Genomic DNA, 56,408 nt, shown 5'->3' with positions numbered 1-56,408 from the left:
CCCATCAGAATTTGTCGGCCGAGGCCATTATAATGCCGCAGCTTGAAGACTTGTTGGCAACGGCGCAGCAATTGGGGTTGTCGCAACAGGGGCTGCAACAGTTGATAGTCAAACATTGGCCCCGAACCAAGGAATAACAGTGAACAAGTATGAAGCAGCCGGCCGGTTATTGCATTTCGCCAAGATTGGACTGTGAGTCTTAGGGAAGGTGCGAATAAGTCCTCGTGGTCTTCTCTTTTGTAGAGAGTGGCTTGCACAGCAATTGGCGTTCAAGGCACCTTCATTAACTGAGGTGGCGCGGGTCAGGCTGCTCTTTACCAAGGGCGTTGTTTCATCTTGGCCGCAATAGATTATGGCGTACAGAAGTACTGGAACCCTGATATAACAACTGGTCTGATCTCTATGAGTGGAGCGTGATACTGTACGGAATTAGAGCAAAAGCTCTTATGTTTGCCTGAGCCTTGGGGTAGAATCTCAAAAGCGGAACAGCTGTAAGCTAAAAAGGTAAACCGAGTTATGTCTCTAGAGCAGTACAGAATCACCCATCTCTTGCGTCAGCAGCTTAAAGCGCGCGCAGAGCATATCGCCCTGGAAGGCTTCGAAATGGCTGCGCCTTGGGATAAGGTCAGCTGGAATGAATTTAACCGTATCAGTGCTGCCATTGCCGGAACTCTGATTGCCAACGGCTTTGAGGTTCAGGATCGCGCCGTGATCTTGTCCCACAACTGCCCGCAATGGACCTGTGTCGATGTCGGTGTGATCCGCGCCCGAGGTGTTGTGGTGCCGGTTTACCCTACCTCCACCCTGGAGCAAGCTGCTTATATCATCAATGATGCCGGTGCCAAGCTATTGTTTGTGGACAACAAAGCTCAGTATGAACTGGCTTGTGAGTTGGAGTCCTTGTGCCCGACACTGAATTGCGTGGTGGTGTTTGACAAGCAAGTCACCCTCAAGCAGCCCCATCATCAACACCTGGACACCCTGCTAGAGCAGACAGTGCCCGAAGAAGCACGCACTGAGCTGGCCTCCAGGGAACAGAGCGCCACGCTGGACGATCTGCTGACTCTTATCTATACCTCAGGTACGACCGGCGATCCCAAGGGGGTGATGCTGGATCAGCGTAACTTCGCCTCGGCCATGCGCCAGCATCAACAGAAGATCCCTTTCAGCAGTGACCAGGTGTCACTGGTTTTCCTGCCCCTGAGCCATGTTTACGAGCGGGGTTGGAGCTTCTATGTGCTCAGTCGTGGTGGCCGTAACGTTTACCTTGCGGACACTCAAAGAGTCAAAGAAGCCATAGCCGCCGTGCGTCCTCACACCCTGTGTGTGGTACCCAGATTCCTGGAGAAGGTATACAGCGCGGTGCAGGACAAAGTTGCCCGAGCCGGAAATGGTCGCCGCAAGTTATTTGCCTGGGCATTGTCAGTGGGCGAGCGCCAGTTTGAGGTGATGCAGGGCCGGGCCAAACCCAGTGCCTGGTTGTCGTTGCAATGGCGCCTGGCCGACAAGTTGGTTTACGGCAAACTCAGAGCCGCTCTCGGTGGTCGCCTGCAGCTGATGCCCTGTGGCGGCGCGGCTTTGGATGCCAAAGTGAGTGCGTTCTTTGCGGCCATTAACCTGCCGGTACTCTGTGGTTACGGTATGACAGAAACCACGGCAACCGTTACCTGCAATACATTGGACAACAGGGTTACAGGTTCCAACGGCCGCTGTATGCCTGAGGTGGAAGTTCGTCTCGGGGCCGAGAATGAGATTTTGGTTCGCGGTGATACCGTGATGCGCGGTTACTTCAACCGTCCCAAGGATACTGCCGAGGCCTTCGAAGATGGTTGGCTCAGGACTGGTGATGCCGGCTACCTGGATGAACAGGGCAACCTGTTTATCACCGACAGGATCAAAGAGCTGATGAAGACCTCCAACGGCAAGTACATTGCGCCGCAGCGGGTTGAAGGCAAGGTGGGTTGCTGTCCCTTTATCGAACAGGTGGCGGTGGTTGCCGATGCCCGTAACTATGTGACTGCGCTAATCGTTCCGGCCTTTGAAGCCCTGGAAGCCTGGGCCAAACAAAAGGGACTCAGTTATGAATCCCCGCTGGAACTGATACGTCACAGCCATGTGGTGGAGCATTTTGAAGAAAGGCTCAAACACCTGCAACAGGAGCTGGCGGGTTTTGAACAGATCAAAAAGTTTACCCTGTTGCCGGAAGCCTTCTCTATGGAGGCGGGTTTGATTACCCCGACTCTCAAGCTCAGACGCAAGATGATCTATCACAAATATTCCCGCGAAATTAACGCCATGTATGGTGGTTAATTCTGAAAAAGGCTGCCTGAGCAGCCTTTTTTAATAGCATGATTCCTTTAGATTTAATACCGGCTGTTGTAGTATTGGCGCCCAAACTTGGCCGGGTTGCCAAGGTCATTTCTCAAGGAAGCAGTATATGGAACGACTATTCCAACCAGGCTTGCTCACAGGCTTATTTCTCCTTATTTTTTCCCCGCTTTCTTCAGCCTCTGAATTGGCTCACGGCCCTTTGACACTGCCCGGCGGTGACGGCGAGCAGTTGTCTTTCTACCGTGATGCCGAGCAGGTATTGGCCCAGGTTCAGGATGATAAGGGCAGTAAAACGCTGGATAGCTTCCCGTCAGCAACTCAGGTCGTCGCCGTCTTTTATCAGGATCTCGATGGTGATGAGCAGCGCGAAGTCCTGGTGATGCTAAAGACCGGCTCAGAACTTTCCATCAGGGGATATGGTCGGGACTACAGCAATTGGCAGTGGCTGCAGCGCCTGCAGCCCAGGCTGGATCGGCTGGCTCCTTCCCTCAAACACTTCACCGTGGCCGAAGTGCGTAAACAGTTGAAGCGCTGGCCGCCGCAACAATACTTGATGACTTACGACATTGACGCCACTGATGACGCCAATATCAGGGCCTTGCTACAAGGTACCCTGGAGAGTGACGGGCAACTCTTGGGTTACCGGGATGAAGAGGGGCGGGCGGTGAAGCGCGCCGAGCAGGCGTACTCCTATCGGCTCAAGTATCCCGTCAGTATCAAAGAGGGACAGACAGCATTCTTCCTGACAGCCAGCTTCGAGCGGCTCAGCTTTGGTATTGGTGAAGCTGAAGGCTTTATGGTGACCGAAGTGGCTTACCAGCGAGATGATATCGAGGGGGAGGCCGGTCGCAGTGGCCCGCTGCTGGGGTTTACTCCTTCCGGTGGCACCTGGGGCGGCGTGACACTGAGCGCCTATTACCAGGGCGGTAAGTTGCATGGTAGTTGGGCCAGCTATAGCCCACGTAATGGCCGTATCAATGCCGCCGGTGACTATAAAAATGGCTTGCAGCAGGGCGAGTGGATAGAGGCTGACTTCGATGGTCGTTTTTGGCGGGGGCAGTACGTCGACGGCAAGCAACAGGGCCTGTGGAAGCTGGAATCTGACTATGACGAAACCTTGTCGCTGGGGTTTGCGAACTACAAAGATGGCTTATTGCATGGTGAATACGAGGAGCTTCTGGCCGATTTTGGCAGTGACGCCGAACCCACACCCACAAAAATCTGGCTCAAGGGTGCGTACCTTGACAACAAACGCCATGGCCCCTGGATTGAAGATGGCAATCGGGTGACTTATGACCATGGCTTGAAAGATGGACTCTGGGTTGAGATGGATGGCGAATCTGAGCTGCGGACCCATTACCATCAAGGCAAGAAACAGGGACTGCGGCAGCGACTGGATAGCAGCGGTAAACTGCTGCTGGAAGAAAATTATCTTGCCGATCAGCTTGATGGCCAGAGCCGTTACTTCTATGCCAGTGGCCAGCTGAAAAAGCTGTCGCAGTTCAAGCAGGGTAAGCAAGACGGCCAACAGCTGTATTTCCATGAAAATGGTCAACTGAGCAGTTTGTATGATTATCAGGCGTACCAAGATAAAGAAGGTCGTTGGTATGAGATCCTTCAGGGACAGGTTCTTAGATACAGTGAGCAGGGGCAACTGCTGGAGGTGCAGCAGTATCGTGATGCTCGCGCCGAAGGCCGCTGGTATCGCTTCGATAAACAGGGGCAACTGGAGCGCCTGCAAAACTTCAGTCAAGGGCTGGGTCAGGGAATGCAGGCCAGCTTCAGCCCCCATGGGATCTCCTCTTTTCGGACCGTAGAAAAAGGGATATCCATAGGCGATGGCTATCGTTTTCACCGCAACGGCCAGTTGCAGGAGATCAACTTCTATTGCGATTATGACGGCGCGGCAACCAGCAATAACTTGTGCGGTTGGCAACACAGCTTCTATGAAGATGGTCAGGATGCTTGCTTCAGACGCCTCAGCTACGGTTATGAACAGGAATATATCTGCTATGACCGTGAGGGACGGCTGCTCAAGAGCCAGGAGCTAACGGTGGCCAACAAGATGGTTGAACGCCGTTACATCAATGGCAAGCTCCATAAGGAGGAGCCGAGGATCTCTGTATACAACCGGATGATCAATGGCGAACAGGTTTACAACTTCAATGGTGCCCGTTTCGATGGCGTGGTCATAGGCATCTATCACGATGGCCGCTATGAAACCCTGTATCGGGACGGCAAGAAAATTTGCGGCAAACAGTTTGACCCTCAAGGTAAGCTGAAGCCCGGCAAAGACAAGTGCGAGTTTTAATCAACAATAATAACAATAGGATACCCTATGGAAGCGTTAAGCCTGGATATTCAACCCAGATTCAATGAAACCGATGGCCTGGGCCATATCAATAACACTGTGTTGCCCGTGTGGTTTGAAGCCGCCAGAGAGCCTGTGTTCGAAATCTTCAACCCAGGTCTGGATCTGGCTAACTGGAACCTGATAGTGGCCGGATTCACCATCGCCTTTAAGGCTCCCACCTATTACGGTAAGACAGTCAGAGTATTGACCTCGGTCAGCCGCATAGGCAACAGCTCGTTCGAAGTATTGCAGCAGAGTTGGCAGGGAGAGCTGCTAACCGCCGAAGCCAAGACCACCCTGGTGCACTACGACTACAGCTGTGAGCAGAGTCGACCTATTCCAGATGAGATCCGTCAGCGTCTGCAGCCTTTGCTGCGGGAGTGAGTCGGCGTTTTCCAAGTACAGATTAAGCCAGCGTCTTCTACGTTGGCCTATTCTGGCTACGGTATTGGTGAGGTGTCTGGTCAAAGAGACCTTTGAAGGCACAGATAAAGGCAGAATCGGACTGATAGCCCGCCTGAAATGCCACCTGTTGCACTGTTTCACCTTGTTCCAACTGCGTCAGCGAACTCAGCAAACGTAGGTGCTGGCGCCAGAGTGGATAGCTGCAACCCAGTTCCCGGGCAAACAGCCGGGAAAGAGTGCGCTCGGATGCGCCCACCCGCTCGGCCCATTGGGCCAGAGTCATTTCCAATGCCGGTCTGGCAACTTGTTCATCAAAAATCCGCAGCAGACGTTTGTCTTTTGGCAGCAGTAACCCCAAACGATAGGGCGCCGCCTGGATCACCTCATCCTTGAGAACCGCCAATAACCTCAACCTTGCGTCTGAGGCTTGCGGGCTGGGTGCTTGTGTCAGATGCAGCAGCAATTCCCTTAGAAAGGGAGATACCGCCAAGGGTTTGGCCTGAGTGGGAAAGCCCTGGCTATATGCGGGATCCAGGTAGAGACCGATGAACTGGGTATCCACCAGGACTCTGGACTCATGTTCCTGGGTTGCCGGAATAAACAGGGCGCCGTTATGGGGCAGTATAAAGCGGGTATCCCTGACCTGAGTCTGTAACAGGCCGCTTGCCGGAAACACCAACTGATGCCAGTTGTGGCTGTGCCAGCTATCGACATGCCCTCTGGGCATCCACAGCACTTTGCTGAGCACCCGGGCGTCGGGATAAGCCGCTATCAGCCCGTTGGCATCGAACCGTGCTTCTGAAGCTAGGGTATCTGTTGGGGAAATAGCTTGGCGGTTTGACAATGTTATCTGTCTTTATGTCGATATCTATCGGTCTGCTGTCAAGGCTAACATGACGGCCAACTGAACAACAAACGCGGGAGCGACAGGTGAAGGTACATTTTATTCAACATGAGTCTTTCGAAGGGCCGGGGGTTTTGGCGAACTGGTGTCGCGCGCGCGGCTATGAAGCCAGCTATACCCGCCTCTGGCTTGGTGAATCCTTGCCGCAGAGCCTCCAAGGCGTAGGTTTATTGGTTGTGCTCGGAGGCCCACAGTCACCGGCAACCGGCATTGCCGAGTGCCACTATTTTGATGCCCGGGCGGAACAGGCCTTGATAGCCAGAGCTATTGCCGGGCAGGTGGCTGTGTTGGGTATCTGTTTGGGAGCGCAGCTGATTGGCGAGGTGCTCGGTGCTCCTTTCGAACCCAGCCCAGAGGTTGAGATAGGCTTCTTTCCCGTGACCTTGACCGCGGCCGGCAGGGCGCATCCAGGCCTGGAAAGCTTCGGCGACAGTGTCACACTGGGGCATTGGCACCATGATATGCCTGGGCTGACGGCCGATAGCAAGGTGTTGGCATTCAGTGAGGTATGTCCGAGGCAGATAGTGGAATATGGTGCCAGAGTGTACGGCTTTCAGTGCCATCTGGAATTTGACGCCGAGGCAATAGAGGCGCTTATCAGTCACAGTGCCGCCGAGTTTGGTCAGCCCCGTCCTTGGGTGCAGTCACCTGATGTACTGCGCCAGGCCGAGACTCAGGAGATGAATGTCTTGTTGTGGCAATTTCTGGACTGGCTGGTGCACTGAAGCGGGCAGCATAGACAGCCTAAAAGGCGTGCCCATGCTGCCTGGCGTCTATGTGGTCCATAGCCTATGTAGCCCGCCAAACCCCTTGCCTTACCCAAATCGGCGGCGCTTAGGCAAGCTCTGCCATGGCGTCTCTTACCCGGCGGGAGCCATCTTTGGCCAGCGCCGAGAGTAACTCGGCCGCGTCGGGATAGTCGCCTTCCAGGCAATCGATCAGCTCGATTTTCTCATTGACAGTCAACTGAGTAACAAGGGGCGTCAGCGTGCCGTTTCTCAGTTGAGCGACTAGCCAGTCACAGGGAGCTTCATATTCCCCCTTGCCGAGGCAAAAACGCAGCAGTTTCATCGGCTCAAGCCGCAGCGGCTCCAAGGTTTGCAGCAGCCAGCTCAGCGCGGCTTCCTGCAGCTCATCGCTGTCCTGGTATCTCCTGTCTATGTATCGCGTTGCAGGCCAGTCGCCGCGGCGCACCTTGTCGGCCATAAAGGCCCGCAATAGCTGCTTATCGAACAGTTCAAACCCCAATTGGTAGCCAAGCAGGAGCTGCAACAGTCGCTGCCGGGTTGGGGTGGGAAGCAGCCACAGGCACTGCTTGAGGTCATAACGCTCGAAGGATGAGTAGATACTCAGCTCATCAAGGACGAACAAGCGTTGCAGGCAGGTTTGCATGGCTACCAGCGGCAGTTCACCACTCAGGTATGTTTGCAGTCGACCATTGACCAAGGTGACCCTGACATCGACCGAGTACAGGGCCTTGAATGCCGCCAAGATCTCCTCGGCGCTGACACTCTCATCAAATAGCAGCACCTCGCCCGCAACACCTTGGGGCAAGCCCTCCGGCGGTATCGCTTGGGTCAGCAATAATGCCTGCAACTCTTCACCCTGACGCCGAAGCAGGCTGACATTGAGCCAGTCATATCTGTCATCTTGGGCCTGCTCGCAAACCACAAGTTGCGGCGCGGCAACCACAGGCTGCTTTATGCCCCGCTCCAGCAACTGACAGCGGCCATCAAAGTCTTGAGCCAGTACCCGCTGCCAACTCTTGAGGTTGTCGCGAATAAAATACTCTAGGCAGAGTGACCACTCCCGCTGCAGCTCAGGGTGTTGGATAAAGCCTTGCCCGGGAAATTGCAGCTCCAGCAGTTCGAAGGCATTGAGCTTCTCTCTATCCGGCAGTCGTCTCAGTGCCTGCAGCAGTGGATCTGCCTGGCTCGATGAGGCCTGGGTCAATGGGCTCAGCTGCGCTAGCGCGCGCAGGGTGTTGGCGCCATCGCCGCTGCTCAGCGACAGTTGGAAGTCAAACACTGTCAGCAGGGCTTCACTGACGCCGAGTGATTGCATGCTGCTGACAAAGCCCTGGCGCTCGGTATCAGAGTCAAACTCAGGGTCGAAATTATCGTCACTGTAAGGCATGGCGGCATAATGCAAGAGCTTGAGTGGCGCCAGTTCCAGCAGCCATTGCCACAGGCGCCGGGCTAGTATGAGTGCCGGCGCTTGCGGCTCATTTGATTGAGCCGAGGAGTGAGTGAAAGCCTGCTGCGAGGCCAGCAGGAAATAGCACAACATGGCACCGCGGCGAAAACCGTCTTGTTTGTCGAACAATAGGTATTTGGGCTGGAAGTCACTGATGGGCTCCAGGGTCAATTGGCGGCCAACACTATCACGCCCTCTTCGATAGAGCTGGCCTTGTGCCAGTTGCAGCGCCTCAAGCTCACAAAGAGGGGACTCGGGCCGACAGATAAACGCCTTGAGAGGCTTGGCATCGTCTGCGGCCTGATTGAGCACTTGCCCGGCAAGCAGTTCCCAAGGACTATTAGCGTTTAATCTCTCGCTCAGTGCCCGGCTGATGGCGTCATGGCACCCGGCCAGACAGTCCTGTTGCCAAAGGAAGGCCAGCAAAACATAGTGGCCGAGCTCCATCTGGCTCAGTGGCCAGTTATCCGGGTTGGCAAGCTGCCGGTGTTGCCGGAACAAGGCCAGGGTCTTGTTCAACAAGGGGCGGTTGTAGACCTGGCGCTTGTCGTTCCATTGCTGCAACAGTTTAACCAGTTGCGCCTCAAGCAGCGCCTGCTCACTCGTGTCGCTGAGGTTGCCGTAGCGCTGCAGATATTGGACATCATCGAGCAGCCCTTCATCGTCGACCAGGTTTTCGCGGATCTCTTCCAGTTCGGGTTTGCCAAGCCAAGCGAACCAGATATCCAGCAGGCGTAAATACTGCTGTTGCCTTTGCTGCAGACTCTTTGATGGCAAAATATCGGCAAAGGCTTCGACATCTTCTGCATCACCATGGAGCAGTTCATAACGGCTATCGCTGAGAATACTGCTCAGCTCTTCGGCAATATGCCGATTGGATTCTGCCGTAACGCAGTAGTCGACTATGTAGTGATAGAGCCCCAGGGCTTTGGCCTTACAAGCGGGAATTAATGCTATTGGTTGCTGAGCCGCCAGCGCCTGGGATTGGCTGCCATCATGCAGATATTGCCACAATGCCGCGCCTTGGGGTTGCGCCAGTGCCAATGGCTTTAACAGACGCAGCAGCTTGCCCGGCCGCTCATCGTCCTCATCCTGATAGCTGTCGTCTTGTTCATCTGCGTCGGTTTCGGCGCTCCCGGTTATGCCGCATCTGTAACAGGCCAGGGCGCCACTGGCCTGGCTCTCTATGGCGGCGCGCAGGTCGCTTATCTCTTCTTCGAGACTGGCGTGGATAAACTGGCTTTCAAGCAGTGTATCCAGCCCCTCGCTCTGTTCAACTTCAAACCAGGCAAACTCAATCGGGTACATGCTGACAAAGAAATGCAGCACGGCATCGACTCTGCCGAGTGGACGGTCTTCGGCGGCGAGCAGTTTGGGGCTATTGAGTAAACGCTCGCTCAACAGCTGTTTTAACAGAGGATATTGCTGTGGATTTTGCTTGAGGAAGTCGGCCAGTGGCTGATGACTCTGAATGCCGGTTTCGCCGCTGTAGAAGAAGCCCTGGCGCAAGTGGTCGCTGTCGCACCAGACAAAGGCCCGCAGCATATCTGGGCTCCAGCCATTGAGTTCGAGCAGCCGTGCCATATATTGCTCATAGCCATTGCTGTAGACATTGTCCCAGGCGGGGATAAGAAAGCGTGCCAATAGCCAGGCTAGTTCGGGCATGCGACGGGCCTGCAGAAACAGGGCCTCGACCCCGAAAATGCGACTGTCGTCCAGCCACATGCGCTGCAGATCGTTATGCCTGCGGGCGAAGGCTATCATGGCGTCGGCGGTGGCCAGCAGTTCGGGGGCCAGGCGAGGGTGTTGCATGGCAATGGCGAACAGCAAGGGTTCAGAGAGGTAGAGGTCACATTCGTCACTGATGAGTGGCGGCAGCATGAACCCTTCGCCATCCGGCCCCAGGCTCAGGGCTTCCTGCAGCAGAGCGCGCAGTTCTGAATCTTGCAGGTCATCGATTTGCAGGCGGCGGTTGCCGCTGTCGGTCACGGCAACAAATTCGATATCGAACATGCCCTGGCGCAGAATAGTACCTTGCTGTAGTTGTTGCCGGTATTGCGCCAGTGCCAGGCTGATGGAGAGAGGATCCCGGGGATCCAGCGGGATAAGGGTGTGCTTTTTAAATGACTGCATCTTCCTGACTCAGTAACTGCGAAGGCCAAAGGCCTTTAAACGAGGCGGGATGATAACAAAAGTTGTTGTGGATGCGGCTACGCAAGCGTGAAAACCTGCGCTGAGTCACCGCTGTTTGCCGAATATTAACGGGTGGCGGCCAAGGCCTGACGTTCTGTTTGCTTTTGCTGTTTATAGTCCAGTGCTTCTTGGGGAACCGGACTGACTTTGCCGGTTTCCAGCCACTTCTTCAGGCGGCCGGCATCGGCCAAATGGGTCAGCTTGCCGAAGGCATCCAGTACCACAAAGGCGACTTCGCGCTTGGCCATTTTGGTGAGCATAACCAGACAGTGGCCGGCGTCATCGGTATAACCCGTCTTGGTGAGGTGGATCTGCCAGTTTTTCTTGTTCACTAGGCGATTGGTGTTGTAAAACGCCAGGTTATATCTTGGCTTACGAAACATGACGCTACGGTTGGGGGCCGAACTCAGTTCGCCGATCAGAGGGTATTTCCTGGCTTCACGCAGCAGTTTGACCAGGTCTCTGGCGCTGGAGACATTCTGCTCCGACAGCCCTGTGGGTTCGACAAAGCGGCTGTCAGTCATCCCCAGTTCTGCCGCCTTGGCATTCATTGCTTTGATAAAGGCCTGGTAGCCGCCGGGATAGTGATGTGCCAGGGTCGCGGCGGCGCGATTTTCCGAAGACATCAACGCCAGTGCCAGTGCTTCTTTGCGTTTCAACTCACTGCCGATACGGATACGGGACACCACGTTTTGCATGATATCGGCCTGACTGACATCCACGGCAATCCGCTCGTTGAGCGGCAACTTGGCATCCAGTGTCACCAGCGCCGTCATCAACTTGGTTATCGAGGCTATGGGCTGTACCTGCTGTGGGTTGTCCTCATAGAGGACCTCGCCGGTTTCCAGATCCACTAGCATGGCGCTGGCCGAGGCCAGCTGTTGCAGCTCGGCCCTGGCCGGTAATTTTTGCGCCGCCCAAACCGGCAGACAGCAGCACAGCAATATTATTAAGCTGGTAAGTCTTCGCATTACCTTAATCTTCCCGCAATCATTTCTCGTAGGACTTTAGTATAAGTTTAAGGTGAATTACAACGATTTACTCCATGCCGATAATGCCCGTTCATCCCAACTGACCGGCGACCATAATGTCTTTGTTTTCAGAAATCTCATTGTAAGACAACACATTAAGACCTCTTGAAAAGGCCAGAGCATAACGGCCCAGCAGCGGGCGCAACTGAGGCGGCACCAGTAGGATAGGGTGATGTCCGGCGGCCTTGGCCTCGGCCAACAGCTGGGGCATTTTTTGCTGCAGCTGCGCCAGCAACTGCGGATCCACAGGGAAACCATCCAGTGACACGCTGCCTTGCTGTTGGGCGGTGCTCAGGGCGCTCATCAGTTGTCGCTCAAGCTCTGGGGTCAGGGTCATCACCTTGAGCTGAGGCGCCTCTCCACAGATGGCCTGTACTATCGCCTGCCTTAGCGCGCAGCGAACATCTGCCGCCAACAGCACGGGATCTTTGCTGTTTTCACTGCAATCCAGCAGTGTGGTGCCTATGGTCAATATATCCCGCAAAGAAACCTGTTCCCTGAGCAGTAGCCGGTACACCTTGAGCTGCTGAATCGGCGACAGCGCCTGGCTCAGTGACTCGGCCAGCTTGGGGGCCTGGCGCGCCAGTCGTTCATTGAGTGAAATCACATCATCGTGCTGCAATAGCTCGGCCATTCGCTCCCGCAGCAACTTGGCGACATGGGTGGCGATCACTGTGGCGTTGTCCACGACGGAATAGCCCAGGTTCAGCGCATTGGCTTTCTTTTCCTGCTCTATCCAGACAGCCTCCATGTTATAGGCAGGATCCCGGGTGATGATGCCGTCCAGCTCACCAAAAACATTGCTGCTGCGAATCGCCAGCAGTCGCTCTGGATCCAGTTCTGCCGTGGCCACCAGCGTGCCCATTATGCTGATTTGGTAGTGAGTGGGGCTCAGCGCCAGGTTATCCCTGACCCTGACTTCCGGCAGCAGATAGCCCGCCTGTTCCGACAGAGTGCGGCGAATTCCGGTCAGGCGTTTCATCAGTTCGGCGCCGCGCTCTTTTTCCACCAGAGACACCAGGCGATAACCCAGCTTGACCTCTATCGCATCGACATAGGGCAGGCTGTCCCAGCTGGGTGCTTGAGGTTCGCTCAGGGCTTCGCCGGCCTGTTTGGCCTGTGGCGGTGGCATGATTACCGGCTTGGTGCGGTACTGTTTGTAGGCGACAAAGCCCAACAACAACGCGGCACTGAGGAATACCCAAGTGGGCATGCCGGGTACCAGACCCATGATCAACATCACCAGTGCCGCAGTCGCCAGGGTTTTGGGATTGGCCAGCAGTTGTTCGTTGAACTGGGCTGGCATCTCTTCGGCATCTGAAACCCGGGTGACCACAATCGCCGCAGCAGTTGCCAGCAGCAGCGATGGGATCTGCGCCACCAGGCCGTCACCTATGGTCAAGAGTGCATAGGTCTTGAACGCCTCTGTGCCGCTGAGATCATGCATAAAGATGCCGATACAGATACCGCCTATGATGTTGATTGCCAGGATCAACAAGCCGGCAATGGCATCGCCGCGAACAAACTTGGAAGCACCGTCCATAGAGCCGTAAAAGTCGGCTTCCGCGGCGACTTCTTTACGCCGTTCCCGCGCCTGATCCTGGGTCAGCAAACCGGCATTGAGATCGGCATCTATCGCCATCTGCTTGCCGGGAAGTGCATCCAGGGTAAAGCGGGCCGATACTTCGGAGATCCGCTCTCCCCCCTTGGTGATCACCACAAAGTTGATGATCATCAGGATCAGGAACACCACGGCGCCAACCACATAGTTGCCGCCGATCACCACTTCACCGAACGCCTGGATCACCTTACCGGCGGCATCGCCGCCTTCATGGCCGCGGATCAGCACCACCCGGGTCGATGCCACATTCAGCGTGAGTCGCAGCAGGGTCGCCAGCAACAAGAGGGTCGGGAAAATGGAAAAGTCCAGCGGCCGCCGAATCGACACACTCACCAGCAACACCATGATGGCCAGTACTATGTTGAAGGTGAACATCACATCCAGCAGCCAAGGCGGCAGCGGCAGAATGATCATCGCCATCAGGGTCAGTAGCAGCAATGGCACCATGGCATGGGACTTATTGGCGGTAAGTAATCGCAGCCAGTTCATTGGGTTATCCTTTAGTCATGTCGCAAGTGGGGTGGAATATGAAATTCCGGCAGCGGTGCCGGCATGGGTTTGCGTCCGGCCCGGGCCGCCTGGATCTGCAAGACGTAATTGAGTACATGGGCCACGGCCTTGAACAGCGCCGCGGGGATCTGTTGCTCCACTGCCGTCGAGTGGAAGATGGCGCGGGTCAACGGCGGGATCCTGAGGATTTCGACGCCGTGCTGCTTGGCAATCTGTTGCATATAGAGGGCGACTTCATCGCGGCCCTTACAGAGAACGAAGGGGGCCTCGGCCCTGGCCGGGTCATACTTGAGTGCCACGGCATAGCGGCTGGGGTTGACCATCAATACATCGGCCTGAGGTACGGCGACCGAAGCGCGGGAACGGGCAAACTGTTGTTGCAGTTGGCGTATTCTGGCCTTGATTTCCGGCTTACCCTCCATCTGTTTATGTTCATCCTTGACCTCCTGTTTACTCATCCTCAGCTCTTTGTAGTGCTGCCAGAGTTGGTAGGGCACATCGACCAGGGCGATCACCAGCATTCCCAGTCCCAGATAGAGGATGTAGTCACTTAGCAGTTGCAGCCCTGTGCTGGCACCCTGCAGCAGATCCTGCTGACTCAGATAGAGCAAGTGATCAAAATCATGCTTTAAAAACAGCAGCATGATCCCGATAAGCAAGCTGACTTTCAGGCAAGATTTCCCCAGTTCCACCAGGGAGCGAGTGCCACACATGCGCTTGAGGCCGCTCAAGGGGGCGATACGGCTCCACTTGAAGCCCGCATTACCTAGATTGAACACATGGCCGCCGGGCAAGCCGCCCACTATAGCGGCCAGCAGCAGTATCATCAGAAACAGCGGTCCCAGCAGCTCGAGTATCCCCAGCAGCGCAGCGGCCAGGTGACTCTGCATCATTCCCGGGGTATCCAGGTTTTCGCGGCTGACCAGCATATGCAGCTCAGTCTGTTGCATCAGCTGCTGCGCCAGCCAATCGCCGCTGTTGCTCAGCAGCAGGGAACCGGCAATCATCAGCACACAGGCGCCGAGATCCTTCGAGCGCGGGGTTTGGCCTTTCTCTCTGGCCTTGCGCAGCTTGTGACTACTGGCCTTTTCGGTTTTATCCTGGGAGGAGGATTGACTCATTGGCTCCCTCCCAAAAACTGATGCATGGCAAACAACGCATCGAGGCAAAAGTCACTGTACCTGTCCGGCAGAGTCGAGAACGACAGCAGGACACAGACAAGCCCCATGATCATGGTCATGGGAAAACCCAGGGCAAAGATATTCAAAGAGGGCGCCGAGCGGCTGAGCACCCCAAATGTCAGGTTGACCACCAACATCGCCATCACCGCTGGCAGCGCCAGCATCAAGGCGGCGGCAAACATCCAGCCAAATTGGCCGATCAGCTGCATCAAGGGCAGGTCGAACAGGCCGTTGCCTATGGGCCAGAGGCGGAAGCTGTCCACTATGACGCCGATGGCAACCAAGTGCCCGTCCAACGCCAGAAACAGCAGGGTGCCGTACATTACCAGCATCTGCCCCAGCAGAGGTTGGCTACTGCTGCTGCCGGGGTCGTTGGCCAGCGCCATGGAGAGCCCCATCTGCATCGACAAAATGGTACTCAGCAGGCTGAGGATATGTAGCATCAGGCTGAGAAACAGCCCCAGCATCATGCCCAGCAGCAGTTGCTCCAGCGCCAGCAATACTGCCCTGAATGAGAGGGCGTCGAGGACGGGAACCGCCGGTAGTATCGGAATAATCAGTGCCGCCAGCAGCAGTGCCAACAATACTCTAATCAATACGGGGACATGGATATGGCCGAGGAAAGGCATCACCAGAAAAGCCCCAAGAAGACGGCTGAAAGGCCACCAGAAAGAGCCGAGCAGTTGCTGCAGATAGTCTGTCGTCAGGCTCAGCATTTTAGCCAATCACATGGGGGATAGAGAGGAACAGCTGGTTGAACAGATCGAGCAGCTTCTGCACCAGCCACTGGCCGGCGAACAGCACCATTAGCAGAGTCAGTACCAACTTGGGCAGAAAGCTCAGGGTCTGCTCATTGACCTGAGTGGCGGCCTGAAAGATGGCGATCAGCAGACCCAGCAACAGGCCCGGGCTGATCAACACCAATACCATCAATACCGCAAGGTAGATGGCATCGGAGAAGAAGCTTGTCAGTTCACTCAGCTCCATGGCGCTATCCGAAGCTGGCCGTCAGGGTGCTGACAGTCATAGACCAGCCATCGGCCAATACGAAGATTAACAACTTGAATGGCAAGGAGATAATCAGCGGCGACAGCATCATCATCCCCATGGACATCAACACGCTGGCCACCACGAGATCTATCACCAAAAAGGGCAGATACAGCAGGAAACCAATCTGAAAGGCGGTTTTCAGCTCCGACAGCACATAGGCCGGCAGGATCACAAAGAAGGGGATCTGCTCCTGGGTCAGGGTCAAGGGTTCCTGGGCGATTTTCAGCATCTGCTCCAGGTCGGTTTCCCGGGTTTGCGCCAGCATAAAATGCCTCAGCGGTTGCTCGGCAATCTCAATCGCCTGCGGCAGCTCTATCTGCCCCTGATCATAGGGAAGGTAGGCCTTTTGATAGATCTCCTTGCCCACGGGTTGCATGATAAACATGCTGAGTACCAGGGCGATACCTATCAATACTTTGTTGGGCGGGCTCTGTTGCAAACCCAAGGCCTGACGCAAAATTACCAGTACTATGATGATACGGGTGAAACTGGTCATCATCAGCAGCATGGCGGGTAACAGACTCATCACTGTCATCATCGCCAGAATTTCCAGCTTGATGTTGACCTTTTGTGCCTGTTGACCGTCGTTCAGGGTGAAGAGTGTCATGCCATCGGCGGCAGACACAGGAAGGGCCAGCAGTGACAGCAGCAATAAAATGAGCAGGAATAGGCCGCTATTCTTTGACCAAGGTTGCGCCACTGGCAACGACCTCCAGCAGCCGCACACCGTACCGACCATTGACTTCAACCACTTCGCCGCGTCCGAGCAGGGCGCCATTGACCCGGATATCCAAAGGCTCACCCACCATGCGATCCAGGGCAATAACATCCCCCTGTCCCATATGGGTCAGTTCGCCGAGTGTCATCTCAGTACTGGCCAGTTCCAGAGTGACCTGCACAGGCAACTGCTTGAAGAAGCTCATATCCCGGGAGGGCTTTACCTGTACCGAGGTCAACGGCTCTTCGAGCAGTTCATTGTCGAGTAAAAAATCATCACTCAGCGATGTTTGTCCATCCACTTTGATCATCCTCATTTTGTTGGAAAGCATCTTGATTCAGGCGAGCGACCAACTTGCCTTGGTGGCTGTGTACCGAGCCGTAGAACAAGGTCAGCCCTCCCAGTGAAATCGGGCAGCGTTGATGCAGATTCAGTGGAATGATTTCCCCGGGCTGCAGTTCGGCCAGAGCCTGTACCGGCATGGGTTGCCAACCCAGCTCCAGCTTGAGCTTGACCGGGATCTGGGTCAGCTGTTGTTCCAGCGCCTGTTCGAGATTGTCCGCTTGTTGATATTGGGGGGCGGCCTGACCGATACGTCCCAGCAGTTCGTCTGTCATGGCAAACAACATAGGACTGGTGTAATGGCTGTCCGGAAAGCTCATCGACCAAAGGGCCGCGACCCTGTATTCAGTCTCGGCACCGGACAGTTCTATCTGCAATTCGTCCGGCTTGATGGGATCAAAGGGCATGCTTTCCAGCACCGCCTGCATCAGTTTGAGCCCCAAGCGAAATTCCGACTGAGTCGGCGCTCCCAGCGGCGAGTACAGCTTGCCGGATTGACCGCCATAGTAGCTGCTGGCCAGCTGTTCGAGGGTACAGCGATCAATTCGCAATAAACCCAATAGCTTGCGTTGATATTTAAAGGCAAACCAATGATGTTTATTACAACTTTTCAGCAGAATTTCACCGGGCGTTAATTCGGTACGAATCAATGCCGGAAGTCCCTGTCTTGTCAATGGTTTGAGTATTTGATTTAGCGCTTGTAATAATCCTTGATTACAGTTATCCAACTGTCCGAATAAACGACTACGGGCTAATTTTTCTCGAATTAGAGCAATCGGCCTACAATCATGAGTCTGATCTGATTTTATTAGCTCTGCCCGTGCAGTTATCTTCATTCCATTATTACCGTGCAGTTATTTTCATTAAACCATTACCGCGCAGTCGCCGTTCGCAACAATACAGCTACAAAATAAGTTAATTTTTTGATAAAAAATAACCAATGACATATTAGACGTAGGGGGCAGAATATTATCAAAGTCTGGGCATCATACAAGCTGAAAAGTGTGTATTTATTCAGTGTCAAAAAATGGTTCCAAGACAAAAAATTGACACATTGATGTTAATCAAAAAAAGCGCTTTGTAATTTGACAGGATACATTTGTATGAGCTATTTTCGCCGTCAATTTTCTCGATAGAAAAGTGATTGTTTAATATTCTAAGAGATTTTTAACTGTTTTAAGGTTAATCGAATTGGCTATATTAATAGCGATTAAAATAGCGCCTACCTCTGGGTTTTAGGTGCTTGGAGTATATTTAGTTCAATTCGAATTCATCGCTGAAATTAAGGGTAATAACAAAGGAATTTACATTGTAATTATTCCATCTATTTATCCTTCACTAACTGGAATTTACTGTGTTGAAGCCTTTGACCCTAGCCCTGTGTTTCTTGCTGTTCAGCGCTATCAGTTTCGCAGAACCCATCACGCAGACGGTGACCTACAGAGTGGCCGCGGACGATGATGCCTGGCAACTGAGTAGCAGCCCCTTTGGTTGCCGGCTCAGCGTTGCTGTTGCCGGAGCCGGCTTACTGCAGCTGGAACTACTGCCAGGGCAACATTCCAACTTGTCCCTGATCTCCTCCTGGCTCAATCAAGCCCACAGCGTAAACGCCAGCGTTGGCTATCCGGCATGGGGCGAGGGATTTCCGGGCAAGGTGCAGAGCCGGCAGATGCAATGGCAAACAGGAAAGGCCAGCCTGAGAAGCGGGGAACTGGGCGTCTTTATCAAGGGGCTGGAGCAGGGATGGCGCTGGACATTTGAACTTGGACAAAGTGATGGATTCCTGCTTGAGGTCGATACCCTCAGTGCCCGAAGCCAGTTACAACCCTTGCGCCAGTGCCGCCAACAACTGCTCCCACAAGATTATGACTATGTTCATGATTTATCTATTTTTTACCCCTCAGGAATCGCTGGAATGGATTCGTCCATGCAGGCCGATATTCAAGCCGTGGCCCGTTATGTGGCGGTGGATCGCAACATCAAAAAAATCCTGATCGATGGTCATGCAGACGACGGCAGCTCCAGGCTAGCGGATCTGGTATTGAGCAAAGACAGAGTGGAAAACGTGGTGGCGGCTCTGGTGGAGCTGGGGGTGAAACGGCAGATGATAGAAGCCAGACATCATGGCAATCGTCAGCCCTATTCCAAGGAACAGTCCGAAGTGAATCGTAGAGTACGGATTCGACTGGTCAAAGCGGTATGAGGATAGAGTCTTGAAAAACTACAGCGTGGTTGGCTGCAAGGGGCTGGTCAGTACTCAGACAGCCCAGCTCATGGAACAGGAAGGGTTTAATATCATTGAAGGGATCAGCAGCTGGCTGGCGCTGGTCGATGTTTCTGCCTGCAGCCCCGAGCAGGTAGCCGGACGTCTGCATCGACAGCGGGCCCACAATTTGGTGGCGTTGCTGCAACCTGAGCAGACTGAGCTGGCGGTCAAGGCCATGCAGGCCGGGGCTCAGGACTACCTGCTGCTGCCCCTGGATGAAAGCCAACTGATCAAGCTGCTGTTTCGCCTGCGGCAGATGGAGCAGGAAGACAGCGAATTGGTGGTGGCTTCTCCCCTGAGTCGGCAGCTGTTGATGCTGGCCCACAGAACCGCCAAGGCGGATACCACAGTTTTGCTCACCGGCGAGAGTGGTACCGGCAAAGAGCCGCTGGCACATTTCATTCATCGCCATTCCAGTCGCAGAGAGCAGCCCTTCGTGGCGGTGAACTGCGCCGCCATTCCTGAGCAGATACTCGAGTCGGTACTATTTGGCCATGTTAAAGGTGCCTTTACCGGGGCCAGCGCAGATCAACCGGGCAAATTCGAGTTGGCAGAAGGTGGCACTCTGTTGTTGGATGAAATAGCTGAACTGCCTTTATCTTTGCAGGCAAAACTCTTGCGGGTATTGCAGGAGAGAGAAGTCGAAAGAGTCGGCGGTCATAAAATCATTCCTTTGAACATACGCGTTATTGCAGCTACCAACAAAAATTTAAAAGAAGCTGTATCTCAAGGCCGATTCCGGGAAGATCTTTATTATCGTTTGGATGTGTTGACACTGGAATTAAAACCCCTTAGGGAAAGGGCGGAAGATATTATTCCGCTTGCGGAATATTTTATTCAGCTTTATGGCTATTTGACCAATGGTCAAGAATGTTATTTAAGCGATGCGGCTAAAAATGCGCTAATTAATTATAACTGGCCTGGTAATGTCAGAGAGCTGGAAAATGTCATTCAGCGGGCATTGGTTATGCGTCATGGCACTATTTTACAGGTTGTCGATTTAGGCATCAGACTGCCGGAAAATATTGCAAGTGTAAATTCCATTCCGGAACCATCCAATGGGCTTAAAGCCTCCAAAAAACATGCAGAGTTCCAATATGTCATTGAGATTTTGAAGCGTTTTGGCGGTCACCGCAGTCGCAGTGCTGATGCTTTGGGAATGACCACCCGGGCACTGCGCTACAAGCTGGTACAGATGCGGGATGCGGGCATAGATATCGACAGCCTTTTAGCCAAGGCCAAGGCCGCCTGAATGGCTGACAACAGAGAATGGCAGCAATGAGCAACAATAGTATTTCCGCCGGTTTTAACAATATCCAGCAAACACTGGCCATCCACAAGGAGATTGCCCAGGGCGCAATCATGCCTTCCATCGATGGCCATACTCCCCAAGTCGTCTCCTTTGGCAGCCTGATGAAGCAGAAGCTGCAGGAGATCAATCAAGATCAGCTGACATCATCAATGCTGACCCAAGCGGTCGACAGCGGCAGGAGCGATGATCTGGTGGGCGCCATGGTGGCGTCTCAAAAGGCCAGTCTGTCGTTTTCGGCCTTGATGCAGGTGCGTAATCGCCTTGTTCAAGCCTTTGATGATGTTATGAAAATGCCCATTTAAGGACAATAGATGTCAACGAGTTTAGCTCTACCGGCAAAACCGTCTGCCGCCGGACAAAAGCCCATGCTGGAAGCGATCAAGGGGAAGCTATCCCATGTAAACCAAATGCTGTTGCTGGCCATACTGGCCTCGGCAGTGGCCTGTGTGCTGGTGTTGTTCCTCTGGAGTGGCAGCCAGGGATATCGGCCCTTGTACGGCCTCAAGGAAAAGGTCGACAGCAGCCAGATCATTGAAGTGCTTGAGGGTGAAGGCATTGACTATCGCCTGGAAGCCAATTCGGGACAGATCCTGGTGGCGGAAAACAAGTTGAGTTCGGCGCGGCTCCTGCTGGCGGCCAAAGGAGTACAAGCTCAACTGCCGGAAGGACTGGAAAACCTGGCCAAGGCGCCCATAGGTACCAGCCAGTTTATGGAGCATGCCCGCTATCTTCATGGTTTGGAAGGGGAACTGGCGCGCACCATAATGGCGCTCGAAGCCGTACGTTATGCCAGAGTGCATCTGGCGATTCCCAAGCGAACCCTGTTCATCCGTGCCGAGCCGGAAAAGCCGACCGCTTCTGTGTTGTTGGAACTCTATTCCGGGGCGCGTTTGGATGAGTCACAGGTCAGCGCTATTGCCAACCTGGTTTCCGGCAGCATTACCGGCATGACCCCGGCACAGGTGCAGATAGTCGACCAGGCCGGCAACTACCTGAATGCCGATATGGCCTCCGGCCAGGACATCAGCCAATCCCGCAGCAAGCAGCTCAAGTATACCCATGAGCTGGAAAACAACCTGATCGCCCGCGCCGAATCCATGTTGAATCCGATTCTGGGACGGGACAATTATCAGGTGCAGCTGGTCGCAAGGGTGAACTTTAACCAGATAGAGGAAACCCGCGAGTCTGTGGATCCCAATCCTGTGATGACTCAGGAAACGCTCAACAAAGACCAAACCAACGGCAACCTGGCCTTGGGGATCCCCGGCGCTCTGAGCAACAAGCCTGTGTCCGGCAAGAAGGGCAAGAAAGAGGACAATCAGGAAAGCAGTCTGCGGCAACAGGAAACCCGCTCATACGAAGTTGGGCGCTCGGTGCGGCACACCAAATTCCAACAGATGCAGCTGGAAGGGCTGTCGGTAGCCATCCTGTTGAACCAACAGGCGGCAGGCAAAGAAGGCTGGCAACCGCAGCAGTTGCAGCAGATAAGCGACATGGTTAAAGACGCCATAGGTTTTTCCGAGGCTCGTGGCGATCAGATCAATATCAACAGTTTTGACTTCGTGGTGCCGGAAAAGCCCGTGATAGAAGCTTTGCCCTGGTGGCAGAACGAGCATCTGCGTGAATACCTGAAATATGGCATAGGCACTCTATTGGCCTTACTGCTTATTCTGTTCGTGTTGCGCCCCCTGGTTCAGCACCTGACCCGCGGTGATTCAGGCTCAAGACACTCTGGCAACAAGGCCGGTGACAAAGCCGCTGAAATGGCACTGGAAGCCGAGCCCCTGACACAAGCCATTGAGCCGCCTCAGCTGGCATTGCAGGCTGAGGACAGCAAGGCCTTGCCGCAGTCGAATCTGCCACCGCCCGGCTCGCCCCTGACGGTGAAAATGCAGCACCTGGGACTGCTGGCAACGGAAGAACCCGCCAGAGTCGCCGAAGTGATCAGCCATTGGATGAAGGACAAAAATCGTGACTGAACAAACGACTCTGGACAATCTTGAGCAGGCGGCCATGTTGCTCTTGTGTATGGGTGAGGAAGGTGCCTCTCAGGTCATGGCGCACCTCGACCGCCAGGATGTGGAACAACTGAGTTACAAGATGGCGCGCCTGTCTTCGGTGACCCAGCAGGAAGCAGAATCTGTACTGGATCGCTTCTTCAACCGCTACAAAGAGCAGGCCGGTATCGCCCGGGCATCGAGAGCCTATCTCCAGAAAACCCTGGATTTGGCACTGGGTGACAGAGTCGCCAAGGGCCTTATCGACAGCATCTATGGCGATGAGGTCAAGATGTTGGTGAAGCGGCTGGAGTGGGTCGATGCCAAGCTGTTGGCGCGGGAGTTGCAGCACGAACATGTGCAGCTGCAGGCCATCATGTTGGGACTCTTGCCACCGGAAATTGCCGCTCAGGTATTACAACATCTGCCGGGAGACAACCAGGACGAAGTGCTGGTACGCATAGCCCGCCTCGGCGAGCTGGATCGGGATGTGGTGGAAGAGCTGCGGCAACTGGTGGAGCGCTGCATGGTGATGGCGATGGAGAAAAGCCATACCCAGGTGTCCGGCGTGCGTCAGGTGGCTGACATTCTCAACCGCTTCGATGGTGACCGTGAACATCTGATGCAGATGATACGCTTGCAGGACAAGCATCTGGCCAATGATGTTACCGAAAACATGTTCGACTTTATCATCTTGGGCCGTCAGAAGCCGGAAACCCTGCAGGAAATCCTCGGGGCGGTCGAAGCCGAGTCGCTGGCACTGGCACTCAAGGGTATTGATGGCGAACTGAAACGCACTCTGCTCAACGCCCTGCCCAAGCGTATGTCTTCCGCCATTGAGACCCAGGCCGAGGCCTTGGGCGCTGTGCCGCTGAGCATGGCCAATGAGGCGAGACGCAACATTATGGAAACGGCCAAAGAGATGATGCAGAACGGCGAAATCGAGCTGCAACTGTTTGAAGAACAGGTGGTTGAGTAATGGGTGCAGATAGTCGCCTTTGGCGCATAGGTGCATCTCAGGTGCGCCGTTATCAATTTGCTCCCCTGGAAGGGGAGAGTCCTGAACAAGGCAACTGGCAAGACTTCCAGCAAGCGTTGGAGCGGGGCTATCAGGAAGGCTGGGAACAGGGCTTTGAAGCCGGCAAGACTCAGGGCGAAACCGAGGGGCGCCAAGCGGGCCAGGAATCCGGGCTGCGGGACGGGCTGGAGCAGGGACGCAGCCAGGGTTTGGCACAGATAGATGAGCAGTTGAATCAGCTATTGACTCCTATGACGGCATTGCAACAGCTGCTCGCCGAGAGCCACGCCGAGCAGATTCAGGCGCAACAGCAACTGATTGTCGACCTGGTCAGAAGGGTGGCACAGCAGGTGATCCGCTGCGAGTTGTCGCTGCAGCCACTGCAGATCATTGCCCTGGTTGAAGAAACCCTGCAGGCACTGCCCAAGGATGCCAGTGATATCAAGATCCACCTGGAACCCTCAACCATCAAACAGCTACAGCATCTGGCGGCCGACAAGGTAGCCGACTGGCACCTGGTGGCCGACGACAGCCTGAGCCAGGGCAGTTGCCGGGTGGTTTGCGATCAGTGCGATGCCGATGCTTCCATGGAAACCCGCCTCAACAACTGTATGGATCAGGTTGAAGCTCATTTGAACGACGACCTAATTCCAGAAGCCGAGGCCACAGTCGCCAGCAATGAAGACTAATGTCCTGGCCGGAAACTGGCCCCGGGTACCGGTAGCCCAGATATACGGACGCCTGACCCGCGTGAGTGGCCTGTTGCTGGAGGCGGTCGGCTGCAACCTGGGTATTGGCGATCGCGCCATGGTGGAGCGGCGCGATGGTGCCTATGTCGAGGCCGAGGTGGTGGGGTTCCATCAGGGGATCCTCTGCCTGATGCCTATCACAGATACTCAGGGGCTGAGCCCTGGCGCCCGGGTCATTCCCCAAACAGAGACCCATAAGATCCCTCTGGGTGCCGGCCTGCTCGGCCGGGTACTCGACGGCCTTGGCCAGCCGCTGGATCAGCTCGGGCCGCTGAGTGGCGTGCAGTTTTGTCGCCCGGTCACTCAGGTGCCCAATCCTCTTGCCCGGCAACCCATTACCCGCATTCTCGATGTAGGGGTCAGAGTCGTCAACGGCTTGCTGCCGGTTGGCTGCGGTCAAAGGGTAGGCTTGTTTGCCGGTCCCGGGGTGGGCAAGAGTGTGCTGCTGGGGATGATGACCCGCTTCACCGAGGCCGACCGCGTGGTGGTAGGGCTCATTGGCGAGCGCGGCCGAGAGGTGCGCGAGTTTATCGAGCAGGCCTTGGGTGAAGAGGGGCGCCGCCGCGCCGTGGTGGTTGCCGCTCCGGCAGATACTTCTCCCTTGATGCGCCTCAGAGCCATGCGCCTGTGTCACCAGATAGCCTGTGGCTTTCGCGACGAGGGCCATAGGGTGTTGCTGCTGGTGGATTCACTGACACGTTACGCCCAGGCACAGCGGGAGATAGCCCTGAGTCTGGGGGAACCGCCGGCCACCAAAGGCTATCCGCCTTCGGCCTTCGCCCAACTGCCTTCATTGGTGGAGATGGCGGGCAACGGTACTCATCCACAGGGAACCCTGACGGCGTTTTACACTGTGCTGACCGAAGGGGAAGATACACAGGACCCTATCGCCGATGCGGCCAAGGCGATACTGGATGGCCACTTCTTCCTGAGCCGCCGCTTGGCCGAGGCCGGGCATTTCCCGGCACTGGATCTTGGGGCCTCTATCAGTCGTTTGGCGCTGCAGATTGCCCCCAAGGAACAACAGCAAGAAATGGCACTGGTTCGGCGTATGTTGGCGCGTTATCAGGAAGTACGTGAGCTCTTGCCGTTGGGCGGTTATCAACCTGGGCAGGATCCCGAGTTGGATGCCGCCGTGAGCCATTACCCGAGGATTGCCGACTACCTGACCCAAACCACAGACGAGGCAGTTGACCTTTCGGGCAGTCAACAGCAACTGCAATCGCTGACCCGTGCACTGCGAGGTGAGTCATGAAACTGTTGCAACGCCTGAGCCATCTTGAGCAGCGTAAGCTCAGCGAGTTGGCGGAGCAAAAACAGGCGCTGCAGCAACGTCAGGCCCAGGTGCAGGGGCAACAACAGCAGGTGGCGTTACTGGAGTCCCATTACAGCCAGTTTCGTCAGGGCTCAATAGTGGGGCTTTGCAACAGTCAGGCCTTGCTGCAAAGACTGCAACCATTGAAGCAGAGTCTCAATACTCAGCAGCAGTTGCTCGGCAATGAACAACAAAGGCTGCAGGGCTTATGGCAGCAGCAGTTAGGGCGTTATCAGCGGGTGAATTGGTTTGACGGGCAGCAACAACAGCGACAGCGACGACGGCTGGAGCAGCAGGAGCAGTTTCAGCTTGATGAGTTGGCGGGCAGCAGTACGGCGCGGCTTAAGGCTTCAGGGAAACTGAGGTGAGGCAAGGTTCTGTGGGTACTCATCGGCATTTCCCAGCCCCAGAATACCGCGGATGATCTCCTGTTGGCGCACCAGCAGTTGGCCGTTGAGCTCGTTGAGTCTCTGGCTCTCTCTGGCCTGTTGCAGCAGTTGCTGCCACAGTTGTTCCAGTTTGTGAGCGGCCTGCTCGGGCAGTTTACTCTGCAGTTGGCGTATGCCCTGATGATCATTGCTGACACCTATTTGTGCCAGATGTGCGGCGCGCTGCAGCGAATTGTGCTGTAACTTGGCAACTAACTGATCCTGCTGCTGGTTATGCTGGATAAGCCCTTGATTGTCATGGCGCAGCATCAACTGGCGCTGCTGTTGCAGCAGCTTCTTTAACTCCCGGTAGTCCAGTATGTCCTGGCGGATCCCGGCGACCAGACCTTGCAGTGCTTCGCGTTTATTGCTCATGGATGGCTTACTTGTCCTGTTTCCCGTGCTGCTGCAGCATCGCTTTGGCCATGGCCTCGACATCCAGTTCAAAATTGCCCTGTTGCAGTGCCTGACGCAAGCTGGCCACCTTGAGTTGATCTACCTCGCTCTCCTGAGCCAGTTGAGTCTGGGCCTGATTCAGCCAGTGATACTCAGGGCTTACCTTATCCTGCTGGGCTGCGGATCCCGTGGTTTCCTGGCGTTGACGCCGATTCGCTGCGGTGACGCCGCTGTCGCTGACAACCGCATGCAGACGCTGAGTGATTTCCATTGAACCCCCGAAATAATGTGCTCTAGTGAGTAAAGGCGACCGGATCCGTAAAAAATAAAATTATTTTTGTGATGTAATTACTTTTGTGGTGTAACTATGCCCTGCGCTATCGGGTAGGCCTTGATGACCTTCTGCGAGCTTAAGTTTCGCACCCTAATCACTTCTCCCCGGGAGGCACTTTCCAGTGCGGTGCCCGGCATTTGAGCTTCAAAACCCTCCTGGCTGACCTGGATGATCACCTGTTCACCGGCACGCACCCAATCACTCTGGCTCAGCTGGCGCAGCAAGATGGCTTCACCTGCGCGGATCCTGCGCGCCACCTGTTTGCCTATGAGCTCGCGTTGGCTGCTGACAATGTCTCTGTCACTGGCCTGCAACTCCAGCCAGCGCCACTCTATGTTCTGCGCGTCGATGATGCTGCCTCTGTGCAGGGTTTGTGTCAGCACAGGCAATTGGGCCTTGGCTTCGACCCTGGCCCGTAGAAAGAAACGCCAGTCGGCCGCCGGACAACGCACCTCCAAAGATACCCGTCCCCAGAGCGGCGCCGAAGGGTTGGCCAGACTGATGTCCGGCTTTTGCGGGCAGTCGGGTAAGCGCTTGACCCCGGATGGCAGTGTCATTCGAATCTTGCTTTGAAGCGGTTTCATCTGTTGCGCCGCAGCAAACTGCTGCAGTTGCTGCTGCAGATATTGTCTGGCCGCTTGCTCGACCTGGTTGGCCGAGGCGGCCGCCGGCAACGGAAGCAGCGGAAACAACAGCAAAAGCAGCAAGGCAAAAGGGGAAATCAGGGTTCCGCAATTATTGATGGTTTGCTTTTTAGTCATTGTATTTTAAGGATAAAAACTATTGGCATGGTATTTGTTACAAGGAGCGAAAACCTATGGATACCTTACTAGGAGAAACCATGGCTATCAAGCTCGATGCGGCATTGGGCCTGCATCCTCAATTATTGGATTTCAGGGTTGAGCGCAGCAAGGTGCTGGCCGGAAACCTGGCCAACGCCGAAACACCCGGCTACCAGGCCAGAGATCTGGACTTTGGTGCTCTGATGGCGCAGCTGGATGCCGGCATCCCTTTTGGAGGGCAGTACACAGTGGGGTATCGGGTACCTTATCAGGCCAGTGCCGATAACAGCACGGTTGAACTGGGGCAGGAGCAGGCGCGTTTTTCACAAAATGCCATGGACTTTCAGACCAGCCTGACCTTTCTCAACATGAAAATCCAAGGCCTGAAGGCCGCTATCGAAGGGAAGTAATCGTGTCATTTGCAGAGATATATCAGGTTGCCGGCAGTGGCATGACGGTGCAGACCCTGAGACTGAACGCTATCGCCAGTAACCTGGCCAACGCAGGTGTGGCTGCCGAGTCCAGTGATAGCGCCTACCGGGCGATAAAACCGGTATTTTCCACCCTCTATCAGCAACAAAACAACAGCGTCAGTGCCAAGGTGCAGATCAAGGCCCTGGTGCAGTCCGATGCACCGTTGGAAACCCGTTATGAACCCGGCCACCCGCTGGCCAATGCCGATGGCTATGTGACCTATTCCAATGTCAACACAGTGGAAGAGATGGCCGACATGATGGCCGCCAGCCGCGCTTTTGAAACCAGTGTCGAAGTGATGAACCGCGCCCGCTCCATGCAGCAGGGACTCCTGGCTCTGGGAAAATAAGGGAATAGAGGATGCAACAGGTACAGAACGTCAATACCCGCGAAGATGGCCAGAAGACAGATGCCATCCGTGCCAACGGCAATGATCCCGCTTCGCTGAAGAACGAGTTCATGTCGTTGATGATAGCCCAGATCAAGAATCAGGACCCTACCAACCCCCTGGATGCCAGTGAGTATCTGGGCCAGTTGGCGCAGTTCTCCCAGGTGGAGAGCCTGGAGGCGATGCGCCAGAACCAGAAAAACCAGATGACCATGATGGAAAACCTCGGGCTGGTGCAATCGGCTTCCCTTATAGGTAAGCAGGCCATGGTGCCGGCAGACAGCTTTACCGCGGCCGAACATGTGATAGACGGCAAAGTCTATCTGGAGCACAGCGCCTCGGCGGTGACTGTGGAGATCAGCGATAAAAACGGGGAAGTCGTCAAAACCCTGGAGCTTGGCAGTCAGGCGGCAGGTGATGTCAGTTTTCAGATAGATCCCGAAGGACTGGGGCTTCCTCCGGGGGAATACCAATTGAAAGTTCAGGCCAGCGACGGTGAAAAAGCATTGAAGGCTCAGTCATTTCTCGCCGGCGAAATCAGCAAGGTTCATTTCGTCAGTGCCAAGGGCATGATGATGGCTGAGCTGGCCAACGGTTTGGGCACAGTGTCTGTGCTGGATATTTCCGAAGTTTCATAACAGGAGACAAGATGTCTTTCAATATTGCGCTAAGTGGATTGCAGGCCACCAGTCAGGACCTCAACACCATAAGTAACAACATTGCCAACGCCTCTACCTGGGGCTTCCGTGGTGGTCGCAGCGAGTTTGCCGCCATCTACAACAGTGGCATGGGTGCCGGTGTCAATGTGATGAATACCAGCCAGAACTTCTCCCGTGAGGGCACGCTGACCTACACAGGCCGTGAGCTGGATATGGGGATCCAGGGCAGTGGCTTCTTTATGTTGCGTGGCACCGATGGCTCCAATCTTTATGCCCGCGCCGGGATTTTCGGCCAGGATGCACTGGGCTTTATCACAGATCCTGTCGGCAACCGTCTGCAGGGCTATCCGGCCACGGCCGATGGCGTGCTGCAAACAGGCACCATGGGTGACTTGCAGATCAAGACAGGTTCTCTGCCGGCCAAGGCGTCGACTCTGGTCAATCAGGTGTCCAACCTGGATGCGCGTATGGAAGCCATAGATCCTGCAACGACGCCATTTTCGCCCACAGACCCGGCGAGTTATCACTCCTCGGGTACTGTCAGTGTGTTCGACTCACTCGGCAACCAGAGATCCCTGACCCAGTACTACGCCAAGACAGGCGACAATGAATGGAAAGTCTACTTCGTGCTGGACTCGGCCGTTCTCGAACCCAAAGACGGCCACAGCCTGCAGTTTGACAAGAAGGGCAGCCTGAGCGGCGGCGACAAGCTGAGCCTGACTCTGCCCGCCAAGGCCGGTGCCGAGGATGTCAGCCTGGCGGTGAACTATGAAGGGTTCACTCAATATGCCAATGACTATAACAACTCCAGCCTGAGTCAGGATGGTTATGCCGCCGGTGAATTCAACAAGATACGCCTGGATGACAGCGGGATGCTCTTTGGTACCTACACCAATGGTCAGGAGTTGCTGCAGGGCCAGGTGGTGCTGGCAGATTTCAACAATCCCAACGGTTTGACGCCTGTGAGCAACAACGCCTGGCAGGCCTCTGCCTCAGCTGGGCAGGCCACAGTCGGCGCACCTGGCAGCGGTACTCTGGGCAGCCTGAAGGGCGCCTATCTTGAGGGTTCCAACGTGGATACCACGGCCGAGATGGTGAGCCTGATGACGGCGCAGCGTAACTATCAGTCCAATGCCAAGGTACTGGACACCAACTCGACCATGCAGCAGGCGCTGCTGAACGCCATCTGACGGATGACTCATGGATAAGATGATTTATACCGCGGCCCAGGGCGCCAGCCGTATTCTGCAGTCCCAGGCGATTCGGGCCAACAACCTGGCCAATGCCGATACCCAGGGCTTTCGTGCCGATCTGGAGCGGGTTGCTGCGGTTCCTGTGCCTGAGACCCAGGGAAGCTTTGCTTCGCGGATCTTGCCGCAGACCCAGAATGTCGGTTTCAACAGCCGCCATGGAGAGATAGTCAGCACTGGGCGCCGGCTCGATATGGCGATTAAGGGCGATGGCTATTTCACAGTGCAAACACCTCAGGGAGAAGCCTATACCCGTAACGGCGCCATCAGCGAAGGTGCCAACGGTGAACTGACAGTGGCGGGGTTCCCCTTGATGGGCGCCAATGGGCCTTTGGTGCTGCCTCAGTATCGCGAGCTGATTGTCAGTGAAGACGGTCGCCTGTCGATAGTGGCCGAGCAGGGTGGGCTGATTGAAGAGGTTGCCCAGCTCAAGCTGGTGAACGCTGCCCAGAATCAGCTGCACAAGGGCGCCGATGGTTTGCTGTATGCCAACAACGGCGAGGCCCAAGTGTCCGAGCAAGTGCGGCTGGCTTCCGGCGCGCTGGAGAGCAGTAATGTCGATGCCGTTGGTGAGTTGCTGGCCTCCATGGATCTGGGTCGTCAGTTTGAAGTGCAAATTAAGTTAATGAAAAGCGCAGAGAAGTTGGCTGAGGCGGGTAATCGCCTGCTGCGTGACGCCTAATATTGAGGAGAGTCTAAATGCAATCGGCATTATGGGTGAGTAAGACAGGATTGACTGCTCAGGATGTGAAGATGACGACCATCGCCAACAACCTGGCCAACGTTAATACCACAGGTTTCAAGCGCGATAGAGTCGGTTTCAACGATCTCTTCTATCAGGTACAGCGCCAACCAGGCGGCCAAGTAGACGAGCTCAATGAGTTGCCATCCGGGCTGCAATTGGGCACGGGCGCCCGAGTGGCCAGTACCCAGAAGGTGTTCACCACAGGCGACATACTCACTACCAATCAGCAACTGGACATCGCTATTGAGGGCCAGGGTTTTTTCCAGATTGAAGAAGCCAATGGCGAAGTGGCATACAGCCGTGATGGCCAGTTTTATCGTAACAGCGACGGCGTCATGGTGACCTCCCAGGGGCTGCCCTTGGTGCCCAACATCCAGATCCCCGAAACCGCCACCGGGATCACCATAGCCGAAAACGGTGTGGTGAGTGCCAAAGTGGCGGGTCAGGCAGAGGCGATGGAGCTGGGACAGATCACCCTGGCGCACTTTGCCAACCCGGCCGGGCTCGAGTCCCGAGGCAATAACCTGTACCACGAAACCGCGTCTTCCGGTGTGCCGATAGAAGGAGTTCCCGGCGAGGAAGCGTTGGGCAGTTTACGCCAGGGGGCGCTCGAAGGGGCCAACGTCAATGTGGTCGAAGAGATGGTAGAGATGATCTCGACCCAGAGGGCCTACGAGATGAACGCCAAGGTGGTCTCAGCCACTGACGATATGCTCAAGTTCCTGAACCAATCGGTATGAAGATCATGAGACTCTTGTTGGCGCTGCTGATGCTGTCGCTCAGCGGCTGTATCTCCCACTTCCCCGACGCAGAACAGCAGCCGGGTAACAAAGAATGGGCGCCGCCTGAGGTGGACTACTCCTTGCCGGAAGCCAAAGACGGCAGCCTGTATCGCCCCGGTTTTATGCTGACCCTGTTCAAGGATAAGCGGGCCTTTCGCGAGGGAGACATACTCACAGTCTCCCTGGATGAGAAGACCTACTCCAGCAAGAAGGCCAATACCCAGACCAATAAGTCTCAGGATCTGAACTTTGGCGTTCAGGGCGGGGTAGATGACAGTAGTTTCAGCGCCAATGGTGAGGGCAAGTTTGGCCGTGGCTTCAATGGCAGCGGCGCCACGACTCAGCAGAACCAGCTTTCCGGCGCCATTACAGTGACAGTGGCCAAGGTGATGCCCAACGGCGTGCTGCTGATCCGCGGTGAGAAATGGCTTCGCCTCAGTCAGGGGGATGAGTATCTGCGTCTTATCGGGCTTATCCGCTCCGACGACATAGACAACCAGAACACCATCTCATCGCAGCGGATTGCCGATGCCCGCATTATCTACGGTGGCCAGGGCGCCATTGCCGACAGTAATGCCATGGGCTGGGCGGCTCGCTACTTCAACAGCCCCTGGTTCCCTATGTAACAGGAATGAAGATGACAAGACTGCTTTTAGCTCTGCTGTTGCTGGGGCTTACCATGCCGGGCCAGGTGTTGGCCGAGAAGAGTCGCCATCTGCTGGATATGGTAGATGTGCAGGGGATCCGCGAAAACCAACTGGTGGGCTATGGCCTGGTGGTGGGTCTCGACGGTACAGGTGACAAGAACCAGGTGAAGTTTACCGGCCAGTCGGTGGTGAACATGCTGAAACAGTTTGGGGTGCAGATTGATGGCAGCATGGATCCCAAGCTGAAAAACGTTGCCGCCGTGGCCGTGGTTGCCAATGTGGCGGCGCTGGCAAGCCCGGGGCAGACTCTGGATGTGACCGTCTCCTCCATAGGGGATGCCAAGAGCCTCAGGGGCGGCACTCTGTTGATGACGCCTTTGCGGGCGGTCGACGGTGAAATCTATGCCGTCGCCCAAGGGAATCTGGTGGTGGGCGGCGTGTCGGCCCAGGGCCGCAACGGCACCTCCATGACCATCAATGTGCCTACCGTCGGCAGTATTCCTGGGGGCGCCTTGCTCGAGGCTGTCATTCCCAGCTCTTTTGCCAGTAATCCGCAGGTGATACTCAACCTCAAGCAGGCTGGCTTTCGCAGTGCCCGCAATATTGAGAAGGCGATCAACGCCGTGTTTGGCCCGGATGTCGCCAAGGCCGAGAGCCATGCACGGGTGAGCGTCAGGGCGCCGCAATCCGAGCGGGAGCGGGTAATGTTTATGTCTATGCTGGAAGACATCATGGTCGAGCCCGGCCGCATTCCTCCCAAGGTGGTGTTCAACGCCCGCACAGGGACCGTGGTGATGGGCGGTGATGTGGTGGTGCGCAAGGCCGCCGTCAGCCACGGCAACCTGACTGTGACCATTACAGAGAAGCAGCAGGTAAGCCAGCCCAATCCGGGGATTTTTGGCGATGCCGCCGGTCAGACCGTGGTGACCAACGACTCGGATGTGGATATTCAACAGGAAGACGGACGTATGTTTGTCTGGCCAGAGGGTAGCTCTTTGAATGATATCGTACGTGCCGTCAACAGCATGGGAGCCTCTCCCATGGATCTGATGGCTATCTTGCAGGCACTGGAAGAAGCCGGTGCCCTGGAAGCTGATCTGGTGGTGATCTGATGAAAGTAACCCAAACTCCGGGGCTGCTGGGGCGGCTCGACTCGGGCGAGCTGATTAAGGCGCATGGCGAAAAGGGCGCCCTGAAGCAGGTCAGCCAGCAGTTTGAAGCCATGTTTTTGCAGACTGTGCTGAAACAGATGCGTACCGCCAGCGATGCCATTGCCGATGAAGAGAATCTGCTGTCATCCAGCAACGATGGCCTGTATCGGGATTGGTATGATTCCGAGCTGGCACTGAGGTTGTCGCAGATGCAATCGACCGGGCTTGCGGATGTTATGAGTCGACAATTGGGGGCAAAACTTCAGTTTAGTGCCGAACCGGTCGCTTCTTCTGAGAAGACAACCATGGCAATGCAACCTGCACTCCTGGTTCCGCCAGTTCACAAGGAGACTGAATGAATCTGCTCAATAACGCCATGTCCGGGCTGAATGCCAGCATGGCGGCCTTACAAGTCATGTCCAACAACACCAGCAACGCCATGGTGCCTGGCTATTCCCGCCAGCAGGTGTTGCTCAGCTCAGTCGGTGGTGGCGCCTATGGCGCCGGTAATGGCGTCAGTGTTGATGGGGTGCGGCGGATTTCGGATCAGTATCAGGTGATGCAACTGTGGCGTACCGGCAGTGATGTGGGCTTCGCCGGTGTTAAACAGAGCTATGCCGGCCAGCTGGAACAGCTGATGGCCGCCGACAGCAACAACCTTTCTACCGGCTTGGATCATCTGTTTGCTGCCATGAATGCGGCCATGGAAAAGCCCAATGACCCGGCGCTCAGACAGGCGGTGCTCAATGAAGCCAACGGCGTGGCGCAGCGTTTCAACTCGATAGCCTCAGGGCTGGACAGTCAAGAGCAACAAATCGTCGGCCAGACCCAGGCCAGCATCAAAGAGATCAATACTCTGCTGGAGAAGATAGCTCGCTTGAATGAAGATATCGCCGCCGACGGGGCTGCCAAGGTGCCTTCGGCCTCGCTATTGGATAACCGGGATGCCGCAATAGCTGAATTATCTTCACTCATTGATATCCGGGTAGTGATGGATGACAAGGGCCTGGCCAATATCTCGCTCTCTCAGGGGCAGCCGCTGCTGAGTGGTATTGTTCCGGCAACACTCAAGGGCGTGACAGATCCGGCAAATCCCAAGCAAATCAATTTAGAGCTCAGTTTTGGCCAGTCTCAGTTTAAGTTACAGGAGACGGGTGGTCAGCTGGGGGCTCTACTCAACTACCGGGATACCAACCTGAAACAGAGTCGGGCTTTCCTGGATGAACTGGCAACCCAGTTGGCACAACAGATGAATGACATTCAGGCTAAAGGCACAGATTTGGCCGGCAATAAGGCGACCCAAGCCATTTGGCACTTGGATGCTTCCAACCCGGCAGGCAGTCTGCGGCTCAATCAGGGCCTGAACTCCGGCGGTCTGGCCTTCGGCCTGGATGGCACTCCGGGGGATAACAGCAATCTCAAGGCCTTTGTGGCCTTGGCCAATCAGGAGCTGGACTTTGCCTCCATGGGCAGTCGAGCCACCCTGGGCAATGCCTATGCCAGTAAGGTGGGTGAGCTGGGCAGTATTTCCCGGCAAGCGCAGCAAGAGAACAAGACAGCGCTGGCACTACAGAAAGAAGCACAGAGCCAATGGGCCAGCACCAGTGGCATCAATTTGGACGAGGAAGGGGTCAACCTGATCGTTTATCAACAGTCATACCAGGCCAATGCCAGGGTGATAGCCACGGCCGATAGGCTGTTCCAGTCCCTGCTGGACAGTATTTAAGGAGTCCTGAATGCGGGTAGCCATGTTTAATATGTACAGTGCCAACTTGCACTCAATGCAACAGACACTGAGTCAACTGGGGCAACTGGATCAACAGCTGTCCAGTGGCAAGGCCTTGCTGCGTCCTTCCGATGACCCCATAGGCAAGGTAAAAGTGCTCAACTGCGAGCGGGACCTGGCCAAGACTTCACAGTACATAAGCAATATCGACAGCCTGTCGACCAGTCTCGGACGGGTGGAAACTTATCTCGATAGCCTGGTGCAGGCGCAGACCCGGATGCGGGAAATTGTCATTTCCGCCAACAGTGGTCAACTGTCGGCCGCCGACCAACAGGGTTATGCCGATGAACTATCGGCCCTGATGGACACCTGTGTCGATATCCTCAACGCCAGGGATGCCGACGGCAACTATCTGTTTTCCGGCAACCTTAGCCGTACTCCGGCGGTAGCACAGGACAGCAGTGGTCGCTATCAGTTTCAAGGGGATGCCCAGCATCGTCAGGTGCAGATAGCTGCCGACTCCTGGGTCGATGCCAACGTCACGGCGCAGGAGTTCTGGTTCGGTAACGGTAGCCAGGATCTGCTCAATCAAGCCGCCGAGTATGTCGAAGTGCTGCGGGATCCGGCCAAGGCTCCCGGTGATGCCGATTTTGAGGCCGTGGCAGGCGCCATGATGCAGTCTCTGGATGAGACTCTCTCCAGTATAGGCGCGGCGATTACAGACATAGGTGGCAAACAGAACCGCTTGAGTCTTGGCAAGAGCAGTCATCAGGAGATGGCACTGTTCACCAAGGAAGTGATAGGCGAAACCGAGGCGCTGGACTATCCGGCGGCAACCTCAGAGTTTCAGATGAAGCTGACGGCCTTGCGGGTGTCGCAGCAGAGTTTTGTCAAAATCAGCCAACTGACGCTGTTCAACCAGCTTTAATCAGGATTGGGGAGACGCCTAACTTGTTCCAAGACTGTCATAGGGTGCCATGATCCATTCGGTTACCGATGCCCTGCAACTGGCCGGGCAGATAAGACCCATCAGCCAGAGTGCCCCCCTGCTCGATATGACAGTGGTCAACAGTACTCAGGAGAGTTGGCGCGAGCTGCTGCCTTATCGGCAAGTGGCGTTCGAGCGCTGGGAGCGGGCCACCCGGCTGCAACATAACATCAGTGCCATGCAGCTGGTGGATGCAGGTTTTGAAGAGGTGCTGCGGGTTCTTGAGAGGATGCGGCCCTTGCTGCTTATCAAGCCTTCTGCCGAGCAGTTTGAGCGACTGTTGTCGCTGCAAAAGCAGTTGCAGCAGTTGCAGCCCAGTTATCTGCAGTACCCCTTGTGGGATCCCATGTTCAACATCATCTATCCCAGACGCAGAGCCTTGCGGCGGCGCTTTCGACTTAAGGCGGTTTCCCTGCTGGAGCCCAAACACAGGGAAGAAAGCCTGCAACTGCTGCTGCCGGGTGCCGATGGGCCACAGAGCCTGTCGTTGCAACTGCCGGCCAATACCGACCCGAGTCGTTTGGCACAGTTAATCAACGAGCAGTTGGCGCCTTTGGGTATCTCACTCAATGTCGAAAACCAACAGGCTGTGTTTGAATGCGATGACCAACTGTGGCAACAGCTGCAGGGTAATCTCGGTCTCAGTGGCCAGGGTATGCGCCTGCCGGCCGGTGAGATGCACAATATCAGGCTGGAAGAACTGCTGGACTGGCGCGATCCCAGAGAATGGCGTTTCGACAGCCCGGAGATGTTGCGTCAGACCCGGGCCAAGCTGGAGCGTACTGCGCGGCGGATAGAACACTGGCGTCAGGATTGGCAGGTACAGAAACAGCAAGTCACCAGCAATTTATCGCAGCAACTAGGGGAAATTTCTCTGCCACCTGTGGATGCTTGCTTCGGCTCGCAACTGGAGGCGTTGCTGGCTCAGGCCAACATCGGCCGAGGTCACGCCGAGGATCTGCTCAAATAATTTGGTCTTTTTAAAGTTTTTTTCAATCAGGCTTTCAGTTTGGTTTTTTCGGGTCGCTTTGTTGTTAATGACACAAATACACTCTTCGGGAGAAACAAACCATGTTGTCTGTACATACTAACTATGCCTCTCTGGTTGCCCAGAACTCCGTAAACAAAAACAACAGCCTGCTGTCTACCGCCATGGAGCGCCTGTCTACTGGTATGCGCATCAATGGTGCCGATGATGACGCCGCTGGCCTGCAAATTGCCAACCGTCTGAACGCCAACGTTGTTGGTATGAGCACTGCCAGCCGTAACATATCTGACGGCGTCTCTATGCTGCAAACAGCCGACGGTGCCCTGAGTGAACTGAGCTCTATCGCCAACCGTATGAAAGAGCTGGCAACCCAACATGCCAACGGTGTGAACTCTGCCGATGACAAGACAGCTCTGGCCGCCGAGTTTACTGCGCTGACAGCTGAAGCTGCCCGTATCAAGACCAACACTGAATATGCCGGTGAAAAACTTTTCACCAAACTGGGTACAGGTGTTGCCATGCAGATTGGTGCCAGCAAGGCTGAAACCTTGACTGTAAAACTGGATGCCCTGCCAGATGAAACAGCTCTGGATATTGCCGACTTGGATACCATCAACACTTACATCAAAGAGATCGGTACCAACCGTTCTACTCTGGGTGCCAACATCAACCGTCTGGGCCACACTGCCTCTAACCTGGCCAACGTGACCGAAAACACCAAGGCTGCTGCCGGTCGTATCATGGACGCTGACTTCGCCAACGAATCAGCTGCCATGACCAAGAACCAACTGCTGGTTCAAGCCGGTACCAACGTACTGTCCCGTGCCAACCAGAACACTGGTCTGGTTATGGGTCTGCTGGGCTAAGCAAACATTTTGTTCCAAGCGCCGTCAGTCAAGATGGCGCTTTTTTTTAAGCTCGACAAAGAAACGGCGGAAGAGCTGATTCCTGTTTGAGGCCTTCCGAGGAAGAGACTGTACCAAGCTACAGTAGTCACTCTTAAATAACTTTCAAATTTTACAAAGGGTTAGCTTTGCCGTTTGAATGGCATACCTCTTGCTATCCCCGAATATTCCAAGGACACGAGTCTGTGTCTATGAGGAGTTGAAAATGATTTCCGGAATGAGTGGTGCCCAATTCGCGCAGCAGCTGATCAGTGCCGAGAGGGCCGGTAAAGACAATCTCTATCAAAGCAGCAAGACGGGCTACCAGAAACAGTTGGATGCCTACACTTTGCTGGATAAGGGGCTCGATCGTCTTAACAGCAAACTGACAACCCTGGGGACCGATGCCTTCAAGGGCAATATCGCCGAGGTCACAGATGAAAACATCTCTGTCAGCAGCTCGGCCAAGGCGCCGCAGGGGAATTTTCAGCTGTCGGTAGAGCAGTTGGCTCAGGCGCACCAACTGGTCAAGCCCTTTGCATCGGAAGATGCCACTCTGCCGGCATCCGGGGTTATTCAGATCAGCATGGGTGGCAAGAGCATGAGTGTGGATCTGGCCATGGTTAACAGCGGTGGCAGCGTTTCTGTCAGTGAGCTGCGGGATATGATCAACCAGCATCCCAATAACCCGGGAGTGCAGGCTAGCCTGGTACGCACCGGCGGCCAGGTGCAGCTGATGCTGACCTCGAAGGAAACCGGCAAGGCCAACAGTATTAGTATCAGTCTGGATGGTGCTGACTGGGGAATGGTCGAGACTCAGGCCGCTCAGGATGCCAAGGCTACGCTCAATGGCATGAGTATCACCTCGGCCAGCAACATGCTGACTCAGGTTGTGGACGGGGTGGATATCGAACTGCGTAAGGTTCATGAAGCCGGTGACAGCAGCAATATCAGTATCAAGGCGGATCAAGAAGCCGGCAAAGAGGCAGTTAAAGCCTATGTGGATACAGTCAATGAACTGCTGCGGCAGATAAGTCAATTGACTCGAGGCCTGGGGGTTGATGCCCTGGATGACTCGAAAGACAAGGACGACAAGGATAGCAAGAGCAGCAAGATAGATGAGAGTCAGCTGGGGATCCTCAAGGGTGATACCAGCCTGAGAACCCTGCAACAAAGGCTGCGTGAGCTGAGTTTCCAGGCTGCTCCCAATGGTTTGACTCTGGCCGACGCCGGTATCGAACTGACCCGTAATGGTGAGCTAAAGCTGGATGAGAAAAAGCTGGAAAACGCCCTGAAGACCCAACCGCAGGCGATCAGTGATCTCTTCGGAGCCAAGGGCGGCATGGTCGATAAGGTTCAGGAGATCACTAAACCTTATACCCGTTTCGATGGCTATATGGATATGAAGAAGAACAACCTGAAACGCCAGTTGGACCGGGTCGAAGACAATATGGAACGCCATAACCGTATGATGGAACAGCGTTATCAGATCTATCTGAAGCAGTTCACCGCGATGGAAACCACCATCAATGAGTTGAACAGCGCCAGTGGATTGTTTTACTGAGGAATTATTCGATGTTTTATGAGCAGGATCCTTTCAGCGGCTACCGTCAGGCCAGCTTGGATGCCCGGGCCGCGGCGGCCAACCCCCATGAGATGGTGCGTATGTTGCTGGATGGCTTGCTGGATGAACTGGCCAGAGCCTCGGGGCATATGGAACGCAAGGCGTTTGAGGCCAAGGGCCAGAGTATCAACAAGTGTTTGAATGTGATCCATGGGCTTGATGTGTTGTTGGACATTGAAAACGGCGGCGAAGTAGCAACCAACCTCAACCGTCTCTATGACTATTGCAGCCGTCAACTGGTTAGCGCCAGTGTCGAAAATAACCCAGAGGCACTGCAACCTGTGGTGCAGGTTATTCAACAGATTAGGGAAGGTTGGGCCCAACTTGAGTGAGTCTGTGATAGCCCGCTGGCAAGCCTTGGGACAACGCCTGCAACAGCAGGCAGCGGCCGAAGACTGGCAGGGAGTATGCCGGGTCAACCGGCAGATGATCCAGTTGCTCAGGCAGCAGGGAAAGCCCCGTTCTCAGGCTGAGTTACAGGCGCGCAAACAGTTGGAGCTTTGTCACTCGCAAGTGATGCAACAGCTGCAAACCAAGAGCGAATCGCTACAGCGGCAGATGCAGCAACTGCTGGCACAACAAGAGGGCATGTCCGCCTATCAACTGACCCAACTCAGCCAACCCGAGTTTCAAGAGGGAAACATGAGTAAAGGAGACCTGTATTGAGTATTGCGCTGATCCCGGCGCTGGCTGAAACGCCGGCGAAAAAAGTGCCCTTGTCCGCTCACCCGGACAGCAGTGGCAGAAAGGACTCTTATCGGCAGGAAGAACAGTCTCTTTCTCAGGCCGCGACTCAGCCGGCCAACTCCACAGCTTCCGGCATGAATGCCAAAGCGCAGGGTGCTCAAGAGAAGGGCTCTCAGGTAAAGACTACTCAAGGGCAAAGCAGCACAGTAGAGGATAGGGAATCAGGGATAGAGTCGGCAGGCGAGATGCCGGCCAATACTGTGGTGGCGCAGGAACTCTTGCCGCCTTTGATGCAGCCAACTGCAATCCAAGTGACCACTCCGCCAGGAGCACCCTTGGCGCAATTGCAGGGCCAAGGTCATGATGAAAATACAGTGCCACCTTTGGCCGGCATCACGGCGCAGGGCATTGTGGGCGCGCAGCAAACCAATCTGTCACTGGCAGGCATCAGCCAACCTGTGGCAGCGAACCCGCTCAATGGTGAGGGCAGAGGTGCGGGTGATATGCGGGGACAAAGCCTGCAATTGGCCGCCGCCTTCCCTCAAGCGGCTTCTCAAGTTTCGAGTGCGGCAACTGAGGCTAAAGGCACACCTTTTCTGCCCGTTGGCACCATGGCGCAGACCGCCATGCCGTCGCAACAGCTAACGGTTAATGCCGCGGCGCAGCTGGCGGCCTGGCATGCTGATCCTTCCAGCAAGCCTGTGGCTGAGCTTGGTCTGCAGCCGGAGGTTGCCGCATTGACAAGCGAGCGCCCGGGCGTGAGCCAGTGGGGCCCCTTGCCTCTGAGCGCTCAGGGAACTCAGGTACAGCATGCCAGAGAGCTGTTGCTGCCACTCAGAGATCAACTGCGTTTTCAGATAGATCAACGTATTCAAACCGCCGAGCTGCAGTTAACCCCGCCCGAGCTTGGACGGATAGAACTGAACATTCGCCTCGACGGTGACCGGCTGCATATTCAGATGCATGCGGCCAACAACCATGTGCGCGATGCTCTGCTCAGCGGCCTAGAACGCCTGCGCAGTGAACTGGCCATGGAACACAAAGGCAATATTTCCCTGGATGTAGCCACCGACAGCGAGCGACACCAACCTGAGCAGGATGCCAGAGAAGGGTATGCCGGCGCGATCGCTTCATCCCGGGTGGACGAAACCAAAGGTGACACAGAAGCCGATCGCAGACGCGATAGGCAACTGAACCTACTGGCCTGATGATAGAGATGAAAGATTGATATGAAACGAAATTTACTCATAGTTGCGTTACTTATTCTGGCCACTGGAGGCGGTTTTTTCATCGGCCATCAGCCGCCCGCATGGTTGGGGAAATGGTTATCGGCGGAAGAAGAAGTGCAACCACAGGCCAGTTTTTACCCGCTGGATAAGATGATTATTTCGGTACCGGGTGATGAATATCCCCATTACCTGTTGCTCGAGCTGGCGCTCAAGTCCCGCAGTGACAATGCGGCTCAGGAGATCAAGGCGGCCGATCCACTTATTCGCAACACCATGATGCGAATGTTCAGCAGCAAGTCTTTCAACGTGCTGAATCAACCGCAGAATCTGGAAACGCTGCAACTGGAGGCCAGAGAATCCCTGATCAAGGTGCTGACCAAAGATCAATTTACTCTGGATATTGAAGAAGTCCTGTTCACCCGTATGGTCATCCAGTAAAGGAGGCACCTTGGACAGTGAGATGACAGCCTATGATTTGGGTTATCAGGCGTATGGCAATGAGCGGCAATCCGAGCAGGCGTTGTTACATCAGTATCTGCCCTTGGTAAAACGCACAGTTTGTTCCCTCAAGAGTCATTGTGGCCCGCTTATCGGCCAGGAAGACATGGAGCAGATAGCTCTGATGGCCCTGCTGGAGGCTGCCCGGCGCTATCCGGGTGAATATGATGCCGGCTTTATCTCCTTTGCCGGCCAGAGGATCCGTGGCGCCATTCTCGATGAACTGCGGCGCCTGGATTGGCGGCCACGCTCGGTGCGCCAGCAGGCACACTCATTCAACGATGTGGTCAGGCAGTTGACCCGGGAGTTGGGCCGTTACCCGAAAGACAGTGAAGTCACTGCAAGAATGGGCCTGACCCAGGAAGAGTACCGGGATTACCTGCATGCAACCCTGGCAGAATCCATGACCAGTTTGGATGAGATGCTGGGAGAGGGGTTGTCACTGGGCGGTCAGGACAAGGAAATTGTCGATTTTGAACGCAATCAGCTGTTAATTGCGGCAATCAAGCAACTGAGCAACAGAGAACAGGTAATTCTGTCGCTTTATTATCAGCATGAACTCAATCTCAGAGAGATTGCAGCCACCCTGGGGTTAACCGAAACCCGGATATGTCAATTACACAAGGTTGCCGTGCGCCAGTTACAGGCGATTTATCGGCAGGCTCAACTCTGATTTGGAAACCTGATAATGAGTAAGTTTGTTGGTTTAATGGTGATTTTGGTGTGTGTCTTCGGCGGCTATGCCTGGGCCGGCGGCAATCTGCTGGCCTTGTGGCAACCGGCAGAAATCCTGATCATCCTAGGTGCCGGCATCGGCTCTTTGCTGATTGCCAACCCCCGCGCTGTACTGGTGGAGCTGTGGCAGCAGTTGCGCCAGATCGCCAGGCAGGATACTCCTGAGCCGGAACTCTACCCTCAGCTGTTTGGCCTGATGAACATGCTGATGGCGCAGATCCAATCCCAGGGGATGAAGGTGCTGGATGCCCATATCGAAAATCCGGACGAGAGTTCGTTGTTTTTGATGTATCCGGTGGTGCTTGAACACCCTCAGTTGCTGCAGTTTTTGGTTGATAACCTGCGCCTGCAGTCGATAGGTAAAATCTCTCCCCACGATCTGGAAATGATACTCGAGGAAGAGATCCACAGAATCGAAGAAGACAGCCTGCGTCCCTCGCTGGCACTGGGACGAATCGCCGAAGCCATGCCGGGATTCGGTATTCTGGCGGCTGTGATGGGGATCATCATTACCATGTCCAACATTGATGGCCCCATCAGCCTGATCGGGGTCAAGGTAGCGGCTGCTTTGGTGGGCACCTTTATTGGGATTTTCGCCTGTTATTGCTTGCTCGAGCCGTTGTCAAAGGCGCTGGAACATCAAGTGGATCGGCAGATCAGTCAGCTCAAGTGTATTGCCGCCATGCTGACGACGTTCGCCAAGGGCAAACCGCCGATACAGGCGATTGATGCCGGCCGCAAACAGATCCAGACCGAGAGCCGCCCCAGCTTTGTGGAATTGGAACAGATACTGACAGAACAGAGAAGTTAATGGCACCAAGACAGGAAACTATCATTGTCCGTCGTGCTCGGGCGGGCAAACAACACGGTGCCCATGGTGGTGCCTGGAAGGTCGCCTTTGCCGATTTTACCCTGGCAATGATGGCGCTGTTTTTGGTGCTGTGGATCATGCAGGTGGCGGATCAGAAAGAGCGGGAAACCGTGGTTAAGTATTTGAATGGTGAGTTGTATCCCTCCGGCGATATCAACCCTTTCGATCTGCGTAACATCCCCTCGCTCATCGATCTGCAAGGGCAACCCAGTGTGCAGCAACCTGTGGTTCCTACCCCGGCCAGTGGTGATGAGATGCGTGGCCCTGCGCTGCGCACCCATGTACCAGAAGGCAAGTGGCAGCCCAAGGCCGGTATGGGGCCCAAACTGAATGCCATTATCCCAGGCGAGTTCGCCACTCAGGTGCAACTGGAAGTGTTGGCGCGGCAGATCCAGCGGGTCGTCGACCAGGCGGGTATGGGTAAAAACGTTCAGTTGGACGCAGTGCCTCAGGGAATAAGGATCCGTATTCACGACAACAATGAACAATCTATGTTCAAAGTGGGCCAGGCGCAGATGCGGCCCTATTTTGAAGATCTGTTGTTGGCCTTGGCGCCTGTTTTGCAACAGGTGAAAAATCAACTGATCATCTCTGGCCATACCGACTCGCTGCCCTATGTCGGTCGCAGCTATACCAATTGGGAGTTGTCCAGTGAAAGGGCGCTGATCGCCAGGCAAACCATAGAGTTTGGTGGCGTGCGTCAGGGGCAGATTCTTCAGGTTAACGGTATGGCCGACCGGGTACCCTTTATCGATAATGAGCCCTTTAGCCCGGCCAATCGCAGAGTGGAGATACTGATCCTCACCAAGGAAGCCTCCGAGCAGATCCAGAGCCTGGCAGGAGGAAAGGCACTCTTTGAGGCCAATGAGGCAGCCCGCTTTAATCAGCCAAGGGACAGGTACCAGTGATGACGGACAATAGCAGTGACGAGGTGCAGCGACGCGAGCATTTGCGTATCAGCCTGAGGCTGGGTAATGACGCCGACTTCCTGCTCGACTGTGATGGCATGACGGTGCAACTGGGACACTGGCACTGGTGGCGCCCCGGCAAGCTGGGGCTTGGAAATATCAAAGATATCAGCCGCGGCGGGGTTGGTTTGATCTCCGCCTGCCGTTTGCATCAGGGCATGAAACTGAAATTGCTGCTGAACGATGACCTGATGTTACCCATCAGCATAACCCATGGCCGACAGTTGTACGGTCCACTGTGGTTTTACGGCGGCCGTTACCTGGAACTGTCGACAGAAGATCTGTACCGGGCACTGCGTTTGGTACAGCAGCACAGGCGCAAACTGCGACAGGGCTGGCGCCAGCCTGTTCTCGAGCCCTGACTTAAGCTTCCTGGCTGTGTTGCCTGAGAATCGTCAGCAGTTCCTGCGGTAGTTTGGCCTTGGTGCCTTTCTTGAAATCGTACATGACGGCGACAGAGCTGCCTGTAGTGGTAATGGCTCGCTGCGCCTTACTGTATGCCTCGTAATGCATGGTAAACCTGTCTTCACCTATGTCGCTTATTCTGATGCCTATCAACAGGGTATCCGGGTAGGTGACCGGGCGCTTGTACCTGGCCTGATTCTCACTTATTACCGGCCCCATTCCCTGTTTGTACATCTCACCCAAGGGAAAATGGCGGTTGAAGAAGTCGATTCTGGCGGTCTCAAAGTAGCGGAAATAGACCACATTGTTGACGTGTTGCAGGGCATCCATTTCGCCCCAGGCCACTGGGATTTGCGAGTATTGTGGGTAACGCTGAGTAAAATCTTCCATATTTAAACGACCGTTTTATTTTTGTTGGCTCAGGATAACAACAGCGGCTCTCTGTCTCAAGAGGGGAACAACATTCCGTACAGGCGTTGGTTTTCCGGGATACGAAATAGGTGTTGTAAACAATAAGGGGAGCCATTGGCTCCCCTTGATTTAGCGGCTAACTCTGCTTGTTATCAGTCAATCTTCAGCTCGGCGAAACTCTTCACCTGCCGGAAATCGCCTGTGCGTTGTCCGGCCTCTCGTACCATTTGGCAGGTGATCAGCCCGGCAGCGGCAGCGGCCTTGAGTTCGTCCACCATGTCGGAGACAAACAGTATCTGCTTGGGGCTCAGACTTATGGTGTTAATGATGTTGCAGTAGGCTTGCTTATCCAGCTTGCCGCCGGTGCGGGTATCAAAATGACCGTTGAACAGCTCGGTCAGATCGCCGCCGTCACTGTGGCTGAACAGTAACTTCTGGGCTTCCACTGAGCCGGAAGAGAAGCTGTATATCCTGAGTCCCTGAGCCTTGTATTCCTTGATGGCTTCAATGAAGTCAGGATAGATGTGACCGGTAAACTCGTTCTTGGCATAGCCCTGTTTCCAGATCAGGCCCTGCAGCGTTTTCAGCGGCGTGGCCTTGCGGTCTTCGGCAACCCACTGCTGGAGTATTTCTATTACCCGCGGCAGATCGGCATCCGGCTCCAGCGCCATCTCTTTGGTGTCGCTGATACAGTTTTCTACCAGGATATTATCTTGATAGCGTTCCAAAAATTCCGGCAATGCCTTGGCCGAATAGGGGAAAAGCACATCCTGAATAAAGTTAAGATCTGTCGTAGTGCCGGCGGTGTCGACGACTATGGCTCTGATACCCATAAGGTGAATTACTCCAAAAAGTGCTGTTTTCTGTGCAGATCCTAAGCTTTATTGGCGCGCTTGACCAGCTTCTTTAACCCTTTGTTTCCCTCCAATTTTACATTTTGGGCGGCATGCCAAGCCCAGAGGCCGGATGTGAGGTATGCAGCTGTTAAGTGATTGAAGCTCAATGGGGAAGTAGCCTGCTGCAGGCAACAAAAAGCCCGGCAAATAGACCGGGCTTTGAGGTGACAGGCGAATTACTCGGCCTGTTTTCGCTGTTTGCGTTCTTCGCGCTCACGCTTACTGAACATGCGCTCTACCACCACGAAGAAGAGTGGGATAAAGAAGATACCCAGGAAGGTCGAGCTGATCATACCGCCCAGTACCCCGGTACCAATGGCGTTCTGACTGCCTGAACCCACGCCGGTACTGACGGCCAGTGGCACAACCCCGAGGCCGAATGCCAGCGAGGTCATCAGAATTGGCCGCAGACGTACCCGCACCGCGTGCAGTGTCGCGTCAATCAGCTTGGCACCCTGCTCATAGTATTCCTTGGCGAATTCCACGATCAGAATGGCGTTCTTGGTTGCCAGACCCACAGTAGTCAACAGACCCACCTGGAAGAACACGTCGTTTGGCAGGCCGCGGCCATTCATGGCGATCAGGGCACCGATAATACCCAGAGGTACCACCAGAATTACCGCGAAAGGCACAGACCAGCTTTCATACAGGGCCGCCAGTACCAGGAATACCACCAGAATCGACAGCGCGTAGAGCGCAGGCGCCTGGTTGCCTGACAGACGTTCCTCGTAGGAGAGGCCGTTCCATTCGATACCAAAGCCTGGAGGCAGTTGGTCAACCATGCCTTCCATGATGTTCATCGCTTCACCGGTACTGAAGCCTGGAACTGTCGCACCCTGGATGTTCATCGCCGGCAGGCCGTTGAAGCGTTCCAGACGTGGTGAACCATACTCCCAGCTGCCGGTGGCAAAGGCTGAGAAGGGCACCATGTCTCCCTGGGTGTTGCGCACATACCAGGAGTCCAGATCTTCAGGTTGCATCCGATACTTGGCATCGGCTTGAACATAAACCTTCTTCACCCGACCACGGTCGATGAAGTCGTTGACATAGGAGCCACCCCAAGCGGCAGAAAGCACGTTGTTGACATCACCTATGTTGACACTCAGCGCCCGTAGCTTGGCATGATCTATGTGTAGCTGATACATGGGCGCATCTTCCTGACCATTGGGGCGTACACCCACCAGGTTGGGATTCTGAGCCGCCATGCCCAGCAGTTGGTTACGGGCTTGAACCAGCTTTTCGTGTCCTTGACCATTCTTATCCTGCAGGAAGAGATCAAAACCGTTGGCCGTACCCAGCTCAATTACCGCAGGTGGTACGAAGGCAAACACAAAGGCTTCTTTCATCTGGCTGAACACCGCCATGGCGCGGCCGGCAACCGCCTGAACATCACTGCCTGGAGCAGTACGCTCAGACCAGTCTTTCAGTCCGACGAAGGCGATACCCATGTTCTGACCCTGACCGGCGAAACTGAAGCCCGCCACACTCAGAACCGATTTGACGTTTTCGTCTGCCAGGAATTGATCCGAAACCTTCTCCAATACCTTCAGGGTACTTTCCTGAGTGGCGTTGGTTGGCAGAATCGCCTGGGTAAACAGAATGCCCTGATCTTCGTCCGGCAAGAAGGCGGTTGGCATGCGGATAAAGATCCAGCCTACGGCCACAACCAGCGCCAGATAGATGGCACTCATACGTACCGAACGTTTGATGATGCCGGCAACAGTACCTTCGTACTTACCCGTCATGCGCTCGAAGTTACGGTTAAACCAACCGAAGAAACCGGTTTCGGCGTGGGTATGCCCTTTCTTCAGCGGTTTGAGCATAGTGGCACAGAGCGCCGGAGTCAGTACGATTGCCACCAATACCGACAAGGCCATCGCCGATACGATAGTGATGGAGAACTGACGATAAATAACCCCGGTAGAACCCGACATGAAGGCCATAGGTACAAACACAGCTGACAGTGTCAGACCGATACCCACCAGTGCGCCGGTGATCTGGCCCATGGACTTCCTGGTCGCTTCCTTGGGACTAAGGCCCTCTTCCGACATCACACGTTCAACGTTCTCTACCACCACAATGGCGTCATCCACCAAGAGACCGATAGCCAGTACCATGGCGAACATGGTTAGGGTGTTGATCGAGAATCCGGTGAAGGACAGGATGGCGAAGGTACCCAGCAAAACCACAGGCACGGCGATCGTTGGGATCAAGGTGGCGCGGAAGTTTTGCAGGAACAGATACATGATGACGAACACCAGTACCACGGCTTCCAGCAGAGTATGAACCACACCTTCGATAGAGTTCTTCACGAAGGGGGTTGTGTCATAGGGATACACCACCTGCATGCCGGCCGGGAAGAAGGGACGCATCTCTTCGACTTTGGCGCGAACAGCTTCTGCAGTATCCAGCGCGTTGGCACCGGTAGCCAGCTTGATTGCCAAACCTGTAGCGGGGCGACCGTTATAGAGTGACTCAATGGCGTAACTCTCGGAACCCAGCTCAACCTTGGCAACATCGCCCAGATAGACGTTGGCGCCCGAAGCGTTGGACTTGAGGATGATGTTGCGGAATTCCTCAGGCGTCTGCAAACGGCTCTGGGCCGAAATAGTCGCATTCAACTCCTGGCCTTGAACCGCAGGGGCACCCCCCAGCTGACCGGCAGAAACCTGGGCGTTCTGTTCTCTGATCGCGGCGATCACGTCCAGAGTCGTCAGGTTGTAGTTGGTCAGCTTCAGTGGGTCGACCCAGATACGCATTGAGTACTGGGCACCGAACAGGGTGGTTTCACCCACACCGGGCACACGACTCATGGGGTCCTGAACGTTGGAACCTACGTAATCGGCGAGGTCGGCCTTGGTCATGGAGCCGTCTTCAGAAATAAAGGCGACTACCATCAGGAAGCCGGAGCTGGATTTGTTAACCCGGACACCTTGAGCCGTTACTTCCTGAGGCAGCAGGGCCATGGCGGCCTGCAGTTTGTTCTGAACCTGAACCTGGGCGATGTCGGGATCCGCTTCGGCGTTAAAGGTCAGAGTGATTTCGGCGTTACCGAAGCTGTCACTGGTGGACTTGATATAGCGCAGGTGGTCTAGACCTGTCATGCGCTGTTCAATCACCTGGGTCACAGAGTCTTCAACAGTTTTGGCCGACGCACCTGGATAGTTGGCAGCAACCACAATGGTTGGCGGCGCAATATCCGGGTACTGGGAAACCGGCAGGGCCTTAATAGCCAGGACACCTGCCAGCATGATAATAATCGCGATCACCCATGCGAAGATGGGGCGATCGATAAAGAAACGTGCCATAACTTCCGCCCTGTTATTACTGGTTTGCTGTCATGGGTTTGGCCGTCACTGGCATGCCGGGACGGATTTTCTGCAGCCCTTCGACAATCAGTTTGTCACCAGGCCTGAGGCCATCGGTAACCCGCCACTGGTGATTGATGACATCGGCAGTCTTGATAACCCGAGCTTCCACCTTGTTTTCGGCGCCAACCAACATGGCCACAGCTTCACCCTTTGGATTACGGCTGATAGCCTTTTGCGGTACCAGAATTGCTTGAGGATCGACACCTGTGTTGAGAATGGCGCGAACATACATACCTGGCAGTAGTGTGTGATCCGGGTTCGGGAACTCGGCTCTCAGAGTCACAGAACCTGTGCTCTGATCGACACTGACTTCGGCAAACTGTAAGCGACCCTTGTGATCATAAGTCGAGCCATCTTCCAGCAGCAGAGTCACTTCAGCATCATCGGAAGCCTGCAGTTTGCCGGCTTTCAACATGCTCTTGAGACGCAGCATCTGGGTGCTGGACTGAACGATATCCACATTGATGGGATCCAATTGCTGGATAGTCGCCAGAGGTTGAGCCTGGTTGGCGGTCACCAGAGCACCGGCAGTAACGCTGGACTTACCGATACGGCCGGAGATAGGCGCCTGTACTTCGGTATAGTTGACGTTAATGGTTGCAGTATTGATGGCCGCCTTGGCCACTTCCACCGCCGCCAGCGCTTCTTTATAGGAAGCATCCGCCTTGTCGTACTCTTCTTTACTTATGTACTTGGTCTTGACCAGTTCCTGGTAACGGGCCTGAGTTGCCTTGGCAGACGCCAGAGCCGCTTCGGCGCGGGCCAGATCGGCTCTGGCACTCTGCAAAGACGCCTTATAGGTAGAAGGGTCAATCTGATACAGTGACTCACCCTGCTTCACATCTCCACCTTCGGTAAAGCTGCGCTTCAGAATGATGCCGTTGACCTGAGGCCGAACTTCGGCTTCAAGGAAAGCTACGCTGCGCCCAGGCAGTTGCACTTGCAGTGCCTGCGGAGCCGACTTGACTTCGAGGACACTGACTTCCATAGCGGGGGCCGCCTGATTGCTTTTGGCTTTTTCAGCTTCCGACCCACAGGCCGTCATCCATAACGCCATACTTACAACTGAGGCAACTTTTAATACATGCCGCATGATAACTCCTAATCAGTATCTGCTTGCCGTGAAGGAAAAATGTCTTGTACGACAGGCTTCCTGGCGCAGTTAGCCAGCAAAATTTTCGAACCCATATTTATCGCACAAGCATTCTGTATCAACAAGCTACAGGATAAGCGAAAAGTGTAAATGAATGAAAATTTTTTAATCAATAAACGACACTATTGCCATTTATTTACATTTAGTTGTGAGATTTATGAATTCAACAACTTATGTATCCAAATCCCGTTTTTGCCCGTTTGGGAGAGATTCTGTTTTTGCCCTGGAGGCAGAGAGTTCTTTCCCAACAACAGCAAGCGTTTTATGGTTGAGCGAACCAAGGCAAAACTGCATAAATTTCTCTGCGTCATGCTGGATCCTCCACCGCGAGGCGAGTATTCTACTACTGTCACTATAATTTGATTAGTCACATAGAAATAAACCCACTGTCCCACAGGTGCAACAATAAATGGATCTAAACAGGGTACAAATATTTGCTCAAGTTGTTGAGCAGGGTAGTTTTACCGGCGCGGCCAAGGCGTTGGGGCTTACCAAGACCACCGTCAGTCGTAAAGTTGCCGAATTGGAGAAGGCGACCGGTGTTCAGCTACTGTTCAGAACCACCCGGGCACTGAGGTTAACAGAGGCCGGCGCCGAGTATTACAACAAGATCACCAAGATACTGGTAGACCTGGAAAATGCCGAGGCGCAGCTCAGTGCCAACCAGCAGCGGGTCAAGGGTAACCTAAGGGTGGTCTGCCCGATCGAGATGGGGCAACTATTTCTCGGACCGGTATTTGCCCGCTTTCTTGAGGCCTACCCGGATATCACCATAGAAGCTGAGCTGACTAATCGCAAGGTGGACATGGTCGAAGAAGGAATAGACATACTGTTCCACCTGTGTGGTATCGAAGATTCACGCCTGCAGCATTACCAACTGGTGAAGACCAGCACCACCCTGATGGCCAGTCCGGAATACCTTAAACGCCACGGTACTCCGCAGACCCCGGATGATCTTTGGCATCACAAGGGCATAGAACAGGGGGGCATCCAGCTCATCAATGATGGTTGCTGGAAGATTTTCGATGGTAAGGAATGGCAGGTGATCACTCCGGAGGTACAGCTCAAGGTCAACAATATTACCTTGGCCCGGGAAGCGGCCATTGCCGGTTTGGGGATCACTTGTCTGCCTCCCATGATCGCCGATGAAGCCTTGCAAAAGGGGGAGCTGGTGGCCGTGCTGGAAGACTTTCCCATGGAACATAACACCCTGTTGCTGTCTTATCCAAAACGGGCCTACTTACCTCGTAAATACATAATATTTATTGACTTTATCTATCAAGCCTTGTTCGGTTACTGGGGTAACATGTTGCTGGAGATCCCCGAATATGTGAAGCGCCCCGAAGGCTTCGAATAAGCCGCTATGACTGCGGCGTTGCCGCAGTCATTCATAATTGTTCACATTCATTCCTCCATGGTTCATTCATCTAGATAACCCTGTTCACAACTTCTTCTTACTATCCGGGCTAACAATAATCATGCTCTGGTGGATAAAGATGAACCCAACTCATAAGCTGTTTTTATCAGGTTTGCTGCTGTGCAGCAGTTCTATGGCTCTGGCAGACGAAGCTCCCCGTTTCGCCGGTGGCAGTTTTGCCGGCAATCTGACCTTTGCCTCTGACTATGTGTTCCGTGGCGAATCGGAAACCCTGGATGGCGATGTGCCTGTAGTTCAGGGCACATTCAGCTGGAACCATGACGCCGGTTGGTACGCCGGGGTATTTGCTTCCAACATCAAGTTTGCCGACCCCAACCTTGAGATAGTCACTGCGCCTTTCATCGGCAAGAGCGGTGAGTTGGGCGACTCAGGTTTCACTTATGATGTCATGCTGTTCTCTTATCTCTATCCGGGCGCATCCTACTCCAACTACACAGAGCTGTGGCTGAAACTCGGCAAGTCTTTCGGTCGGGCCCATCTGCAACTGGAAGTGACGCCGACTGTGGATGACTGGTTCGGTGTCGATGGTTGGCACGGGGTCAACTATGCCCTGCACCCCAGTTACAGTTTCGAGAACGGTATCAAGGTTTCCGGTTCTGTCGGTTATCAGGACCTGAACGGCAATGGTGCTGAGGGATGGGGACACTGGAACTTGGGGGTAAGTAAGGAGTTCTATGGTTTCAACCTGGATCTGCGCTACCACGGCAGTACAGTTGAATCAGACCACAAGGTTTATGGTACCCAGACAGAGATCTTCGATGACAGATTGGTAATAGGTATCAGCAAGGCGTTTTAAGAACTGCTTCCCTGCAGTCTTTGTGAGTACGCCGGTTGGCGTACTCTTTTTTTAGGTAAGGTGCGAACAAGCCTGGATGCAAGGCGTGGTTCGCAGCAAATGGCCCTAGTCCTTTGCAAGATTTCCTTAGTACATGCTCTTTTCAAGATAGAGACGGTTGTCGGCAATATGTCCGGGCTCGGCGCGGAAGTCCACTACCTGATACTGATGGCTGATCAGCATGTTCAACATAGAGCGGAACTGGTTGCGGGTCTTGACCTGGATCTGCTTGTAGCCGGCCTGGGTGGCCCAGCGTTCCTGAGCCTCAAGCATGCTGCGTGCCAGCCCCAGACTGCGATAATCGGGTAATACACCGCCCAGCCAACTGTAAAAACACTGCTCATCCAGAGCATAACCCAGCTTGAATCCCGCAAGCTCACCTTCCACAAAGGCCAACAACAACAAACAGGCATTGCCTGTCAGCCGACGCTCGAACTCCTGCTTTTGGTAGCCGGAATCAAACTCGGGGATCTGGGCACTCAAGGCCATGATCTCATCGATCTGTTGCTGATCTATTTCAGTAATAGCTTTGATTTCAATGGAGTACATCATTATTCTCTCAACGGACCGCAAAATGTCACAGGTTGCGGGATAAAAACTGGCCAAAATTATAACAGGTCTGGCCAGTTGAATGCATCAGGAGAATTGCTGCTGGTTTTCCGTCTGTAAGATCTTATCCTGAAGTACCCGCAGCAGCACGCCATAGGCCGGCAGGAACAGCCCCAGACTGACCAACAGCTTGAAGCCGTAATCCACGGCGGCGATTTCCGGCCAGTTGGCGGCCATGAAGGGGTCGCTGGAGGCGAAGAAGGCGATACTGAAGAACACCAGAGTATCCACCAGGTTGCCCACCAGGGTTGAGGCTGCCGGTGCGACCCACCAGGCACACTGGCGGCGAATTCTGGCAAACACTGCGATATCCATCAACTGGCCCACCAGATAGGCGGCGAAACTGGCAAAGGCGATACGGAATACAAAGGTATTGAAGTCCGACAGGGCGCTCAGCCCCTGAAAATCACCCTGATGAAACAGTACGCCCATGGCATAGGAGATCACCAATGCCGGCAGCATGGCCTTGAAGATGATCTGCCGGGCGGCGGCCTGGCCGAATATCCGTACCGTCAGATCGGTTGCCAGATAGACGAAAGGAAAGCTGAAGGCACCCCAGGTTGTGTGGAAGCCGAATAGCTGAAACGGGAGCTGCACCAGATAGTTACTGGCACTGATAATAAGGATGTGAAAACTGACCAAGAGGATCAGTGCGCGTTTGAGCTGCGCGCCGGTTAACATTAACATATTGTGACCTTTTTAGTTGGCTGGGCGGGGTGAGGGAACCCGCATTTTCGGTTCGACCGAAAGGGCGCACATTATAGTGCCCATAATCCGGCTGACAAGGGGGAAGCGTAAAAAATGTCCAGTCCATCTCAAGCTACTCTACACTGAAAAGGAAGACAGGAGAGTAAAATGAATCGAATCTGCTGCCTGCTGCTGGCCTTGCTGACTTTTGTCTGGCCGGCCATTGCCGATCCGACCAAGATCCAGATAGCTACCGCCAGTTGGGGCGGTTATACCGAAACCAATGGCGAAGGCTATTATTTTGAGCTGTTGCGAAGGGTCTTTCCCGAGTCGGAATGGCAACTGGAAATCCAGTTTGTTCCCTTTCCCCGTTCCCTCTACATGCTGGAGCGTGAACAGGTGGACATGGTGTTGGGGCTCTATCTGGGGGATATCTCCAAGGGGATTTACAGCGCCAAAAAGGTAGAAACCGAGGTGAGAGATGCCGCGGTGACCCCTGAGCTGGCCAGTGTTTGGCAAGGAATGGACTCACTGACCCATCGCAGGGTTCAGGCCCTGATCGCTTATCGCTTTTTTACCCTGACCCAGGTACCCATGCACTATCAGGAAAACAGTAGCCTGCTGGAAATGCTGCGCAAGGTGAATGAAGGCAAAATCGATGCCGTGCTCGACTATAAGCCGGACATCTTGCCGCTGTTGCCACAGTTGGAACAGCCCAGAATATTGGTGCTTATTGAGGATGTGCTACGGGCAGATGTTTATTTTGCCTTCGCCAATAATCCCAAAGGGCTCGAGCTGAAGGCCTTGTTCGACCAAGGCTTTGAACAGTTGGAGCGTTCCGGGGAATTGGCGGAGATTAAACAGCAGAGCCTGGAGCAGCTGCAACTGAGGATACAGGAACAGCCATCACCCTAGAAATCCAGCAGAATCGACATTATGGTGGCGAGCTTGTTTTCCAGCTCCTGCCATTCGGCTTCCGGGTCTGAGCCTGCGACTATGCCGGCGCCGGCAAACAGATTGATGCAGCCAGGCTCCAGCAGGGCGCAGCGGATGGCTACCGCAAATTCACTCTCATATTTATTCAGATAACCGCAGGCCCCGGCATACCAGCCGCGCATATAACCTTCCCGTTGGCGCAGAAAACTGATGGCCGATTCCCGTGGCAGGCCTCCGACGGCCGGTGTCGGATGCAAGGCCTGCAGCAGTTGAAAATCTTTTACCCCGTGCCGTAGCTCGGCGCGAATCGATCTGTGCAGATGCTGAATATGGTTGAGTTTGAAGATGGTCGGTGTCTCATCGGCACCAACATAGCGGCTCAGCGGAGTCAGTGCCTTGACAATATGCTCCCTGACCAGCTGATTCTCATGGCTGTTTTTGCTGTCATCCAATAGCTGCTGTGCCAGTAGTTCATCCTCTTCCGGGCTCAGGCCGCGAATGGTGGTGCCCGCCAGTGCTTCGGTATACAGCTCTTGCTGATGGCGGCGATAGAGACGCTCGGGCGAACAGGAGATAAAGCTGCGCTCGGGGCTGAATTCGAAGCCGAATTGAAAACTGTTGGGGTTGCGCCCTTGCCAACTGGCCAACACCTGCCAGGGATCCGGCGTGTCTTTCACTTGCAGCTGAGTCAGGCGCGATAGCACTACTTTGGGCGTGTCCTGGTTGAATCTGGGGGCGGTCACCTGTTCCACCAGTGTCTTCCAGCGTGGATAGTCGGGCCTGTCATTGCGTGACAGCTGTTCTGTCTTGGTCGGTGGCGTCATGGGGCGGGCCGGGACCAAGGCATCCAGCGCGGCTTGTGCCTGGGCGATTTCCGCTTGCCTGTCAGCCTGGCCCAGATTCAGGTTAACCAAGAGGCGGAAATGATCTGAACTGCGTCT

The 56,408-nt window shown here is 54.8% G+C and carries 58 protein-coding genes (2 of these 58 cut by a window edge); 38 read left to right on the top strand and 20 right to left on the bottom strand.

Annotated features, from left to right (window positions below):
- The 4 genes from ACSHSR_RS21520 to ACSHSR_RS21505 all read left to right on the top strand — a co-directional run.
- Window positions 1-137 carry the final stretch of a GntR family transcriptional regulator gene (locus ACSHSR_RS21520; protein ID WP_025009112.1) on the top strand. It extends 247 nt beyond the left edge of the window, so only the last 137 of its 384 coding nucleotides appear in the window; its start codon lies beyond the left edge, outside the window; the stop codon is at window positions 135-137.
- Between the two features lie 379 nt (window positions 138-516).
- Window positions 517-2,310 carry an AMP-dependent synthetase/ligase gene (locus tag ACSHSR_RS21515; protein ID WP_025009113.1) on the top strand — a complete coding sequence of 598 codons (1,794 nt, stop codon included), beginning with the start codon at window positions 517-519 and terminating at the stop codon, window positions 2,308-2,310.
- A gap of 127 nt (window positions 2,311-2,437) precedes the next feature.
- A complete protein-coding gene (locus ACSHSR_RS21510) occupies window positions 2,438-4,642 on the top strand; it encodes a toxin-antitoxin system YwqK family antitoxin (protein ID WP_208191101.1) in 2,205 nt (734 codons plus the stop codon).
- A 27-nt stretch (window positions 4,643-4,669) separates the two neighbouring features.
- The gene (locus ACSHSR_RS21505; protein WP_025888469.1) at window positions 4,670-5,068 is read left to right on the top strand and encodes an acyl-CoA thioesterase; all 399 of its coding nucleotides are present in this window, start codon (window positions 4,670-4,672) and stop codon (window positions 5,066-5,068) included.
- Window positions 5,069-5,105: 37 nt separating this feature from the next.
- On the opposite strand, the gene ACSHSR_RS21500 is transcribed toward ACSHSR_RS21505, so the two are convergent.
- Window positions 5,106-5,933 (bottom strand): AraC family transcriptional regulator, encoded by an 828-nt coding sequence (locus ACSHSR_RS21500; RefSeq protein ID WP_243888385.1) that lies wholly within the window; start codon window positions 5,931-5,933, stop codon window positions 5,106-5,108.
- Between the two features lie 86 nt (window positions 5,934-6,019).
- Here ACSHSR_RS21500 and ACSHSR_RS21495 point away from each other — a divergent pair, with 86 nt between their 5' ends.
- Window positions 6,020-6,718, top strand: a complete 699-nt coding sequence (locus tag ACSHSR_RS21495; RefSeq protein WP_479631129.1) for a glutamine amidotransferase-related protein — start codon at window positions 6,020-6,022, stop codon at window positions 6,716-6,718.
- A gap of 109 nt (window positions 6,719-6,827) precedes the next feature.
- On the opposite strand, the gene ACSHSR_RS21490 is transcribed toward ACSHSR_RS21495, so the two are convergent.
- The 9 genes from ACSHSR_RS21490 to ACSHSR_RS21450 form a co-directional block, all read right to left on the bottom strand.
- A complete protein-coding gene (locus ACSHSR_RS21490; protein WP_479631128.1) occupies window positions 6,828-10,322 on the bottom strand; it encodes a hypothetical protein in 3,495 nt (1,164 codons plus the stop codon).
- A gap of 125 nt (window positions 10,323-10,447) precedes the next feature.
- Window positions 10,448-11,353, bottom strand: coding sequence for a D-alanyl-D-alanine endopeptidase (pbpG, locus tag ACSHSR_RS21485; protein WP_082050271.1), 906 nt, complete (start codon window positions 11,351-11,353; stop codon window positions 10,448-10,450).
- Window positions 11,354-11,444: 91 nt separating this feature from the next.
- Window positions 11,445-13,523 (bottom strand): flagellar biosynthesis protein FlhA, encoded by a 2,079-nt coding sequence (flhA, locus tag ACSHSR_RS21480; protein ID WP_208156839.1) that lies wholly within the window; start codon window positions 13,521-13,523, stop codon window positions 11,445-11,447.
- An 11-nt stretch (window positions 13,524-13,534) separates the two neighbouring features.
- Window positions 13,535-14,665, bottom strand: coding sequence for a flagellar biosynthesis protein FlhB (gene flhB, locus ACSHSR_RS21475; protein WP_479631127.1), 1,131 nt, complete (start codon window positions 14,663-14,665; stop codon window positions 13,535-13,537).
- The gene (gene fliR / locus ACSHSR_RS21470) at window positions 14,662-15,441 is read right to left on the bottom strand and encodes a flagellar biosynthetic protein FliR (RefSeq protein ID WP_096142187.1); all 780 of its coding nucleotides are present in this window, start codon (window positions 15,439-15,441) and stop codon (window positions 14,662-14,664) included. The genes flhB and fliR overlap by 4 nt, the downstream gene beginning before the upstream one ends.
- A gap of 1 nt (window position 15,442) precedes the next feature.
- Complete coding sequence (locus ACSHSR_RS21465) at window positions 15,443-15,712, bottom strand: flagellar biosynthetic protein FliQ (RefSeq protein WP_025009122.1); 270 nt, start codon at window positions 15,710-15,712, stop codon at window positions 15,443-15,445.
- 4 nt (window positions 15,713-15,716) lie between these two features.
- Complete coding sequence (fliP, locus tag ACSHSR_RS21460; protein WP_479631537.1) at window positions 15,717-16,439, bottom strand: flagellar type III secretion system pore protein FliP; 723 nt, start codon at window positions 16,437-16,439, stop codon at window positions 15,717-15,719.
- Window positions 16,440-16,449: 10 nt separating this feature from the next.
- Complete coding sequence (fliN, locus tag ACSHSR_RS21455) at window positions 16,450-16,803, bottom strand: flagellar motor switch protein FliN (protein ID WP_028780412.1); 354 nt, start codon at window positions 16,801-16,803, stop codon at window positions 16,450-16,452.
- Window positions 16,769-17,485, bottom strand: a complete 717-nt coding sequence (locus tag ACSHSR_RS21450; protein ID WP_052658227.1) for a flagellar motor switch protein FliM — start codon at window positions 17,483-17,485, stop codon at window positions 16,769-16,771. Before ACSHSR_RS21450 ends, fliN begins: the two co-directional genes overlap by 35 nt.
- 704 nt (window positions 17,486-18,189) lie before the next feature.
- Here ACSHSR_RS21450 and ACSHSR_RS21445 point away from each other — a divergent pair.
- The 8 genes from ACSHSR_RS21445 to ACSHSR_RS21410 all read left to right on the top strand — a co-directional run bounded on the left by ACSHSR_RS21445 (window position 18,190) and on the right by ACSHSR_RS21410 (window position 25,860).
- Window positions 18,190-19,038: a MotY family protein gene (locus ACSHSR_RS21445; RefSeq protein WP_025009125.1), complete on the top strand. Its 849-nt coding sequence runs from the start codon at window positions 18,190-18,192 to the stop codon at window positions 19,036-19,038.
- 70 nt (window positions 19,039-19,108) lie between these two features.
- Window positions 19,109-20,353, top strand: coding sequence for a sigma-54 interaction domain-containing protein (locus ACSHSR_RS21440; RefSeq protein WP_479631536.1), 1,245 nt, complete (start codon window positions 19,109-19,111; stop codon window positions 20,351-20,353).
- Window positions 20,354-20,379: 26 nt separating this feature from the next.
- On the top strand, window positions 20,380-20,715 hold the full coding sequence (fliE, locus tag ACSHSR_RS21435) for a flagellar hook-basal body complex protein FliE (RefSeq protein ID WP_025009127.1): 336 nt from the start codon (window positions 20,380-20,382) through the stop codon (window positions 20,713-20,715).
- Between the two features lie 9 nt (window positions 20,716-20,724).
- Window positions 20,725-22,392 (top strand): flagellar basal-body MS-ring/collar protein FliF, encoded by a 1,668-nt coding sequence (fliF, locus tag ACSHSR_RS21430; RefSeq protein WP_025009128.1) that lies wholly within the window; start codon window positions 20,725-20,727, stop codon window positions 22,390-22,392.
- A 10-nt stretch (window positions 22,393-22,402) separates the two neighbouring features.
- A complete protein-coding gene (locus tag ACSHSR_RS21425; protein ID WP_025009129.1) occupies window positions 22,403-23,389 on the top strand; it encodes a flagellar motor switch protein FliG in 987 nt (328 codons plus the stop codon).
- Window positions 23,389-24,117, top strand: a complete 729-nt coding sequence (fliH, locus tag ACSHSR_RS21420; RefSeq protein ID WP_025009130.1) for a flagellar assembly protein FliH — start codon at window positions 23,389-23,391, stop codon at window positions 24,115-24,117. The genes ACSHSR_RS21425 and fliH overlap by 1 nt, the downstream gene beginning before the upstream one ends.
- Window positions 24,107-25,432: a FliI/YscN family ATPase gene (locus tag ACSHSR_RS21415; protein ID WP_285699536.1), complete on the top strand. Its 1,326-nt coding sequence runs from the start codon at window positions 24,107-24,109 to the stop codon at window positions 25,430-25,432. The genes fliH and ACSHSR_RS21415 overlap by 11 nt, the downstream gene beginning before the upstream one ends.
- Window positions 25,429-25,860, top strand: a complete 432-nt coding sequence (locus ACSHSR_RS21410; RefSeq protein WP_025888442.1) for a hypothetical protein — start codon at window positions 25,429-25,431, stop codon at window positions 25,858-25,860. The genes ACSHSR_RS21415 and ACSHSR_RS21410 overlap by 4 nt, the downstream gene beginning before the upstream one ends.
- Here the strand turns inward: ACSHSR_RS21410 and flgN are convergent.
- The 3 genes from flgN to flgA form a co-directional block, all read right to left on the bottom strand.
- Window positions 25,843-26,295 (bottom strand): flagellar export chaperone FlgN, encoded by a 453-nt coding sequence (gene flgN / locus ACSHSR_RS21405; protein ID WP_028780419.1) that lies wholly within the window; start codon window positions 26,293-26,295, stop codon window positions 25,843-25,845. The genes ACSHSR_RS21410 and flgN overlap by 18 nt on opposite strands.
- A 7-nt stretch (window positions 26,296-26,302) precedes the next feature.
- Window positions 26,303-26,587: a flagellar biosynthesis anti-sigma factor FlgM gene (flgM, locus tag ACSHSR_RS21400; RefSeq protein ID WP_144437815.1), complete on the bottom strand. Its 285-nt coding sequence runs from the start codon at window positions 26,585-26,587 to the stop codon at window positions 26,303-26,305.
- Between the two features lie 77 nt (window positions 26,588-26,664).
- The gene (gene flgA, locus ACSHSR_RS21395) at window positions 26,665-27,411 is read right to left on the bottom strand and encodes a flagellar basal body P-ring formation chaperone FlgA (RefSeq protein WP_144190824.1); all 747 of its coding nucleotides are present in this window, start codon (window positions 27,409-27,411) and stop codon (window positions 26,665-26,667) included.
- An 80-nt stretch (window positions 27,412-27,491) separates the two neighbouring features.
- Here flgA and ACSHSR_RS21390 point away from each other — a divergent pair, with 80 nt between their 5' ends.
- From ACSHSR_RS21390 to ACSHSR_RS21285, 22 genes are all read left to right on the top strand, one after another.
- Window positions 27,492-27,842 carry a flagellar basal body rod protein FlgB gene (locus ACSHSR_RS21390; RefSeq protein ID WP_144190859.1) on the top strand — a complete coding sequence of 117 codons (351 nt, stop codon included), beginning with the start codon at window positions 27,492-27,494 and terminating at the stop codon, window positions 27,840-27,842.
- Between the two features lie 2 nt (window positions 27,843-27,844).
- On the top strand, window positions 27,845-28,255 hold the full coding sequence (gene flgC, locus ACSHSR_RS21385; RefSeq protein ID WP_025888439.1) for a flagellar basal body rod protein FlgC: 411 nt from the start codon (window positions 27,845-27,847) through the stop codon (window positions 28,253-28,255).
- 11 nt (window positions 28,256-28,266) lie between these two features.
- The gene (locus ACSHSR_RS21380; RefSeq protein WP_025009137.1) at window positions 28,267-28,932 is read left to right on the top strand and encodes a FlgD immunoglobulin-like domain containing protein; all 666 of its coding nucleotides are present in this window, start codon (window positions 28,267-28,269) and stop codon (window positions 28,930-28,932) included.
- 11 nt (window positions 28,933-28,943) lie between these two features.
- Entirely contained in the window at window positions 28,944-30,143 is a 1,200-nt protein-coding gene (gene flgE / locus ACSHSR_RS21375) for a flagellar hook protein FlgE (protein WP_025888437.1), read from the top strand.
- A 10-nt stretch (window positions 30,144-30,153) separates the two neighbouring features.
- Window positions 30,154-30,885 (top strand): flagellar basal body rod protein FlgF, encoded by a 732-nt coding sequence (locus tag ACSHSR_RS21370; RefSeq protein ID WP_025888436.1) that lies wholly within the window; start codon window positions 30,154-30,156, stop codon window positions 30,883-30,885.
- Window positions 30,886-30,902: 17 nt separating this feature from the next.
- A complete protein-coding gene (gene flgG / locus ACSHSR_RS21365) occupies window positions 30,903-31,688 on the top strand; it encodes a flagellar basal-body rod protein FlgG (protein WP_096142184.1) in 786 nt (261 codons plus the stop codon).
- Between the two features lie 5 nt (window positions 31,689-31,693).
- A complete protein-coding gene (gene flgH / locus ACSHSR_RS21360) occupies window positions 31,694-32,356 on the top strand; it encodes a flagellar basal body L-ring protein FlgH (protein WP_025009140.1) in 663 nt (220 codons plus the stop codon).
- An 11-nt stretch (window positions 32,357-32,367) separates the two neighbouring features.
- Complete coding sequence (locus ACSHSR_RS21355; protein ID WP_025009141.1) at window positions 32,368-33,489, top strand: flagellar basal body P-ring protein FlgI; 1,122 nt, start codon at window positions 32,368-32,370, stop codon at window positions 33,487-33,489.
- Window positions 33,489-33,887: a rod-binding protein gene (locus tag ACSHSR_RS21350; RefSeq protein ID WP_025009142.1), complete on the top strand. Its 399-nt coding sequence runs from the start codon at window positions 33,489-33,491 to the stop codon at window positions 33,885-33,887. Before ACSHSR_RS21355 ends, ACSHSR_RS21350 begins: the two co-directional genes overlap by 1 nt.
- Window positions 33,884-35,254, top strand: a complete 1,371-nt coding sequence (gene flgK, locus ACSHSR_RS21345; RefSeq protein WP_190533925.1) for a flagellar hook-associated protein FlgK — start codon at window positions 33,884-33,886, stop codon at window positions 35,252-35,254. The genes ACSHSR_RS21350 and flgK overlap by 4 nt, the downstream gene beginning before the upstream one ends.
- 10 nt (window positions 35,255-35,264) lie before the next feature.
- Complete coding sequence (gene flgL, locus ACSHSR_RS21340; protein ID WP_071237319.1) at window positions 35,265-36,182, top strand: flagellar hook-associated protein FlgL; 918 nt, start codon at window positions 35,265-35,267, stop codon at window positions 36,180-36,182.
- A gap of 49 nt (window positions 36,183-36,231) precedes the next feature.
- The gene (locus ACSHSR_RS21335; protein ID WP_107005858.1) at window positions 36,232-37,212 is read left to right on the top strand and encodes a hypothetical protein; all 981 of its coding nucleotides are present in this window, start codon (window positions 36,232-36,234) and stop codon (window positions 37,210-37,212) included.
- Between the two features lie 101 nt (window positions 37,213-37,313).
- Window positions 37,314-38,096, top strand: coding sequence for a flagellin N-terminal helical domain-containing protein (locus tag ACSHSR_RS21330; protein ID WP_208136340.1), 783 nt, complete (start codon window positions 37,314-37,316; stop codon window positions 38,094-38,096).
- 244 nt (window positions 38,097-38,340) lie between these two features.
- Complete coding sequence (fliD, locus tag ACSHSR_RS21325) at window positions 38,341-39,678, top strand: flagellar filament capping protein FliD (RefSeq protein ID WP_129980275.1); 1,338 nt, start codon at window positions 38,341-38,343, stop codon at window positions 39,676-39,678.
- Between the two features lie 11 nt (window positions 39,679-39,689).
- Window positions 39,690-40,070 (top strand): flagellar export chaperone FliS, encoded by a 381-nt coding sequence (gene fliS, locus ACSHSR_RS21320; protein WP_025009148.1) that lies wholly within the window; start codon window positions 39,690-39,692, stop codon window positions 40,068-40,070.
- Window positions 40,063-40,404, top strand: a complete 342-nt coding sequence (locus tag ACSHSR_RS21315) for a hypothetical protein (protein ID WP_045283780.1) — start codon at window positions 40,063-40,065, stop codon at window positions 40,402-40,404. Before fliS ends, ACSHSR_RS21315 begins: the two co-directional genes overlap by 8 nt.
- On the top strand, window positions 40,401-41,633 hold the full coding sequence (locus tag ACSHSR_RS21310; RefSeq protein WP_071237321.1) for a flagellar hook-length control protein FliK: 1,233 nt from the start codon (window positions 40,401-40,403) through the stop codon (window positions 41,631-41,633). Before ACSHSR_RS21315 ends, ACSHSR_RS21310 begins: the two co-directional genes overlap by 4 nt.
- A 21-nt stretch (window positions 41,634-41,654) precedes the next feature.
- Complete coding sequence (locus ACSHSR_RS21305; protein ID WP_037474831.1) at window positions 41,655-42,092, top strand: flagellar basal body-associated FliL family protein; 438 nt, start codon at window positions 41,655-41,657, stop codon at window positions 42,090-42,092.
- A gap of 22 nt (window positions 42,093-42,114) precedes the next feature.
- Complete coding sequence (locus ACSHSR_RS21300) at window positions 42,115-42,825, top strand: RNA polymerase sigma factor FliA (protein ID WP_044736031.1); 711 nt, start codon at window positions 42,115-42,117, stop codon at window positions 42,823-42,825.
- A 15-nt stretch (window positions 42,826-42,840) separates the two neighbouring features.
- Complete coding sequence (gene motA / locus ACSHSR_RS21295; protein WP_025009154.1) at window positions 42,841-43,698, top strand: flagellar motor stator protein MotA; 858 nt, start codon at window positions 42,841-42,843, stop codon at window positions 43,696-43,698.
- Window positions 43,698-44,666: a flagellar motor protein MotB gene (locus ACSHSR_RS21290; protein WP_096142178.1), complete on the top strand. Its 969-nt coding sequence runs from the start codon at window positions 43,698-43,700 to the stop codon at window positions 44,664-44,666. The genes motA and ACSHSR_RS21290 overlap by 1 nt, the downstream gene beginning before the upstream one ends.
- Window positions 44,666-45,088, top strand: a complete 423-nt coding sequence (locus ACSHSR_RS21285) for a hypothetical protein (protein WP_479631126.1) — start codon at window positions 44,666-44,668, stop codon at window positions 45,086-45,088. The genes ACSHSR_RS21290 and ACSHSR_RS21285 overlap by 1 nt, the downstream gene beginning before the upstream one ends.
- Before the next feature lies 1 nt (window position 45,089).
- Here ACSHSR_RS21285 and ACSHSR_RS21280 read toward each other — a convergent pair whose 3' ends face one another.
- The 4 genes from ACSHSR_RS21280 to ACSHSR_RS21265 all read right to left on the bottom strand — a co-directional run bounded on the left by ACSHSR_RS21280 (window position 45,090) and on the right by ACSHSR_RS21265 (window position 50,902).
- Window positions 45,090-45,521 (bottom strand): acyl-CoA thioesterase, encoded by a 432-nt coding sequence (locus ACSHSR_RS21280; RefSeq protein WP_107005854.1) that lies wholly within the window; start codon window positions 45,519-45,521, stop codon window positions 45,090-45,092.
- A gap of 173 nt (window positions 45,522-45,694) precedes the next feature.
- The gene (mtnC, locus tag ACSHSR_RS21275) at window positions 45,695-46,375 is read right to left on the bottom strand and encodes an acireductone synthase (RefSeq protein ID WP_025888419.1); all 681 of its coding nucleotides are present in this window, start codon (window positions 46,373-46,375) and stop codon (window positions 45,695-45,697) included.
- Between the two features lie 239 nt (window positions 46,376-46,614).
- Window positions 46,615-49,746, bottom strand: coding sequence for an efflux RND transporter permease subunit (locus ACSHSR_RS21270; RefSeq protein WP_062793330.1), 3,132 nt, complete (start codon window positions 49,744-49,746; stop codon window positions 46,615-46,617).
- A 16-nt stretch (window positions 49,747-49,762) separates the two neighbouring features.
- On the bottom strand, window positions 49,763-50,902 hold the full coding sequence (locus ACSHSR_RS21265; RefSeq protein ID WP_044735522.1) for an efflux RND transporter periplasmic adaptor subunit: 1,140 nt from the start codon (window positions 50,900-50,902) through the stop codon (window positions 49,763-49,765).
- A gap of 469 nt (window positions 50,903-51,371) precedes the next feature.
- On the opposite strand from ACSHSR_RS21265, the gene ACSHSR_RS21260 reads away from it, so the two are divergent.
- On the top strand, window positions 51,372-52,319 hold the full coding sequence (locus ACSHSR_RS21260) for a LysR family transcriptional regulator (protein ID WP_025009160.1): 948 nt from the start codon (window positions 51,372-51,374) through the stop codon (window positions 52,317-52,319).
- A gap of 139 nt (window positions 52,320-52,458) precedes the next feature.
- Window positions 52,459-53,196: a TorF family putative porin gene (locus tag ACSHSR_RS21255; protein ID WP_028780704.1), complete on the top strand. Its 738-nt coding sequence runs from the start codon at window positions 52,459-52,461 to the stop codon at window positions 53,194-53,196.
- Between the two features lie 126 nt (window positions 53,197-53,322).
- Here ACSHSR_RS21255 and ACSHSR_RS21250 read toward each other — a convergent pair whose 3' ends face one another.
- Together ACSHSR_RS21250 and ACSHSR_RS21245 are read right to left on the bottom strand one after the other, a co-directional pair.
- Entirely contained in the window at window positions 53,323-53,784 is a 462-nt protein-coding gene (locus tag ACSHSR_RS21250) for a GNAT family N-acetyltransferase (RefSeq protein WP_025009162.1), read from the bottom strand.
- Between the two features lie 87 nt (window positions 53,785-53,871).
- Window positions 53,872-54,531, bottom strand: a complete 660-nt coding sequence (locus ACSHSR_RS21245) for a 7-cyano-7-deazaguanine/7-aminomethyl-7-deazaguanine transporter (protein ID WP_025009163.1) — start codon at window positions 54,529-54,531, stop codon at window positions 53,872-53,874.
- A gap of 168 nt (window positions 54,532-54,699) precedes the next feature.
- Between ACSHSR_RS21245 and ACSHSR_RS21240 the strand changes: the two genes are divergently transcribed.
- Window positions 54,700-55,446, top strand: coding sequence for a substrate-binding periplasmic protein (locus ACSHSR_RS21240; protein ID WP_479631125.1), 747 nt, complete (start codon window positions 54,700-54,702; stop codon window positions 55,444-55,446).
- On the opposite strand, the gene ACSHSR_RS21235 is transcribed toward ACSHSR_RS21240, so the two are convergent.
- Window positions 55,443-56,408 carry the 3' portion of an isochorismate synthase gene (locus ACSHSR_RS21235; protein WP_025009164.1) on the bottom strand. 393 nt of this gene lie beyond the right edge of the window, so only the last 966 of its 1,359 coding nucleotides appear in the window; its start codon lies off the right edge, out of view; its stop codon occupies window positions 55,443-55,445. The genes ACSHSR_RS21240 and ACSHSR_RS21235 overlap by 4 nt on opposite strands.

Source organism: Shewanella sp. VK101, assembly GCF_056497865.1.
Note: the sequence above shows the minus strand (reverse complement) of the source record. Positions and strands in the feature narration are given on the sequence as shown.

Excerpts from the sequence above, each read along its gene's own strand:
- ACSHSR_RS21390 (WP_144190859.1), top strand. The coding sequence starts at position 27,492 with ATGGCTATCAAGCTCGATGCGGCATTGGGCCTGCATCCTCAATTATTG.
- ACSHSR_RS21240 (WP_479631125.1), top strand. The coding sequence starts at position 54,700 with ATGAATCGAATCTGCTGCCTGCTGCTGGCCTTGCTGACTTTTGTCTGG.
- ACSHSR_RS21370 (WP_025888436.1), top strand. The coding sequence starts at position 30,154 with ATGGATAAGATGATTTATACCGCGGCCCAGGGCGCCAGCCGTATTCTG.
- mtnC (WP_025888419.1), bottom strand. The coding sequence starts at position 46,375 with ATGGGTATCAGAGCCATAGTCGTCGACACCGCCGGCACTACGACAGAT.
- ACSHSR_RS21465 (WP_025009122.1), bottom strand. The coding sequence starts at position 15,712 with ATGGAGCTGAGTGAACTGACAAGCTTCTTCTCCGATGCCATCTACCTT.
- pbpG (WP_082050271.1), bottom strand. The coding sequence starts at position 11,353 with ATGCGAAGACTTACCAGCTTAATAATATTGCTGTGCTGCTGTCTGCCG.
- ACSHSR_RS21270 (WP_062793330.1), bottom strand. The coding sequence starts at position 49,746 with ATGGCACGTTTCTTTATCGATCGCCCCATCTTCGCATGGGTGATCGCG.
- ACSHSR_RS21305 (WP_037474831.1), top strand. The coding sequence starts at position 41,655 with ATGAAACGAAATTTACTCATAGTTGCGTTACTTATTCTGGCCACTGGA.
- flgH (WP_025009140.1), top strand. The coding sequence starts at position 31,694 with ATGAGACTCTTGTTGGCGCTGCTGATGCTGTCGCTCAGCGGCTGTATC.
- ACSHSR_RS21265 (WP_044735522.1), bottom strand. The coding sequence starts at position 50,902 with ATGCGGCATGTATTAAAAGTTGCCTCAGTTGTAAGTATGGCGTTATGG.
- ACSHSR_RS21355 (WP_025009141.1), top strand. The coding sequence starts at position 32,368 with ATGACAAGACTGCTTTTAGCTCTGCTGTTGCTGGGGCTTACCATGCCG.
- ACSHSR_RS21250 (WP_025009162.1), bottom strand. The coding sequence starts at position 53,784 with ATGTACTCCATTGAAATCAAAGCTATTACTGAAATAGATCAGCAACAG.
- ACSHSR_RS21280 (WP_107005854.1), bottom strand. The coding sequence starts at position 45,521 with ATGGAAGATTTTACTCAGCGTTACCCACAATACTCGCAAATCCCAGTG.
- ACSHSR_RS21260 (WP_025009160.1), top strand. The coding sequence starts at position 51,372 with ATGGATCTAAACAGGGTACAAATATTTGCTCAAGTTGTTGAGCAGGGT.
- flgN (WP_028780419.1), bottom strand. The coding sequence starts at position 26,295 with ATGAGCAATAAACGCGAAGCACTGCAAGGTCTGGTCGCCGGGATCCGC.
- ACSHSR_RS21330 (WP_208136340.1), top strand. The coding sequence starts at position 37,314 with ATGTTGTCTGTACATACTAACTATGCCTCTCTGGTTGCCCAGAACTCC.
- ACSHSR_RS21350 (WP_025009142.1), top strand. The coding sequence starts at position 33,489 with ATGAAAGTAACCCAAACTCCGGGGCTGCTGGGGCGGCTCGACTCGGGC.
- flgE (WP_025888437.1), top strand. The coding sequence starts at position 28,944 with ATGTCTTTCAATATTGCGCTAAGTGGATTGCAGGCCACCAGTCAGGAC.
- flgL (WP_071237319.1), top strand. The coding sequence starts at position 35,265 with ATGCGGGTAGCCATGTTTAATATGTACAGTGCCAACTTGCACTCAATG.
- ACSHSR_RS21285 (WP_479631126.1), top strand. The coding sequence starts at position 44,666 with ATGACGGACAATAGCAGTGACGAGGTGCAGCGACGCGAGCATTTGCGT.
- ACSHSR_RS21300 (WP_044736031.1), top strand. The coding sequence starts at position 42,115 with ATGACAGCCTATGATTTGGGTTATCAGGCGTATGGCAATGAGCGGCAA.
- ACSHSR_RS21255 (WP_028780704.1), top strand. The coding sequence starts at position 52,459 with ATGAACCCAACTCATAAGCTGTTTTTATCAGGTTTGCTGCTGTGCAGC.
- ACSHSR_RS21415 (WP_285699536.1), top strand. The coding sequence starts at position 24,107 with ATGAAGACTAATGTCCTGGCCGGAAACTGGCCCCGGGTACCGGTAGCC.
- fliN (WP_028780412.1), bottom strand. The coding sequence starts at position 16,803 with ATGATCAAAGTGGATGGACAAACATCGCTGAGTGATGATTTTTTACTC.
- fliR (WP_096142187.1), bottom strand. The coding sequence starts at position 15,441 with ATGCTGAGCCTGACGACAGACTATCTGCAGCAACTGCTCGGCTCTTTC.
- ACSHSR_RS21440 (WP_479631536.1), top strand. The coding sequence starts at position 19,109 with ATGGAACAGGAAGGGTTTAATATCATTGAAGGGATCAGCAGCTGGCTG.
- ACSHSR_RS21410 (WP_025888442.1), top strand. The coding sequence starts at position 25,429 with ATGAAACTGTTGCAACGCCTGAGCCATCTTGAGCAGCGTAAGCTCAGC.
- fliE (WP_025009127.1), top strand. The coding sequence starts at position 20,380 with ATGAGCAACAATAGTATTTCCGCCGGTTTTAACAATATCCAGCAAACA.
- ACSHSR_RS21505 (WP_025888469.1), top strand. The coding sequence starts at position 4,670 with ATGGAAGCGTTAAGCCTGGATATTCAACCCAGATTCAATGAAACCGAT.
- fliD (WP_129980275.1), top strand. The coding sequence starts at position 38,341 with ATGATTTCCGGAATGAGTGGTGCCCAATTCGCGCAGCAGCTGATCAGT.
- flgK (WP_190533925.1), top strand. The coding sequence starts at position 33,884 with ATGAATCTGCTCAATAACGCCATGTCCGGGCTGAATGCCAGCATGGCG.
- flhB (WP_479631127.1), bottom strand. The coding sequence starts at position 14,665 with ATGAGTCAATCCTCCTCCCAGGATAAAACCGAAAAGGCCAGTAGTCAC.
- flhA (WP_208156839.1), bottom strand. The coding sequence starts at position 13,523 with ATGAACTGGCTGCGATTACTTACCGCCAATAAGTCCCATGCCATGGTG.
- motA (WP_025009154.1), top strand. The coding sequence starts at position 42,841 with ATGAGTAAGTTTGTTGGTTTAATGGTGATTTTGGTGTGTGTCTTCGGC.
- ACSHSR_RS21245 (WP_025009163.1), bottom strand. The coding sequence starts at position 54,531 with ATGTTAATGTTAACCGGCGCGCAGCTCAAACGCGCACTGATCCTCTTG.
- flgA (WP_144190824.1), bottom strand. The coding sequence starts at position 27,411 with ATGACTAAAAAGCAAACCATCAATAATTGCGGAACCCTGATTTCCCCT.
- ACSHSR_RS21380 (WP_025009137.1), top strand. The coding sequence starts at position 28,267 with ATGCAACAGGTACAGAACGTCAATACCCGCGAAGATGGCCAGAAGACA.
- flgM (WP_144437815.1), bottom strand. The coding sequence starts at position 26,587 with ATGGAAATCACTCAGCGTCTGCATGCGGTTGTCAGCGACAGCGGCGTC.
- flgG (WP_096142184.1), top strand. The coding sequence starts at position 30,903 with ATGCAATCGGCATTATGGGTGAGTAAGACAGGATTGACTGCTCAGGAT.
- ACSHSR_RS21490 (WP_479631128.1), bottom strand. The coding sequence starts at position 10,322 with ATGCAGTCATTTAAAAAGCACACCCTTATCCCGCTGGATCCCCGGGAT.
- ACSHSR_RS21335 (WP_107005858.1), top strand. The coding sequence starts at position 36,232 with ATGATCCATTCGGTTACCGATGCCCTGCAACTGGCCGGGCAGATAAGA.
- fliS (WP_025009148.1), top strand. The coding sequence starts at position 39,690 with ATGTTTTATGAGCAGGATCCTTTCAGCGGCTACCGTCAGGCCAGCTTG.
- fliH (WP_025009130.1), top strand. The coding sequence starts at position 23,389 with ATGGGTGCAGATAGTCGCCTTTGGCGCATAGGTGCATCTCAGGTGCGC.
- fliF (WP_025009128.1), top strand. The coding sequence starts at position 20,725 with ATGTCAACGAGTTTAGCTCTACCGGCAAAACCGTCTGCCGCCGGACAA.
- ACSHSR_RS21290 (WP_096142178.1), top strand. The coding sequence starts at position 43,698 with ATGGCACCAAGACAGGAAACTATCATTGTCCGTCGTGCTCGGGCGGGC.
- ACSHSR_RS21515 (WP_025009113.1), top strand. The coding sequence starts at position 517 with ATGTCTCTAGAGCAGTACAGAATCACCCATCTCTTGCGTCAGCAGCTT.
- ACSHSR_RS21510 (WP_208191101.1), top strand. The coding sequence starts at position 2,438 with ATGGAACGACTATTCCAACCAGGCTTGCTCACAGGCTTATTTCTCCTT.